General features: G+C 64.3%; 47 protein-coding genes and 1 other RNA gene. 27 read left to right on the top strand and 21 right to left on the bottom strand.

Annotated features, from left to right (window positions below; translation table 11 throughout):
• Positions 1 to 78: 78 nt before the first annotated feature.
• The 3 genes from ssrS to M2D63_RS03330 form a co-directional block, all read right to left on the bottom strand.
• Positions 79 to 257, bottom strand: a non-coding RNA gene (gene ssrS / locus M2D63_RS03340) — 6S RNA.
• A gap of 18 nt (positions 258 to 275) precedes the next feature.
• Entirely contained in the window at positions 276 to 593 is a 318-nt protein-coding gene (locus M2D63_RS03335) for a cell division protein ZapA (protein WP_285861373.1), read from the bottom strand.
• Entirely contained in the window at positions 590 to 799 is a 210-nt protein-coding gene (locus M2D63_RS03330) for a TIGR02449 family protein (RefSeq protein ID WP_285861372.1), read from the bottom strand. The genes M2D63_RS03335 and M2D63_RS03330 overlap by 4 nt, the downstream gene beginning before the upstream one ends.
• Before the next feature lie 152 nt (positions 800 to 951).
• Between M2D63_RS03330 and M2D63_RS03325 the strand changes: the two genes are divergently transcribed.
• The 10 genes from M2D63_RS03325 (at position 952) to gcvP (ending at position 13,200) form a co-directional block, all read left to right on the top strand.
• Positions 952 to 1,506 carry a YecA family protein gene (locus tag M2D63_RS03325; RefSeq protein ID WP_285861371.1) on the top strand — a complete coding sequence of 185 codons (555 nt, stop codon included), beginning with the start codon at positions 952 to 954 and terminating at the stop codon, positions 1,504 to 1,506.
• A gap of 23 nt (positions 1,507 to 1,529) precedes the next feature.
• Positions 1,530 to 2,864 (top strand): Xaa-Pro aminopeptidase, encoded by a 1,335-nt coding sequence (gene pepP / locus M2D63_RS03320; RefSeq protein WP_285861370.1) that lies wholly within the window; start codon positions 1,530 to 1,532, stop codon positions 2,862 to 2,864.
• A complete protein-coding gene (gene ubiH / locus M2D63_RS03315) occupies positions 2,861 to 4,054 on the top strand; it encodes a 2-octaprenyl-6-methoxyphenyl hydroxylase (RefSeq protein ID WP_285861369.1) in 1,194 nt (397 codons plus the stop codon). The genes pepP and ubiH overlap by 4 nt, the downstream gene beginning before the upstream one ends.
• A gap of 1 nt (position 4,055) precedes the next feature.
• On the top strand, positions 4,056 to 4,538 hold the full coding sequence (locus M2D63_RS03310) for a DUF4442 domain-containing protein (RefSeq protein ID WP_285861367.1): 483 nt from the start codon (positions 4,056 to 4,058) through the stop codon (positions 4,536 to 4,538).
• 9 nt (positions 4,539 to 4,547) lie between these two features.
• Complete coding sequence (locus M2D63_RS03305; protein ID WP_285861492.1) at positions 4,548 to 5,765, top strand: 2-octaprenyl-3-methyl-6-methoxy-1,4-benzoquinol hydroxylase; 1,218 nt, start codon at positions 4,548 to 4,550, stop codon at positions 5,763 to 5,765.
• Positions 5,766 to 5,867: 102 nt separating this feature from the next.
• The gene (locus M2D63_RS03300; protein ID WP_285861366.1) at positions 5,868 to 6,869 is read left to right on the top strand and encodes an extracellular solute-binding protein; all 1,002 of its coding nucleotides are present in this window, start codon (positions 5,868 to 5,870) and stop codon (positions 6,867 to 6,869) included.
• A 122-nt stretch (positions 6,870 to 6,991) separates the two neighbouring features.
• On the top strand, positions 6,992 to 8,614 hold the full coding sequence (locus M2D63_RS03295) for an iron ABC transporter permease (protein WP_285861365.1): 1,623 nt from the start codon (positions 6,992 to 6,994) through the stop codon (positions 8,612 to 8,614).
• Positions 8,615 to 8,735: 121 nt separating this feature from the next.
• Complete coding sequence (gene gcvT / locus M2D63_RS03290) at positions 8,736 to 9,818, top strand: glycine cleavage system aminomethyltransferase GcvT (RefSeq protein WP_285861364.1); 1,083 nt, start codon at positions 8,736 to 8,738, stop codon at positions 9,816 to 9,818.
• Between the two features lie 45 nt (positions 9,819 to 9,863).
• Complete coding sequence (gcvH, locus tag M2D63_RS03285; protein WP_285861362.1) at positions 9,864 to 10,247, top strand: glycine cleavage system protein GcvH; 384 nt, start codon at positions 9,864 to 9,866, stop codon at positions 10,245 to 10,247.
• Positions 10,248 to 10,326: 79 nt separating this feature from the next.
• Complete coding sequence (gene gcvP, locus M2D63_RS03280; protein WP_285861361.1) at positions 10,327 to 13,200, top strand: aminomethyl-transferring glycine dehydrogenase; 2,874 nt, start codon at positions 10,327 to 10,329, stop codon at positions 13,198 to 13,200.
• A gap of 96 nt (positions 13,201 to 13,296) precedes the next feature.
• On the opposite strand, the gene M2D63_RS03275 is transcribed toward gcvP, so the two are convergent.
• The 3 genes from M2D63_RS03275 to M2D63_RS03265 form a co-directional block, all read right to left on the bottom strand.
• Positions 13,297 to 13,617 carry a DUF2388 domain-containing protein gene (locus M2D63_RS03275; protein WP_285861360.1) on the bottom strand — a complete coding sequence of 107 codons (321 nt, stop codon included), beginning with the start codon at positions 13,615 to 13,617 and terminating at the stop codon, positions 13,297 to 13,299.
• Between the two features lie 53 nt (positions 13,618 to 13,670).
• Positions 13,671 to 15,365, bottom strand: coding sequence for a GspE/PulE family protein (locus M2D63_RS03270; RefSeq protein ID WP_285861358.1), 1,695 nt, complete (start codon positions 15,363 to 15,365; stop codon positions 13,671 to 13,673).
• A 108-nt stretch (positions 15,366 to 15,473) separates the two neighbouring features.
• Positions 15,474 to 15,785 carry a hypothetical protein gene (locus M2D63_RS03265; protein ID WP_285861357.1) on the bottom strand — a complete coding sequence of 104 codons (312 nt, stop codon included), beginning with the start codon at positions 15,783 to 15,785 and terminating at the stop codon, positions 15,474 to 15,476.
• 125 nt (positions 15,786 to 15,910) lie between these two features.
• Between M2D63_RS03265 and M2D63_RS03260 the strand changes: the two genes are divergently transcribed.
• Positions 15,911 to 16,381 carry an Lrp/AsnC family transcriptional regulator gene (locus M2D63_RS03260; protein ID WP_285861356.1) on the top strand — a complete coding sequence of 157 codons (471 nt, stop codon included), beginning with the start codon at positions 15,911 to 15,913 and terminating at the stop codon, positions 16,379 to 16,381.
• Between the two features lie 3 nt (positions 16,382 to 16,384).
• Here M2D63_RS03260 and M2D63_RS03255 read toward each other — a convergent pair whose 3' ends face one another.
• A complete protein-coding gene (locus tag M2D63_RS03255) occupies positions 16,385 to 17,752 on the bottom strand; it encodes an inorganic triphosphatase (protein WP_285861355.1) in 1,368 nt (455 codons plus the stop codon).
• Positions 17,753 to 17,878: 126 nt separating this feature from the next.
• Here M2D63_RS03255 and argE point away from each other — a divergent pair, with 126 nt between their 5' ends.
• Positions 17,879 to 19,036: an acetylornithine deacetylase gene (gene argE / locus M2D63_RS03250; protein ID WP_285861354.1), complete on the top strand. Its 1,158-nt coding sequence runs from the start codon at positions 17,879 to 17,881 to the stop codon at positions 19,034 to 19,036.
• A gap of 114 nt (positions 19,037 to 19,150) precedes the next feature.
• Positions 19,151 to 20,449, top strand: coding sequence for an amino-acid N-acetyltransferase (gene argA, locus M2D63_RS03245; RefSeq protein WP_285861353.1), 1,299 nt, complete (start codon positions 19,151 to 19,153; stop codon positions 20,447 to 20,449).
• Positions 20,450 to 20,515: 66 nt separating this feature from the next.
• Here the strand turns inward: argA and M2D63_RS03240 are convergent, their stop codons facing one another.
• Positions 20,516 to 21,892, bottom strand: coding sequence for a glutamine synthetase family protein (locus M2D63_RS03240; protein ID WP_285861352.1), 1,377 nt, complete (start codon positions 21,890 to 21,892; stop codon positions 20,516 to 20,518).
• A gap of 600 nt (positions 21,893 to 22,492) precedes the next feature.
• Here M2D63_RS03240 and M2D63_RS03235 point away from each other — a divergent pair.
• From M2D63_RS03235 to M2D63_RS03205, 7 genes are all read left to right on the top strand, one after another.
• Positions 22,493 to 23,851 carry a glutamine synthetase family protein gene (locus M2D63_RS03235; RefSeq protein ID WP_285861351.1) on the top strand — a complete coding sequence of 453 codons (1,359 nt, stop codon included), beginning with the start codon at positions 22,493 to 22,495 and terminating at the stop codon, positions 23,849 to 23,851.
• 47 nt (positions 23,852 to 23,898) lie between these two features.
• Positions 23,899 to 25,257 carry an aspartate aminotransferase family protein gene (locus M2D63_RS03230; protein WP_285861350.1) on the top strand — a complete coding sequence of 453 codons (1,359 nt, stop codon included), beginning with the start codon at positions 23,899 to 23,901 and terminating at the stop codon, positions 25,255 to 25,257.
• 174 nt (positions 25,258 to 25,431) lie between these two features.
• A complete protein-coding gene (locus tag M2D63_RS03225; protein WP_285861348.1) occupies positions 25,432 to 26,529 on the top strand; it encodes a polyamine ABC transporter substrate-binding protein in 1,098 nt (365 codons plus the stop codon).
• A 160-nt stretch (positions 26,530 to 26,689) separates the two neighbouring features.
• Positions 26,690 to 27,784, top strand: coding sequence for a polyamine ABC transporter substrate-binding protein (locus M2D63_RS03220; RefSeq protein ID WP_285861347.1), 1,095 nt, complete (start codon positions 26,690 to 26,692; stop codon positions 27,782 to 27,784).
• A 59-nt stretch (positions 27,785 to 27,843) separates the two neighbouring features.
• Positions 27,844 to 28,986, top strand: a complete 1,143-nt coding sequence (locus M2D63_RS03215; protein WP_285861346.1) for an ABC transporter ATP-binding protein — start codon at positions 27,844 to 27,846, stop codon at positions 28,984 to 28,986.
• Entirely contained in the window at positions 28,983 to 29,903 is a 921-nt protein-coding gene (locus M2D63_RS03210) for an ABC transporter permease subunit (protein ID WP_285861345.1), read from the top strand. The genes M2D63_RS03215 and M2D63_RS03210 overlap by 4 nt, the downstream gene beginning before the upstream one ends.
• Positions 29,900 to 30,790 (top strand): ABC transporter permease subunit, encoded by an 891-nt coding sequence (locus tag M2D63_RS03205; protein WP_285861344.1) that lies wholly within the window; start codon positions 29,900 to 29,902, stop codon positions 30,788 to 30,790. The genes M2D63_RS03210 and M2D63_RS03205 overlap by 4 nt, the downstream gene beginning before the upstream one ends.
• Before the next feature lie 59 nt (positions 30,791 to 30,849).
• Here M2D63_RS03205 and M2D63_RS03200 read toward each other — a convergent pair whose 3' ends face one another.
• Positions 30,850 to 32,046 carry an AAA family ATPase gene (locus M2D63_RS03200; protein WP_285861491.1) on the bottom strand — a complete coding sequence of 399 codons (1,197 nt, stop codon included), beginning with the start codon at positions 32,044 to 32,046 and terminating at the stop codon, positions 30,850 to 30,852.
• Positions 32,047 to 32,194: 148 nt separating this feature from the next.
• Between M2D63_RS03200 and M2D63_RS03195 the strand changes: the two genes are divergently transcribed.
• From M2D63_RS03195 to M2D63_RS03185, 3 genes are read left to right on the top strand one after another with little or no spacing between them, the layout of a single operon-like run.
• Positions 32,195 to 33,286 carry an efflux RND transporter periplasmic adaptor subunit gene (locus M2D63_RS03195; protein ID WP_285861343.1) on the top strand — a complete coding sequence of 364 codons (1,092 nt, stop codon included), beginning with the start codon at positions 32,195 to 32,197 and terminating at the stop codon, positions 33,284 to 33,286.
• The gene (locus tag M2D63_RS03190) at positions 33,283 to 34,353 is read left to right on the top strand and encodes an efflux RND transporter periplasmic adaptor subunit (RefSeq protein ID WP_285861342.1); all 1,071 of its coding nucleotides are present in this window, start codon (positions 33,283 to 33,285) and stop codon (positions 34,351 to 34,353) included. Before M2D63_RS03195 ends, M2D63_RS03190 begins: the two co-directional genes overlap by 4 nt.
• Positions 34,350 to 37,388, top strand: coding sequence for an efflux RND transporter permease subunit (locus tag M2D63_RS03185; protein WP_285861341.1), 3,039 nt, complete (start codon positions 34,350 to 34,352; stop codon positions 37,386 to 37,388). Before M2D63_RS03190 ends, M2D63_RS03185 begins: the two co-directional genes overlap by 4 nt.
• 134 nt (positions 37,389 to 37,522) lie before the next feature.
• Here the strand turns inward: M2D63_RS03185 and ilvD are convergent, their stop codons facing one another.
• Both ilvD and M2D63_RS03175 read right to left on the bottom strand, forming a co-directional pair.
• Positions 37,523 to 39,364 (bottom strand): dihydroxy-acid dehydratase, encoded by a 1,842-nt coding sequence (gene ilvD / locus M2D63_RS03180; RefSeq protein WP_285861340.1) that lies wholly within the window; start codon positions 39,362 to 39,364, stop codon positions 37,523 to 37,525.
• 334 nt (positions 39,365 to 39,698) lie between these two features.
• Positions 39,699 to 40,895, bottom strand: a complete 1,197-nt coding sequence (locus tag M2D63_RS03175) for a class I SAM-dependent rRNA methyltransferase (RefSeq protein ID WP_285861339.1) — start codon at positions 40,893 to 40,895, stop codon at positions 39,699 to 39,701.
• A 203-nt stretch (positions 40,896 to 41,098) separates the two neighbouring features.
• On the opposite strand from M2D63_RS03175, the gene M2D63_RS03170 reads away from it, so the two are divergent.
• Together M2D63_RS03170 and mutM are read left to right on the top strand one after the other, a co-directional pair.
• Complete coding sequence (locus M2D63_RS03170) at positions 41,099 to 41,911, top strand: HDOD domain-containing protein (RefSeq protein WP_285861490.1); 813 nt, start codon at positions 41,099 to 41,101, stop codon at positions 41,909 to 41,911.
• A 3-nt stretch (positions 41,912 to 41,914) separates the two neighbouring features.
• Entirely contained in the window at positions 41,915 to 42,727 is an 813-nt protein-coding gene (gene mutM, locus M2D63_RS03165) for a bifunctional DNA-formamidopyrimidine glycosylase/DNA-(apurinic or apyrimidinic site) lyase (protein WP_285861338.1), read from the top strand.
• Between the two features lie 6 nt (positions 42,728 to 42,733).
• Here mutM and ggt read toward each other — a convergent pair whose 3' ends face one another.
• The 6 genes from ggt to M2D63_RS03135 form a co-directional block, all read right to left on the bottom strand.
• Positions 42,734 to 44,422 (bottom strand): gamma-glutamyltransferase, encoded by a 1,689-nt coding sequence (ggt, locus tag M2D63_RS03160; protein WP_285861337.1) that lies wholly within the window; start codon positions 44,420 to 44,422, stop codon positions 42,734 to 42,736.
• Entirely contained in the window at positions 44,422 to 44,673 is a 252-nt protein-coding gene (locus M2D63_RS03155; RefSeq protein WP_285861336.1) for a YfhL family 4Fe-4S dicluster ferredoxin, read from the bottom strand. Before M2D63_RS03155 ends, ggt begins: the two co-directional genes overlap by 1 nt.
• 108 nt (positions 44,674 to 44,781) lie before the next feature.
• Positions 44,782 to 45,261 carry a pantetheine-phosphate adenylyltransferase gene (gene coaD / locus M2D63_RS03150; protein WP_285861335.1) on the bottom strand — a complete coding sequence of 160 codons (480 nt, stop codon included), beginning with the start codon at positions 45,259 to 45,261 and terminating at the stop codon, positions 44,782 to 44,784.
• Between the two features lie 112 nt (positions 45,262 to 45,373).
• A complete protein-coding gene (locus tag M2D63_RS03145) occupies positions 45,374 to 46,972 on the bottom strand; it encodes a GMC family oxidoreductase (RefSeq protein ID WP_285861334.1) in 1,599 nt (532 codons plus the stop codon).
• Between the two features lie 27 nt (positions 46,973 to 46,999).
• Complete coding sequence (locus M2D63_RS03140) at positions 47,000 to 47,533, bottom strand: twin-arginine translocation pathway signal protein (RefSeq protein WP_285861333.1); 534 nt, start codon at positions 47,531 to 47,533, stop codon at positions 47,000 to 47,002.
• 23 nt (positions 47,534 to 47,556) lie between these two features.
• Positions 47,557 to 48,990 carry a coniferyl aldehyde dehydrogenase gene (locus tag M2D63_RS03135; protein WP_285861332.1) on the bottom strand — a complete coding sequence of 478 codons (1,434 nt, stop codon included), beginning with the start codon at positions 48,988 to 48,990 and terminating at the stop codon, positions 47,557 to 47,559.
• 144 nt (positions 48,991 to 49,134) lie between these two features.
• Between M2D63_RS03135 and M2D63_RS03130 the strand changes: the two genes are divergently transcribed.
• Both M2D63_RS03130 and M2D63_RS03125 read left to right on the top strand, forming a co-directional pair.
• A complete protein-coding gene (locus M2D63_RS03130) occupies positions 49,135 to 49,800 on the top strand; it encodes a TetR/AcrR family transcriptional regulator (RefSeq protein WP_285861331.1) in 666 nt (221 codons plus the stop codon).
• A gap of 39 nt (positions 49,801 to 49,839) precedes the next feature.
• Positions 49,840 to 50,694, top strand: a complete 855-nt coding sequence (locus M2D63_RS03125; RefSeq protein ID WP_285861330.1) for a sulfurtransferase — start codon at positions 49,840 to 49,842, stop codon at positions 50,692 to 50,694.
• Between the two features lie 69 nt (positions 50,695 to 50,763).
• Here M2D63_RS03125 and M2D63_RS03120 read toward each other — a convergent pair whose 3' ends face one another.
• The 4 genes from M2D63_RS03120 to M2D63_RS03105 form a co-directional block, all read right to left on the bottom strand.
• On the bottom strand, positions 50,764 to 51,759 hold the full coding sequence (locus M2D63_RS03120; protein WP_285861329.1) for a hydrolase: 996 nt from the start codon (positions 51,757 to 51,759) through the stop codon (positions 50,764 to 50,766).
• Between the two features lie 74 nt (positions 51,760 to 51,833).
• A complete protein-coding gene (rsmD, locus tag M2D63_RS03115; protein WP_285861328.1) occupies positions 51,834 to 52,427 on the bottom strand; it encodes a 16S rRNA (guanine(966)-N(2))-methyltransferase RsmD in 594 nt (197 codons plus the stop codon).
• Positions 52,427 to 53,926 (bottom strand): pitrilysin family protein, encoded by a 1,500-nt coding sequence (locus M2D63_RS03110; protein WP_285861327.1) that lies wholly within the window; start codon positions 53,924 to 53,926, stop codon positions 52,427 to 52,429. The genes rsmD and M2D63_RS03110 overlap by 1 nt, the downstream gene beginning before the upstream one ends.
• Positions 53,919 to 55,274, bottom strand: a complete 1,356-nt coding sequence (locus M2D63_RS03105; protein WP_285861326.1) for a pitrilysin family protein — start codon at positions 55,272 to 55,274, stop codon at positions 53,919 to 53,921. Before M2D63_RS03105 ends, M2D63_RS03110 begins: the two co-directional genes overlap by 8 nt.
• Positions 55,275 to 56,166 lie beyond the last annotated feature (892 nt).

Genomic DNA, 56,166 nt, shown 5'->3' with positions numbered 1-56,166 from the left:
CACGGGCGTTCCCAGAGAGGCTGTCGCGCTGGGGCGACAGCTCGATTGCCCGCAGGATGGCGCAGGCAAGGATAATTCAGGCTCCCCGACGAACCGCTGTCGGTGTAGCCCTTGAACCCGAAAGTTCAAGGTGGAGATTGCAGGAGGCGTTAAGGCTTTCCGTCAAGCGGACATGCACACCGGCCCCAACGTGCAACCCCCGTGGTTGTGCGTATCGGCTCAGGGACATGACCGACTGGCAAGCACTCCAGGGAGTGGCGCCAGTATACTGAAACTCAACTGGTTTTTGAATCCGCATCGTCGGCAAGGGCCTGGTCGACACGTTCGAGCAGGTCGCGCACCTGTTCGCGGGTCGCTCCACTGGCCGGTACTTCCGGGCGATCCTGCTTGTGCAGCAGGTCGTGAGTGATGTTCAGCGCGGCCATCACGGCAATGCGGTCGGCGCCGATCACTTTGCCGCCGCTGCGAATCTCACGCATCTTGCCGTCCAGGTAACGAGCGGCGCTGATCAGGTTGCTACGCTCTTCCGGTGGGCAGATGATCGAATATTCCTTGTCGAGGATCTGAACGGTGACGCTATTGCTTGAACTCATGAGTCTTGCTCCAGGGCCTTGAGCCGCGAAATCATCGATTCGACCTTACGCCGGGCGATTTCGTTTTTTTCGATGAGGTGGGCGCGCTCCTCACGCCAGGACTTTTCCTGTGTCTGTAGGAGTGCATTTTGCCGTTTTAGTTGCTCGACTCGCTCAATCAGCAGTTCGAATCGGCCCATCAGCGTTTGCAGATCGTTCTCTTGCATTGGTTGCCACTCGATTCGGTCTGGCGTGTGGTTGCCCGGATTATGCCCCGGTCTGCCCCGAATTGGCCGCGTCGATGGTCTTGGCGCGCCTGCCGGTGCTAGGATACAAGGTCTTCATTCTAGTCATTGCGCCGCCTGGCGCCTAGTTGCCCATGTCCAATACCAATTCGCCGTACACCGCCTTCGCCACCTTGCTCAGCAGCAACGGGCACCCTGTTTCTCCTGCCGAACTGCACGGCTTGCTGCTCGGTCGTAGCTGCGCTGGCGCCGGCTTCGACGCCGACGGCTGGCTGGCCGATGCCGCCAATGCGCTGGAGGTCGAGCCTTCGGACAACGTTCGTAACGCTTTGATCGGCCTGCAGGAGATGGTCAAGGGTGAACTGTCCGGTGAAGACATCACCATCGTGCTGCTGCTGCCGGGCGACGACGCGCCGCTGACCGAGCGCGCTGCAGCCCTGGGCCAGTGGTGCCAGGGGTTCCTCACCGGTTTCGGCCAGAACGCCGGCGGCCTGGAACTGAGCGCCGACGCCAAGGACGTGCTCAACGACCTGGTTGCCATCTCCCAGGTCCAGGACGCTCTGGAAGAGTCCGAGGACGGCGAGAACGACTACATGGAAGTCATGGAGTACCTGCGTGTCGCGCCGTTGCTGCTCTTCACGGAGCTGGCCAAGCCGGCCGCACCTGCGTCCAAACCTTCGCTGCACTGATCAATCAGGGACTGCCACTGCCCATGAGCCACATCCCCAAGTCGGAGTACGCCCGTCGACGCAAGGCGCTGATGGCGCAGATGGAACCCAACAGCATCGCCATCCTGCCCGCCGCCGCGGTTGCCATCCGCAACCGCGACGTCGAGCATGTGTACCGCCAGGACAGCGACTTCCAGTACCTGAGCGGCTTCCCCGAGCCGGAAGCGGTGATCGCCCTGATCCCCGGACGCGAGCATGGCGAATATGTACTGTTCTGCCGCGAGCGCAACCCGGAGCGCGAGCTCTGGGATGGCCTGCGCGCCGGCCAGGAAGGCGCGATCCGCGACTATGGCGCCGACGATGCCTTTCCCATCACCGATATCGACGACATCCTGCCCGGCCTGATCGAGGGCCGTGACCGGGTCTATTCGGCCATGGGCAGCAACCCGGAATTCGATCGCCACCTGATGGACTGGATCAACGTGATCCGCTCCAAGGCGCGCCTGGGCGCCCAGCCGCCGAACGAATTCGTTGCCCTGGATCACCTGCTGCACGACATGCGCCTGTATAAATCGGCAGCGGAAGTGAAGGTGATGCGCGAGGCCGCGGCGATTTCCGCCCGTGCCCATGTGCGCGCCATGCAGGCCTGCCGTGCCGGCCTGCGCGAATACAGCCTGGAAGCCGAACTGGACTACGAGTTCCGCAAGGGCGGGGCGAAGATGCCGGCCTACGGCTCGATCGTCGCGGCCGGGCGCAACAGCTGCATCCTGCACTACCAGGAGAACGACGCGCTGCTCAAGGACGGTGACCTGGTGCTGATCGACGCCGGTTGCGAGATCGACTGCTACGCCAGCGACATCACCCGCACCTTTCCGGTCAGCGGGCGGTTTTCGCCGGAGCAGAAGGCAATCTACGAACTGGTGCTCAAGGCCCAGGAAGCGGCTTTTGCCGCGATCGCACCGGGCAGGCACTGGAACCACGCCCATGAGGCGACGGTGCGGGTGATCACCGAGGGGCTGGTGGAACTGGGCCTGCTTGAGGGCGATGTCCAGGAACTGATCGACAGCGAAGCCTATCGAGCGTTCTACATGCACCGTGCCGGACACTGGCTGGGCATGGATGTGCACGATGTCGGCGAGTACAAGGTCGGTGGCCAGTGGCGGGTGCTCGAACCGGGCATGGCGCTGACGGTCGAGCCGGGCATCTATATCGGTGCCGACAATTCAAGCGTTGCCAAGAAGTGGCGCGGCATTGGTGTACGTATCGAGGATGACGTAGTGGTAACCAGGCAGGGCTGTGAAATCCTGACGTCGGGCGTGCCGAAGACGGTCGCCGAAATCGAGGCCTTGATGGCTGCCGCGCGCAGTGACGCGGCATGAACCGGGTCAATCTGGCAATCATCGGCGGCGGCCTGGTCGGCGCCAGCCTGGCGCTGGCCTTGCAGGCGGGCGCCAAGGCCCGTGGCTGGAAGATCCTGCTGATCGAACCCTTTGCCCCGGGTGACAGTTACCAGCCAAGCTACGACGCGCGTTCGTCGGCCTTGTCCTTTGGTACCCGGCAGATCTACGAGCGTCTGGGCCTGTGGCAGCAGATCAGCCGCCGCGCTGAGCCGATCTCGCAGATCCAGGTGTCCGACCGTGGCCGTTTTGGCGCCACCCGCCTGGATGCGCTGGAGGAGGGGGTGCCGGCCCTGGGCTATGTGGTGGAAAACGCCTGGCTCGGCCAGTGCCTGTGGAAAGGCCTGGATGCCGAGGTGGTGAGCTGGCGCTGCCCGGCGGAAGTCACGGCCATGCAGGCACTGGAGGACGGCTATCGCCTGTCGCTCAACGACGACACTACCCTTGAATGCGATCTGGCGGTGCTGGCCGACGGTGGTCGGTCCGGCTTGCGCGAGCAATTGGGCATCCATGTCAGCCAGCGGCCCTACAACCAGAGCGCGCTGATCGCCAACATCACCCCGAGCGAGGCCCATCGCGGGCAGGCGTTCGAACGCTTCACCGATGACGGCCCCATGGCCTTGCTGCCCTTGCCGGAGAACCGCTGCGCGCTGGTCTGGACCCGTGCCGGGATGGACGCCAAGCGCCTGGCCGAGCTGGATGAGCGCAGCTTCCTCAGCGAGTTGCAGGACGTGTTCGGCTATCGCCTGGGCGCCTTGCGCCAGGTCGGTGCCCGGCACCTGTATCCGTTGTCGCTGATCGAGGCCCAGGAGCAGGTGCGTTCGCACCTGGTGGTGCTGGGCAATGCCGCGCACAGCCTGCACCCGATCGCCGGGCAGGGCTTCAACCTGTCCCTGCGCGATGTCCAGGCGCTGGCTGAAGGCTTGCTGGCCGGTCCCGCCGTGCCGGGCGACTTTGCCACCCTGCAGGCCTATCGCGAGCGCCAGCGCCTGGACCAGGACCTGACCGTGGGCTTCTCCGACCGCGTCACCCGCCTGTTCGGCAATGCGCAGCCGCTGGTCGCCACCGGGCGCAACCTGGGCTTGCTCGGCCTTGACCTGCTGCCACCGGCCAAGCGCTGGTTCGCCCGTCAGGCCATGGGCCTGGGAACGCGCCCGGACCCGCGGAGCTGACATGAGCGACCCGCGAAAACTGGCGTGGCGCGCGCGCCTGCTGCGCTGGCGACTGAATCTCTATCCGCCGTACCTGGGCGCCGCTATCCGCGTGCAAAGCATCAGCCCGGACCTGCGCCAGATCAAGGTGCGCATGGGGCTGCACGGGTTCAATCGCAACTTTGTCGGCACCCAGTTCGGCGGCAGCCTGTATTCGATGGTCGATCCGTTCTACATGCTGATGCTGATGGAGCTGCTGGGGCGTGAGTACATCGTCTGGGACAAGGCCGCCAGCATCGATTTCATTTCCCCGGGCAAGGGGCCGGTGTTCGCCGAGCTTCGCATCGACGACGGGCTGCTGGCCGAGATTCGCGAGCACACCGCAGGCGGCAAGAAATACCTGCCACGACTTCAGGTCGATATCCGTGACGCTGCCGGCGAGCTGGTGGCGCGGGTCGACAAAACCCTTTACGTGCGGCTCAAGCCGCAAGCGAGACAGGCTTAAGGCATGGAAATGCGCGCAGATCTGTTGATTGTCGGTGCCGGTATGGTCGGCAGCGCCCTGGCCCTGGCGTTGCAGCACAGCGGCCTGGAAATTCTCCTGCTCGACGGCAGCCCGCTGTCGGTCAAGTCGTTCGATGACCAGGCCGCCTTCGAGCCACGGGTCAGTGCCCTGTCGATGGCCAGCCAGCGCATTCTCGAACGCCTGGGCGCCTGGCAGGGGATCAGCGAGCGGCGCCTGAGTCCCTACTCGGACATGCGTGTGTGGGACGGCAGCGGCACCGGCCAGATCCATTTCTCGGCGGCCAGTGTGCATGCCGAGGTGCTGGGGCATATCGTCGAGAACAAGGTCATCCAGGATGGCCTGCTGGAGCGCCTGCACGACAGCGAAGTCGGCTTGCTGGCCAATGCCCGCCTGGAGCAGATGCGCCGCTCCGGTGATGAATGGCTGCTGACCCTGGCCGACGGTCGCACCTTGCGTGCGCCCCTGGTGATCGCCGCCGACGGGGCAAACTCGGCCGTGCGCCACCTGACCGGCTGCGAAACCCGCGAATGGGATTACCTGCACCACGCCATCGTCACCAGCGTTCGCTGTGCCCAAGCGCACCAGGCTACGGCCTGGCAGCGTTTCACCGATGACGGTCCCCTGGCCTTCCTGCCGCTGTTGCGCGACGGCCGGCAGGACTGGTGCTCGATCGTCTGGTCCACCACCCCCGAGCAGGCCGAGCGCCTGATGACACTGGATGACCAGGCGTTTTGCAGCGAACTCGAACGCGCCTTCGAAGGCCGTCTGGGCAGCGTGCTGCAGGCCGACCCACGGCTCTGTGTGCCGCTGCGCCAGCGTCATGCCAAGCGCTACGTGGCCGAAGGCCTGGCGCTGATCGGCGATGCGGCCCATACCATTCACCCGCTGGCCGGACAGGGCGTCAACCTGGGCTTTCTCGATGCCGCCGTGCTGGCCGAAGAGCTGCAGCATGCCTATGAGCGTGGCGAGCGCCTGGCCGATGTGCGTGTGCTGAGTCGCTACGAGCGCCGGCGCATGCCGCACAACCTGGCCCTGATGGCGGCCATGGAAGGCTTCCAGCGCCTGTTCCAGGCCGATCCGCTGCCGCTGCGCTGGCTGCGCAACAGCGGGCTGAAATGGGTCGAGCAACTGCCTGAAGCCAAGGCGCTGTTCGTCCGCCAGGCCCTGGGCTTGAGCGGTGACTTGCCGGATCTGGCGCGCGCCTGAAGGCACCGTAACATCTGGTAACTCCTCGCTGGTGAGTTCGGTTGAGAAGGCAAATGGGATTAACTACCATTTGCGCCTCTATTGAACTCCGAGGACTGCACCATGTCGCCACGCAAGCACGTATTGGCCGCCCTGGCTCTGACCCTGTTGGGCGGCACCGCCCAGGCGGCGGACGAAGTGGTGGTGTATTCCTCGCGCATCGACGAGTTGATCAAGCCGGTGTTCGACGCCTACACCGCCAAGACCGGGGTCAAGATCAAGTTCATCACCGACAAGGAAGCGCCGCTGATGCAGCGCATCAAGGCCGAAGGGCAGAACGCCACCGCCGACCTGCTGCTGACCGTCGATGCCGGCAACCTCTGGCAGGCCGAGCAGATGGGCATCCTGCAGCCGATCAAGTCCGACGTGATCGATGCCAACATTCCCAAGCAGTACCGCGCCTCGTCCCACGACTGGACCGGCCTGAGCCTGCGAGCGCGGACCATTGCCTACTCCACCGATCGGGTCAAGCCGGAAGAACTGAGTACCTACGAAGCCCTGGCCGACAAGAACTGGGAAGGCCGCCTGTGCCTGCGCACCGCGAAGAAGGTCTACAACCAGTCGCTGACCGCCACCCTGATCGAAACCCATGGCGAGAAGAAGACCGAGGAAATCATCAAGGGCTGGGTCAACAACCTGTCCACCGATGTGTTCTCCGATGACACCGCCTTGCTGCAGGCCATCAACGCCGGCCAGTGCGACGTGGGTATCGTCAACACCTACTACTACGGTCGTCTGCACAAGGAAAACCCGAACCTTGCGGTCAAGCTGTTCTGGCCCAACCAGGCTGACCGTGGCGTGCACGTCAATCTCTCGGGTATCGGCCTGACCAAATACGCGCCGCATCCGGAAGCCGCCACGAAGCTGGTGGAGTGGATGACCGGTGAAGAAGCACAGAAACTCTTCGCCGATGTGAACCAGGAGTTCCCGGCCAACCCGAAAGTCGCGCCTTCCGAGGAAGTGGCCGCGTGGGGCTCGTTCAAGGCCGACACCATTCCGGTTGAAATCGCCGGCAAGCGTCAGGCAGAAGCCATCAAACTGATGGATCGGGCTGGCTGGAACTAAGCGCAAGGCTTTATCCTTCCGTGGCCATTTCGCGGGGCAAGCCCGCTCCTACCGTGGGAGCGGGCTTGCCCCGCGATCGACCGCACAGCGGTCGTCACCGAATCCGCTAGAGAAACCTCCTTTTGGCTCACCCCGCCCAACGCCGCTGGTATCCCCTGGTCTACACCATCGCCGCCCTGGTGCTGCTGCCCCTGAGCGTGCTGCTGCTGTCCTGGCAGGCCGTCGACACGCAGATCTGGTCGCACCTGCTCGATACCCAGATGAGCCGCTTGTTGGGCAACACCCTGACCCTGGTGGTCGGTGTCGGGGTGGGCGTCACTGTACTGGGCGTCAGCCTGGCCTGGCTTACCAGCCTCTGCGAATTCCCCGGGCGGCGCTGGCTGGACTGGGCACTGATGCTGCCCTTTGCCATTCCGGCCTATGTGCTGGCGTTCGTCTTCGTCGGCCTGCTGGACTTTTCCGGCCCGGTGCAAAGCCTGCTGCGCGAGTGGTTCGGGCCCATGCGCCTGCCCCGGGTGCGTTCCACCGGCGGGGTGATCACCGTGCTGGTACTGGTGTTCTACCCCTATGTCTACCTGCTGGCGCGCACCGCCTTCCTGGCCCAGGGCAAGGGCTTGATGGAAGCGGCGCGGGTGCTGGGGCATTCACCGTTGCAGGCGTTCTGGCGGGTGGGGCTGCCGATGGCCCGTCCGGCCATCGGCGCCGGCGTTGCCCTGGCCCTGATGGAAACCCTGGCTGACTTCGGGGCAGTGTCGGTGTTCAACTTCGACACCTTCACCACCGCAATCTACAAGACCTGGTACGGCTTCTTCAGCCTGTCCAGCGCCGCACAGTTGGCCAGCCTGTTGCTGCTGGTGGTGATGCTGGTGCTGTACGGCGAGCGCCGGGCCCGTGGCGCGGTGCGCAGCAGCAACGAGCGGCCACGGGGCAAGGCGCTGTATCACCTGCGCGGCGTCAAGGCATGGGCGGCCAGTGGTTGGTGCCTGCTGGTGTTCGCCTGCGCCTTCGTCATCCCGGTGCTGCAACTGCTGGTGTGGTTCTGGCAACGGGGGCGTTTCGATCTCGATGAGCGCTACACCAGCCTGATCCTGCATACCCTCTACCTGGGCGCGATGGCGGCGCTGATCACCGTTTGTGTCGCCCTGGTGCTGGCCTTTGCCCGGCGCCAGGCGCCGACCACGGCCATCGGCGCCGGCGTCGGGCTGGCCAACCTGGGGTATGCCTTGCCGGGCTCGGTGCTGGCGGTATCGATCATGCTGGCCTTCAGTTACCTGGACAACCAGGTGGTGGTACCGCTATCCACCTGGCTGGGGGGCGCGGGCCGGCCGTTGCTGCTGGGGAGCCTGTCGGCGCTGCTGCTCGCCTACCTGGTGCGCTTCATCGCTGTGGCCTACGGACCGCTGGAAAACAGCCTGGGGCGGATTCGCCCGTCGTTGCCCGAAGCCTCTCGCAGCCTGGGCGTCAGCGGCCCAAGATTGTTTTTCAAGGTGTATCTACCGCTGCTGGTGCCGGGGGCGTTGAGCGCCGCCTTGCTGGTGTTCGTCGATGTGCTCAAGGAAATGCCGGCAACCCTGCTGATGCGCCCGTTCGGCTGGGACACCCTGGCGGTTCGGGTGTTCGAGATGACCAGCGAAGGCGAGTGGGCACGGGCGTCACTGCCGGCCCTGACGCTGATTCTGGTCGGGCTGTTGCCGGTCATCGGCCTGATCCGACGCTCGGCCCGACACCCCGGTCAAACGCGCTGAGGGTGTAAGCCTGCGAGCTTGCAGCTACAATGCGCGGCATTCGCTGCGGTCGGTCCTACAGACCGGGTAGCTGGAACGCTGCCGACAGCCGCTGCTTCGCCACGCCCGGAAGGAGAAACCCATGGGACAGCGTACGCCTCTTTATGACCTGCACCTGGCGCTAGGCGCCAAGATGGTCGATTTTGGCGGTTGGGACATGCCCCTGCACTATGGCTCGCAGGTCGAGGAGCACCACCAGGTGCGCAGCGACTGCGGGGTGTTCGATGTATCCCATATGACCGTGATCGATGTACACGGTGCCCAGGCCCGGGTCTGGCTGCGGCGCCTGCTGGCCAACGATGTCGATCGCCTGGGCGAAACCGGCAAGGCCTTGTACAGCACCATGCTCGACGAGCAGGGCCGGGTCATCGACGACATGATCGTCTACCGTGGCGACGAGGGTTATCGCCTGGTGGTCAACGCCGCGACCCGCGACAAGGACCTGGCCTGGCTGAACGCCTGCAAGGGCGACTATCAGGTCGAACTGCGCGAACGCCCGGAGCTGGCCATCCTCGCCATCCAGGGCCCTGATGCCCGCGACAAGATCGCCAGGCTGGTCAGCGCGCCACGGGCCGCCCTGATCCGCGAACTCAAGCCCTTCGAAGGCCGCGATGAAGGCGACTGGTTCATTGCCCGCACCGGTTACACCGGTGAGGACGGCCTGGAAATCATCCTGCCCGCCGAGCAGGCCCCGGCCTTCTTCAACGACCTGGTCGGTGCCGGTATCGCTCCGAGCGGCCTGGGCGCCCGAGACACCCTGCGCCTTGAAGCCGGCATGAACCTGTATGGCCAGGATATCGACGAGGCGCATACCCCGCTGACCTCGAACCTGGGCTGGAGCGTGGCCTGGGAGCCTGCCGAGCGTGACTTCATCGGTCGCCAGGGCCTGCTTGCCGAGATCGAACACGGCGTCGAGCAGAAACTGGTCGGCCTGGTGCTCGAAGAACGCGGCGTGCTGCGCGCCCATCAGGTGGTACGTGTCGCCGGTATTGGCGAAGGAGAGATCACCAGTGGTAGTTTCTCTCCTACGCTGAGCAAATCCATCGCGCTGGCGCGGGTGCCAATGGCAACCGCCGATCGTGCCGAGGTGGAGATCCGCGGCAAATGGTATCCGGTGCGGGTGGTCAAACCGACCTTCGTGCGCCATGGCAAGATTCTGATCTGATCTCTTTCTGGCGGGCTTTCCGCTGACCCTATCGAGGATAACAAGATGAGCAACATCCCCGCCGACCTGCGTTTTGCCGAAAGCCATGAGTGGGCCCGTCTGGAAGCCGATGGCACTGTGACCGTCGGTATCAGCGACCACGCCCAGGAAGCCCTGGGTGACGTGGTGTTCGTCGAGCTGGCTGAAGTCGGCAAGACCTTCGCCGCTGGCGATGCCGCCGGTGTGGTCGAGTCGGTCAAGGCTGCCTCCGATATCTACGCCCCGGTCAGTGGCGAAGTGATCGCCGTGAACGAAGAACTGGCTGACAGCCCTGAGTCGCTCAACGAGGAACCGTACGAGAGCTGGATTTTCAAACTCAAGCCAAGCAACCCGGCCGAGCTGGACAAGCTGCTCGACGCCGCCGGCTACAAAGCCGCTATCGGCGAATAGTTTTCACAAACCGGCAATCTCTTCCTAGACTCAATATGCCTCGACTGCTCGGGGCTTGGTCGAGGAAGAGAGAGCCGCTATGTCCCAATCGCCGTCCCTGAGCCAACTGCACGACCCCAATCCTTTCCTGCGTCGCCACCTGGGCCCCGATGCCCTGGAGCAGCAGGCCATGCTCGAGGCCCTGGGCCTGGGCAGCCGTAGTGAACTGATCGAACAGACCGTGCCACCGGGCATCCGCCTGAACCGGCCGCTGGATTTGCCCGCCGCCCTGGATGAGCAGGCCGCCCTGGCCAAGCTTCGCGGCTATGCCGAGCAGAACCAGGTGTGGACCAGCCTGATCGGCATGGGCTATCACGGCACGATCACGCCGACCGTCATCCTGCGCAACGTCCTCGAGAATCCGGGCTGGTACACAGCCTATACGCCTTATCAACCGGAGATCGCCCAGGGCCGCCTGGAAGCGCTGTTGAATTTCCAGCAGATGATCATCGACCTCACCGGGCTGGATCTGGCCAATGCTTCGTTACTCGATGAAGCCACGGCGGCGGCCGAGGCCATGGCCCTGGCCAAGCGCATGGCCAAGTCCAAGAGCAACCAGTTCTTTGCCGATGAGCACTGCCATCCGCAAACCCTGTCGGTGCTGCAGACCCGCGCCGAAGGCTTCGGCTTCGAGCTGGTCGTCGACGCGGTGGAGAACCTGGGCAACTACAAGGTGTTCGGCGCCTTGCTGCAGTACCCGGACACCCATGGCGAGATCCGCGACCTGCGCCCTCTGGTCGAGCAACTGCACAAACAGCAGGCCCTGGCCTGCGTGGCTGCCGACCTGCTGAGCCTGCTGATGCTGTGCCCGCCGGGCGAACAGGGCGCCGATGTGGTGCTGGGCTCGTCCCAGCGCTTTGGCGTGCCCATGGGCTATGGCGGGCCCCACGCTGCGTATTTCGCCTGCCGTGACGAGTTCAAGCGGGCCATGCCGGGGCGCATCATCGGGGTATCCAAGGATGCCCGCGGCAACGTGGCCCTGCGCATGGCCCTGCAGACCCGCGAGCAGCATATCCGCCGGGAGAAGGCCAACTCCAACATCTGTACCGCCCAGGTGCTGCTGGCCAACATTGCCGCCTTCTATGCCGTGTATCACGGGCCTGAAGGCCTGCAGCGGATCGCCCAGCGGGTCCATGCGCTGACCTTCGTCCTGGCCGCGGGCCTCGAGAGCAAGGGCATCAAGCGCCTCAACCAGCACTTCTTCGACACCCTGACCCTGGAGGTCGGCGGCAGCCAGACGGCAATCATCCAGAGCGCCGAAGCGGCGCAGATCAACCTGCGGATTCTCGGGGGCGGCCAGTTGGGCGTGAGCCTCGACGAGACCTGTGACGAGTCCACCGTGCTGCGCCTGTTCGACATCTTCCTCGGTGCCGACCACGGCCTGGACATCCCCACCCTCGACGGCATGGCCCTGCCGGAAGGCATACCGGCAGCCCTGGTGCGCCGCTCGAGCTTCCTGACCCATCCGGTGTTCAACCTGCATCACAGCGAAACCGAGATGCTGCGCTACCTCAAGCAGCTGGAGAACAAGGACCTGGCGCTGAACCAGTCGATGATTCCCCTGGGCTCCTGCACCATGAAACTCAACGCCAGCAGCGAGATGATCCCGATCACCTGGCCCGGCTTTGCCGCCATTCACCCCTTTGCCCCGGCCGCGCAAGTGCAGGGCTACAAGGCGATGATCGACGAGCTGGAGCGCTGGCTGTGCGCGATCACCGGTTTCGACGCCATCTGCATGCAGCCCAACTCCGGTGCCCAGGGCGAGTACGCCGGGTTGATGGCGATCGCCAAGTATCACCGCAGCCGTCACCAGCCGCACCGCGATATCTGCCTGATCCCTTCGTCGGCCCATGGTACCAACCCGGCTTCGGCGCAGATGGCCGGCATGCGCGTGGTGATCGTCGAGTGCGACGACGCGGGTAACGTCGACCTCGCCGACCTCAAGGCCAAGGCCAAGGCGGCGGGCGAGCACCTGTCCTGCCTGATGGCGACCTATCCCTCGACCCATGGTGTGTACGAGGAGGGCATCAGCGAGATTTGCGCGGTGATCCACCAACAGGGCGGCCAGGTGTACATGGACGGGGCCAACCTCAACGCCCAGGTCGGCCTGACTCGGCCGGCCGACATCGGTGCCGATGTCTCGCACATGAACCTGCACAAGACCTTCTGCATTCCCCATGGCGGCGGTGGTCCGGGCATGGGGCCGATTGGCGTGCGCGCGCATCTGGCACCCTTCGTGGCCAGCCATCCGGTGGTTCCGGTGCCCGGGCCTGATCCACAGAACACCGCAGTCAGCGCCGCGCCCTGGGGCAGTGCGAGCATCCTGCCGATCAGCTGGATGTACATCGCCATGATGGGGCCGCAGCTCGCGGACGCCAGCGAGGTGGCGATCCTCTCGGCCAACTACCTGGCCGAGCGCCTGAACGAGGCGTTCCCGGTGCTGTATCGGGGGCGCAATGCGCGGGTGGCCCATGAGTGCATTTTCGACCTGCGACCGTTGAAGGCGCTGACCGGCATCAGTGAAGAGGACGTGGCCAAGCGCCTGATGGACTATGGCTTCCACGCCCCGACCATGTCGTTCCCGGTGCCGGGCACCTTGATGGTGGAGCCGACCGAAAGTGAGTCCAAGGCCGAGCTGGATCGCTTCATCGAGGCGATGCTGAGCATTCGTGCGGAGATTCGCGAGGTGCAGGACGGCAACTGGCCGGCCGAGGACAACCCGCTCAAACATGCGCCGCATACGCTGGCAGATGTGCTGGGGGTGTGGGAGCGACCCTACAGTATCGTCCAGGGCATTGCGCCGAGTGACCATGCGCGCTTGCACAAGTACTGGCCGGCGGTTAACCGGGTGGACAACGTGTTCGGTGACCGGAACCTGTTCTGCGCTTGTGTGCCGGTGGAGGATTATCGCTGAACGGTGCATCGCCGGTCGCAGGCTTCGCCAGCTCCCACAAGGCTTTTTGTGGGCCTTACCTGTGGGAGCTGGCGTAGCCTGCGATAGGTTGCGAGGTTACTCGCTGGCTACAGCGTTCTTGGCCAGGATGGCGTTGGCCAGTTCCATGTCGCTGACTTGCAGCTCTGGATTCTCGGCGCGAACCTTCTGCATCGCCGATTCCAGGTAAGGGCCGCGAATGGCGCCGTTGCTGGCGACAAAGCTGCCGGCGTCATCCTGGGCGGCGACGACCAGTTTGTGATCCCTGGAGGTCAGGTAGCTGGAGGCGGTCGTTGCGCCGGAGGAAATGACATTTTGCCAGAAGGTGTCGTCGGCCATGGCCGAACCGACGGGCAGGGAGAGCAGGGCAAGGGTTGCGACTGCAAGTTTGGAACGCATTCGGGGTAACTCCAACTGAGGTGATCTGCGCGCTTTGATCTGCCCGCCTGCAGCTAGTTCCCTGACGCCACGCGCAATACCTCGGCCTGCGATGTAAGGCCTGCTGCAACCTTCTGCGCACCGTTGTCATGCAGGCTACGCAGGCCCTCGACGAGCGCCTGCCGGCGCAGCGTTGCGAGGTCCATATCGGCGCAAATGGCAGCATTGAGGGTGTCACTCAGGCGCAGCAGTTCGTGTATGCCGGTGCGCCCGTGATAGCCGGTCTGCCGGCATTCGTTGCAGCCCCTGGCCTGGTAGCCCGCTGCTGTCGGCGCCTTGCAGGCCAGGCACAGCGTGCGCACCAGGCGCTGGGCCATGACCCCGACCAGCCCGGCCTTGATCAGATGCGGGGCAATACCGAGCTCCAGCAGGCGGCTGATGGCGCCGCAGGCGTCGTTGGTGTGCAGGGTGGACAGCACCAGGTGCCCGGTCAGTGCCGCCTGGAACGCCACCTGGGCGGTTTCGAGGTCGCGGATCTCGCCGATCATGATGATGTCCGGGTCCTGGCGCAGCAGGGCCCGGGCGCCCTCGGCAAAACCCAGGTCGATGGCCGGGTGTACCTGCAGTTGATTGAACTGTGGCTCGACCATCTCGATCGGATCTTCGACCGTGCACAGGTTGACCTGTGGGGTGGCCAGGTACTTGAGGGTGGCATACAGGGTGCTGGTCTTGCCGGAACCGGTGGGGCCGGTGACCAGGACCAGGCCATGGCGCTGGCCGATCATGGCCTGCCAGTGCGCAAGGTTTTCGCCGTCCAGGCCGAGCTGGGCGAAGTCCTGCTGCAGCAGGAGCGGGTCGAAGATGCGCAGCACCAGCTTCTCGCCGAAGGTGGTGGGCAAGGTAGACAGGCGCAGCTCGATCTCGTTGCCGGTCGGCAGGCGGGTCTTGATCCGGCCGTCCTGCGGTCGGCGTTTTTCGGCGACGTTCATGCCGCCCAGGGTTTTCAGGCGGCTGACCACCGCCAGGGTGACTTCGGCCGGAAACTGGTAGACCGGGTGCAGCAAACCGTCGATGCGAAAGCGCAACTGACCCTGGTCGCGCCGGGGTTCCAGGTGAATGTCGCTGGCCCGTTGCTCGAAGGCGTATTGCAACAGCCAGTCGACCAGGGTGACGACGTGGGCGTCATCGCTATCGTGCTGGCGTTCGTCGCTACCGAGCTCGAGCAGTTGCTCAAGGTTATGCACAGGTGAGGCTTGCTGGCGGCTGGCACCATTGACCGAGCGGGCCAGTTGGAAAAACGCCTGGCTGAACTGGCGGATCTGCGCCGGGCTTGCCAGCACGCGCTTGATCGGGCGCCGCAACACCTGGGTCAGGTCCGCTTCCCAGGCGCTGACATAAGGCTCGGCGCTGGCCACGGTGACGCCATGGCTTTCGACCGCGACAACCAGCAGGCCGTGGCGCCGGGCAAAGGCTGCGGACATCAGGCCGAAGGTGGACGCCAGGTCCAGTTGCAGCGGATCGATGTACAGGTAGGGCTGGCCGGCTTGTGCCGCCAACCATTGGCACAGGGTTACCATATCCAGGCGCTGGCCGGGCTGGCGTGGGTCTGGCAGGCCCTGGCGGGCGATGAATTCAAGCGGGTGGTCGTCGGCGGCAAGGCCTTGGCTGCGCAGTGCCCGGGCAGTGTGTGGAGGAATGAGCCGGGCATCGAGCAGGTCGTCCAGCAGGCCATCCAGGCTCAGCCAGCGGTCCTCGGAGGTGACAGTCATGAGGCGTCCTTGCCAAGCTGCCTGAAGGGGTGGCACTGACAAGATTAGCTGGCTTTGGGATTTAGCAAGGCCGGGAAACGTTGCCTGGCATTTCCCGCCTCGGCTACATCAATGGCAGGGCTGCAAGCGGACCTCGTCGACGCAGATCAGGTTGCGCATTTTTTGTGCAATGAGTTCGGCGCGGTGCCAGCTCAACCCGGCAATCTCGATGTCGATCGCGAGCAGGTCGTCCTGGCGGCTCATCCGTACCTGATGGGGGGTGAGGAACTGCAGGGCGAACAGGTTGAGCACCCGGCACAGGCTATCGGGCTCGGCCTCCACCTGCAGGTGGTAGCGCACGCTGCTGTGGGCGGCGCTGGCAGCCCAGACATCGTCGCGCAATGGGGTAACGGGGCTGTCGAAGCGTTCGAGTGCGCTCATGTAGTTCTCCTGAATCGATAGGGGAATTTTTACATGCGCAACCGGGCATTTTTTCTCTATGATCGATCGCAAAGGCTTGAAACTGAATTACTCAATTCGCCTTGTTGAGCGTTGGAGAAATAATTATGCAGAGCGAGTTGGACGCCTATGATCGACGGATCCTGGCCTTGCTGCAGGAGGATGCCTCGCTGTCCAGTGCGCAGATCGCCGAACGGGTGGGGCTGTCGCAGTCGCCGTGCTGGCGGCGGATCCAGCGCCTGAAGGAGGAGGGGGTGATTCGCGGCCAGGTGACCCTGCTCGACCGCAAGAAGATCGGCCTGAACACGCAGATTTTCGCCGAGGTCAAACTCAATGCCCACGGCCGCTCCAATTTCACCGAGTTCACCGAGGCGATCCGCGGCTTTCCCGAGGTGCTGGAGTGCTATGTACTGATGGGGGCGGTGGACTTTCTGTTGCGCATTGTCACCCCGGACATCGAAGCCTACGAACGGTTCTTCTTCGAAAAGCTGTCGATGGTGCCGGGGATCCAGGAGGTCAACTCGATCGTGGCCTTGTCCGAGATCAAGTCCACGACCAGTCTTCCGGTCATGCGCTAGCCCTTACTTGCGCAGCAGGTGTTTCCAGCCACGGCTCTGGAACACGGCCATGGCCTGCTGTTCGCGGGCTTCGAGGACTTCGTCGCTGATCGGCAGTTCGGCCAGTTCGTGCAGCTTGTTCAGCTCGCCGAACAGACGGTCCAGGTCCGGGCTCTCCAGCACCTGGCGGGCGTGGTGCAGCCAGGCCAGCAGGCGCTCGATGCGCGGCAACTGCTCGGCCAGGTCTTCCGGCTGGCGATGGTACAGCGGCAGTTGCAGGGCGTTGGCCTCATCGGCCAGCAGTACGTTCAGCCAGTTGGTGAGCTGGGCGGCGCCCTGACGGTCGCCGCGCTTGTTGCGTTCCATGGTCCAGCCACGGGCCAGCAGCCAGCGCGAGGTTTCCAGGGAGAACTGGCCCCAGCGGGTGTCCAGCAGCTCGTCGGCGAATTGCTCGGGCGCGGCGCGGCGCACGTCTTCATCGTCGTTGCCGGCCAGTACCAGCGGACGCCAGTCTTCCAGCAGCGCATCGAGGCTGGCACGCAGGGTGCGAGTGGTGGCGCGCGGGGCGGCCTGGCCCAGGCTGCCGATCAGGGCACGCAGTTCGGCCAGGACCTGGACCCAGTCCTGCAGCAGACGCCAGTGACCGTTGAACTGGTACTGCTCGGCCAGGCGCTGGCTGGCGCCCAGCAGTTGCCAGGCCAGCGCCGCTACGGCGTCGTCCAGGGGCATTTCTGCGCTCAGTTCGGCGGCCGGCAGGCGCAGGGCGTAGCTGGCAGGGTCGAGCAGGCGGTAACCACGCTCGGCCTTGCTGATGTCGCAAGGGAACAGCGGCAGGGCGGCCGACAGCTCGGCGGCCAGCTCCAGCAGGGCTTCAGGCGCGCCTTCGCGCAGTTCCAGCTCCAGCTCGCAGATCTCTTCCTTCTGCTTGCCGGCGACCACGCTGCCCAGGTCCAGGGCCGCTTCGATCACCACCTTGGCCTTGCCACGGCCCCAGGCGATTTCCGCGTACTGGCGGGTGAAGTCGGTGGTGAACAGCGGCTTGATGGTTTTTTTGTCCAGCTCGGCCAGCTGGGCAGGCCAGCACTGGTCGTCGAGCTTTTTCAGGTCGAGCTTGGCCTTGGGCAGTTGCCACTCGAACTCGTTACGCTGGGACAGGCCGGCGACGCTCTGGCCGCGGGTCTTGAGGGTCTGGATCACCACGTCGCCGTCGCGGCGCAGGCGCAGGGCGACCTTGGCCGCTGCCAGGTCGCGCTCCGGGCTGTCGAAGTACTGGTTGAGCAGCTCGCGGCTTTGCCAGCCGGACTTGTTGCGCTTGTTCAGCAATGGGTGTTCGCGCAGGGCGGCGAGGGTCTCGCGGCTGACCCGCAGTTTGATTTCGGTTTCTTTATGCATTGCTGGTAGATCCAGGCTCGGATGACAGGGAGCGTCTTGGGGGTGCAGTGTACAGGAGTCGGCTCGCGGCGGTTTATTCACGGTGCCGGATGGCCCTATGATGAGGTTCGCCCAAGGAGAAAGCGCATGCCGTTGCCATCGCTCAAAGAGCAGTTCGCCGCCCTGATTGCCACGCCATCGGTCAGCTGTACCCAGCCTGCGCTGGACCAGTCCAACCGTGCGGTGATCGACCTGCTGGCCGGGTGGCTGGGGGACCTGGGTTTCGCCTGTGACATCCAGCAGGTGACCCCGGGCAAATTCAACCTGCTGGCCAGCCGCGGCAGCGGCCCGGGCGGGCTGGTGCTGGCCGGGCACAGCGACACGGTGCCCTACGATCCGCAGCTGTGGCAGACCGACCCGCTCAAGCTGACCGAGGTCGACGGCCGCTGGGTGGGCCTGGGCAGCTGCGACATGAAAGGCTTCTTCGCCCTGGTCATCGAGGCGGTGCAGCCCTTGCTGGCTCATGAATTCAAGCAACCGCTGCTGATCCTCGCCACCTGCGATGAAGAGAGCTCGATGTCCGGCGCCCGTGCCCTGGCGCAAGCCGGCCGACCGCTGGGGCGGGCGGCGGTGATCGGCGAGCCGACCGGGCTCAAGCCGATCCGCCTGCACAAGGGCGTGATGATGGAGCGTATCGATATCCTCGGGCGCAGCGGCCATTCGTCGGATCCCAGCCTCGGTCACAGCGCGCTGGAAGCCATGCACCAGGTCATGGGCGAGCTGATGGGGCTGCGCCGACAATGGCAGCAGCAATTCAACAACGCCCAGTTCAGCGTGCCGCAACCGACCCTGAACTTCGGCTGCATCCACGGCGGCGACAACCCCAACCGGATCTGCGGCCAGTGCGCCCTGGAGTTCGACTTGCGGCCCCTGCCGGGCATGGACCCGGAGGCCCTGCGCGCGGCCATCCGGGAGAAAATCGCGCCCCTGGCCGAGCAGCATCAGGTGCGCATCGACTATGCGCCGCTGTTCCCCGAGGTGCCGCCGTTCGAGCAAGCGGCGGACGCGGAACTGGTGCGCCTGGCCGAACGTCTGACCGGCCATCGGGCTGAAGCGGTGGCCTTTGGCACCGAAGCGCCTTATCTTCAGCGCCTGGGTTGCGAGACCCTGGTCTTGGGTCCGGGCGATATCAGCTGTGCCCACCAGCCGGGCGAGTACCTTGAAATGTCACGCTTGCAGCCTACCGTGCGTCTATTGCGTGAGTTGATCGAACATTATTGCCTCAGCCCGGTAATTGCCCGCTGAGTTCGGCCGTTTTGCAGAGGAGATTGCGCGTGACGCCAAGCCTGTTCCGACGATAACCCTTCGAGCGCTGTGTGCTTTCCCGTTTTTGTCCCCTTTTCTACAGGCTCTCTGGTTATGCCCGATTACGTCAATTGGCTGCGTCATGCTTCGCCTTACATCAACGCCCACCGCGAATGCACCTTTGTGGTCATGCTGCCCGGTGACGGGGTCGAGGACCCCAACTTCGGTAATATCGTCCACGACCTGGTGTTGCTGCACAGCCTGGGTGTGCGCCTGGTGCTGGTGCATGGCTCGCGGCCGCAGATCGAAAGCCGCCTGGCCAGCCGTGGCCTGACCCCGCACTACCACCGCGGCATGCGCATCACCGATGCCGCCACCCTGGAATGCGTGATCGATGCCGTGGGCCATCTGCGCATCGCCATCGAAGCCCGCCTGTCGATGGACATGGCCGCCTCGCCGATGCAGGGCTCGCGCCTGCGCGTGGCCTCCGGCAACCTGGTCACCGCCCGGCCGATCGGCGTGCTCGAAGGCGTGGACTATCACCACACCGGCGAAGTACGCCGGGTCGACCGCAAGGGCATCAACCGCCTGCTCGACGAGCGCTCCATCGTACTGCTGTCGCCGTTGGGCTACTCGCCGACCGGTGAGATCTTCAACCTGGCCTGCGAAGACGTCGCCACCCGCGCCGCCATCGAGCTGGGCGCCGACAAGTTGCTGCTGTTCGGCGCCGAACGCGGCCTGATCGACGAGCAAGGCCGGCTGGTGCGCGAGTTGCGCCCGCAGCAGGTGCCGGCGCACCTGCAACGCCTGGGCAGCGACTACCAGGCCGAATTGCTCGACGCCGCCGCCGAGGCCTGCCGTGGCGGCGTGGCACGCAGCCATATCGTCAGCTACAGCGAAGACGGCGCCTTGCTCACCGAGCTGTTCACCCGTGACGGTGGCGGCACCCTGGTGGCCCAGGAGCAGTTCGAGAAGGTCCGTGAAGCGGCGATCGAGGATGTCGGTGGCTTGCTTGACCTGATCAGCCCGCTGGAAGAGCAGGGCATCCTGGTGCGGCGCTCGCGCGAAGTGCTGGAGCGCGAAATCGAGCAGTTCAGCGTGGTGGAGCGCGAGGGCATGATCATCGCCTGTGCGGCGCTGTACCCGATTGCCGACTCCGAGGCCGGGGAGCTGGCGTGCCTGGCGGTGAATCCCGAGTATCGCCATGGTGGCCGGGGTGACGAGTTGCTCGAACGCATCGAGACCCGGGCGCGGGAGATGGGGCTCAATACCCTGTTCGTGCTGACGACCCGGACCGCGCACTGGTTCCGCGAGCGTGGGTTTGTGCCCAGCGGGGTCGAGCGGCTGCCGGCGGCGCGGGCGTCGCTGTACAACTATCAGCGTAATTCGAAGATATTCGAGAAGGCGTTGTAAGCCATCGCGGGGCAAGCCCGCTCCTACAGGCTCCTGTAGGAGCGGCCTTGCCCCGCGATAAGGCCATCAAACGGTGTGCAGGTACCAGTTGTACTCGAGGTCGGAGATGGAGTGTTCGAACTCCTCCAGCTCGCTTTCCTTACAGGCGACGAAGATGTCGATGTACTTCGGATCGATGTACTTGTTGAGGATCTCGCTGTCGTCCAGCTCGCGCAGGGCATCGCGCAGGTTGTTCGGCAGGCTTTGCTCCACTTGCTCGTAGGCATTGCCTTCGATTGGGGTGCTTGGTTCGATCTTGTTGCTCAAACCATGGTGCACGCCCGCCAGTACGGCAGCCATCAGCAGGTACGGGTTGGCGTCGGCACCGGCAACGCGGTGTTCGATGCGCACGGCATCCGGCGAGCCGGTCGGGACACGCAGGGCTACCGTGCGGTTGTCCAGCCCCCAGCTCGGGGCATTGGGCACATAGAACTGGGCGCCAAAACGGCGGTACGAGTTGACGTTCGGGCAGAGGAACGCCATCGACGCCGGCAGGGTCTCGAGCACACCGCCGATCGCGTGACGCAGCGCGGCGTTCTGCTCGGGATCCTCGCTGGTGAAGATGTTCTTGCCATCTTTGTCCAGCACCGAGATATGGACGTGCAGACCATTACCCGCCTGGCCTGGGTACGGCTTGGCCATGAAGGTGGTGTCCATTTCATGGTCGTAGGCGATGTTCTTGATCAGGCGCTTGAGCAGTACCGCGTAGTCGCAGGCCTTCATCGGGTCGGCAACGTGGTGCAGGTTGACTTCGAACTGCGCCGGGGCGCTTTCCTTGACGATGGCGTCGGCAGGAATGCCCTGCTCCTTGGCGCCTTCGAGGATGTCCTGCAGGCAGTCGACGTACTCGTCGAGGTCGTCGATCAGGTAGACCTGGGTCGATTGCGGGCGTTTGCCGGAAATCGGCGAGCGTGGCGGCTGTGGACGGCCGTTCACATTCTCCTGGTCGATCAGGTAGAACTCCAGCTCGAACGCGGCGCAGATGGTCAGGCCCATCTCGTCGAACTTGCTCACGACCTGGCGCAGGACTTCCCGCGGGTCGGCAAAGAACGGCTCGCCTTCGAGTTCGTGCATGGTCATCAGCAGCTGCGCGGTCGGGCGCTTCTGCCAGGGTTCGTTGGACAGGGTGTCCGGGATTGGATAGCAGATGCGGTCGGCATCGCCGATGTCCAGGCCCAGGCCGGTGCTTTCGACCGTGGAGCCGTTGATATCCAATGCGAAGAGCGAGGCCGGCAGGTTGATGCCTTTCTCGTAAACCTTGTGGAGGCTGGTGCGCTCAATGCGCTTGCCACGCACCACACCATTCATATCTGCAATCAGAAGGTCAACGTAGAGAACCTCAGGATGTTCCTTAAGGAACGCGTTCGCTTCGTTAAGCTGAACGGCACGCGGGGGTACCGACATGATGCAACACCTTTGTTGTTAAAAATATCAATCAATGGGGGCTTGCAGGTCCAGTCAAACGGAAAGCCATGCTGAAGTCAAGCCAACCCCATGATGCCCTAAAATGGCCCTCAAGCGGCATTTTTGCTGCAATTGAGGGCGACGACAAGGACTGCTTTCGTACGGTAGCGGCGGTTTTGAGCGGGCCGTGTTCTATTTTTTACGGGGGTGTTGTGTAAAAAAATGAACAAGGCTAAGCTCGGTGGCAACCCATAACACCAATAATACCCGGGGTTACCATGTCACGACTGCCGACAAGCGGCATCAACGCCTGCCGTTCGCAGAACGGTTTGCACGCATTCCACGCGGGTGGCTATCGCACCGCGGCGGCGCTGTATGCCCCGGCTGAAATAATTGACGGCCAGGGCCACCTGCCCGTTGCCGACGCTCCCTTGAATATCCTCTGCCATCACTATAGCGGGCTCGCCAGCGTTGCGGGTAATGCCTGGGGTATCACCGCGCCTGGCTTTTGCTTTACCTCCGTGCGGGATACAGAATGTCTGGGACGGCCTATTGCGGCTGTCCTGACGACTGTCCAGACATTTGCCTCCTGAGGTATTTATGAGTACCAACCTCGACCAGCTCACCGATTGGTTGAAAGAGCACAAGATCACCGAAGTGGAGTGCCTGATCAGCGACCTCACCGGGATCACCCGCGGCAAGATTTCGCCGACCAACAAGTTCATCGCCGAAAAAGGCATGCGCTTGCCCGAGAGCGTGCTGCTGCAGACCGTTACCGGCGACTACGTCGATGACGACATCTATTACGAATTGCTCGACCCGGCCGACATCGACATGGTCTGCCGCCCCGACGAGAACGCGGTGTTTCTCGTGCCCTGGGCTATCGAGCCTACCGCCCAGGTGATCCACGACACCTACGACAAGCAGGGCAACCCGGTCGAGCTGTCGCCGCGCAACGTGCTCAAGAAAGTACTCAAGCTCTATGCCGACAAGGGCTGGCAGCCGATCGTGGCGCCGGAGATGGAGTTCTACCTGACCAAGCGCTGCGAGGACCCGGATTTCCCGCTGCAGCCGCCGATCGGCCGTTCCGGCCGCCCGGAAACCGGTCGCCAGTCGTTCTCCATCGAAGCGGCCAACGAATTCGACCCGCTGTTCGAGGACGTCTACGACTGGTGCGAACTGCAGAACCTGGACCTGGACACGCTGATCCACGAGGACGGCACCGCGCAGATGGAAATCAACTTCCGTCACGGCAACGCCCTGGCCCTGGCCGACCAGATCCTGGTGTTCAAGCGCACCATGCGTGAAGCGGCGCTCAAGCACAACGTGGCCGCCACCTTCATGGCCAAGCCCATGACCGGCGAGCCGGGCAGCGCCATGCACCTGCACCAGAGCATCATCGATGTGCACACCGGCAAGAACATCTTCTCCGACGAAGAGGGCCGCATGAGCGAGCTGTTCCTCCATCACGTCGGCGGCCTGCAGAAGTTCATCCCGGTGGTGTTGCCGCTGTTTGCGCCGAACGTCAACTCGTTCCGCCGTTTCCTGCCCGACACCTCGGCGCCGGTGAACGTCGAGTGGGGCGAAGAGAACCGCACCGTCGGCCTGCGTGTGCCGGATGCCGGCCCGCAGAACCGCCGGGTCGAGAACCGCCTGCCGGGCGCCGACGCCAACCCTTACCTGGCCATCGCCGCGAGCCTGCTGTGCGGCTACATCGGCATGGTCGAAGGCATCAAGCCAAGCGCGCCGGTGCAGGGCCGTGGTTACGAGCGCCGTAACCTGCGCCTGCCGCTGACCATCGAGGATGCACTCGAGCGCATGGAGAACTGCCAGGCGCTGGAGCCGTACCTGGGCAAGAAATTCATTACCGGCTACGTCGCCACCAAGCGCGCCGAGCATGAAAACTTCAAACGCGTAATCAGCTCCTGGGAACGTGAGTTCCTGCTGTTTGCGGTCTGACCAACCCGGAGCCGCAGGACCGCGGCCGTCAACAAACGGAGAAGCACATGAGCGTCAACAACCCGCAAACCCGTGAGTGGCAAGCCTTGAGCAGCGAGCATCACCTCGCGCCTTTCAGCGACTACAAGCAGCTGAAGGAAAAGGGGCCGCGGATCATCACCAAGGCCCAGGGCGTGCACTTGTGGGACAGCGAGGGCAACAAGATCCTCGACGGCATGGCGGGCCTGTGGTGCGTGGCGGTCGGCTATGGTCGTGAAGAGCTGGTGGAAAAGGCCGCCGCGCAAATGCGCGAGCTGCCGTACTACAACCTGTTCTTCCAGACCGCCCACCCGCCAGCGCTGGAGCTGGCCAAGGCGGTGACTGACGTGGCGCCTGAAGGCATGACCCATGTGTTCTTCACCGGTTCCGGCTCCGAAGGCAACGACACCAACCTGCGCATGGTCCGCCACTACTGGGCGCTCAAGGGCAAGCCGCAGAAGCAGGTGATCATCGGCCGCATCAACGGCTACCACGGCTCCACCGTGGCCGGTGCCGCCCTGGGCGGCATGAGCGGCATGCATGCGCAGGGCGGCACGCTGCCGGGCATCGTGCATATCCCGCAGCCGTACTGGTTCGGCGAAGGCGGTGACATGACCCCGGACGAGTTCGGCGTCTGGGCGGCCGAACAGCTGGAGAAGAAGATCCTCGAAGTCGGCGAAGACAACGTCGCCGCCTTTATCGCCGAGCCGATCCAGGGCGCCGGCGGGGTGATCATTCCGCCAGACACCTACTGGCCGAAGATCAAGGAGATCCTCGCCAAGTACGACATCCTGTTCATCGCCGACGAGGTGATCTGTGGCTTCGGTCGTACCGGTGAGTGGTTCGGCTCCGACTACTACGACCTCAAGCCCGACCTGATGACCATCGCCAAGGGCCTGACCTCCGGTTACATCCCCATGGGCGGTGTGATCGTGCGTGACGAAGTGGCCAAGGTTCTGAGCGAAGGCGGCGACTTCAACCACGGCTTCACCTACTCCGGTCACCCGGTGGCCGCCGCGGTGGGCCTGGAAAACCTGCGGATCCTGCGCGACGAGCAGATCATCGAGCGGGTCCAGGACGATACGGCACCGTATTTGCAGAAACGTCTGCGCGAGCTCAACGATCACCCGCTGGTGGGCGAGGTCCGTGGCCTGGGCATGCTCGGTGCCATCGAGCTGGTCAAGGACAAGGCAACCCGCGCGCGTTACGAAGGCAAGGGCGTGGGCATGATCTGCCGGCAGTTCTGCTTCGACAATGGCCTGATCATGCGCGCAGTGGGCGACACCATGATCATCGCGCCACCGCTGGTGATCAGCCGTGACGAGATCGACGAGCTGGTGGAAAAGGCACGCAAATGCCTGGACTTGACGCTTGAAGCGCTGAAATAGCCAAGTGCTAGGCTAGCGTAGTGGCATCAATGTGATCCAAGGCCGCTCTTTCCTTGAAAGAGCGCCTTGGAACTTGCCAGACTAGCGACTGTTTCAGTCGCCCAGTGCTTGCTTGCGCCGCAGAGAGCCGGCCGCTGAACAGATGGCTAAATAAAAAATTCTGGAGCATTACGCATGAAGAAAATGGGCAAGACGTTGTTGGCTGTGTCCCTGATGGGCGCCATGGCCAGTGCTGTTCAAGCGGATGACAAAGTGCTGCACGTCTACAACTGGTCCGATTACATCGCACCGGATACCGTTGCCAATTTCGAGAAGCAGACCGGTATCAAGGTCGTCTACGACGTTTTCGACAGCAACGAAACCCTGGAAGCCAAGCTGCTGGCGGGCAAGTCCGGCTACGACGTGGTCGTGCCGTCGAACAACTTCCTGGCCAAGCAGATCAAGGCCGGCGTCTACCAGGAACTGGACCGCTCCAAGCTGCCCAACTGGAAGAACCTCGACCCTGCACTGCTCAAGGCCGTCGGCGATGCCAGCGACCCGGGCAACAAGTTCGCCTTCCCGTACATGTGGGGCTCCATCGGCATCGGCTACAACCCGGAGAAGGTCAAGGCCGCGCTGGGCGTCGACAAGATCGACTCCTGGGATGCCGTGTTCAAGCCTGAGAACATCGAGAAGCTGAAAAGCTGCGGTGTAAGTTTCCTCGATGCACCGACCGAGATGCTCCCGGCCGCGCTGCACTACCTGGGCTTGCCGAGCGACAGCACCAAGAAGGAAGACCTGAAGAAGGCCGAGGAGCTGTTCCTGAAGATCCGTCCTTCGATCACCTACTTCCACTCCTCCAAGTACATCTCGGACCTGGCCAACGGCAACATCTGCGTGGCCGTGGGCTACTCGGGTGACCTGGAGCAGTCCAAGGCCCGTGCTCATGAAGCCGGCGACAAGGTCAAGCTGAGCTACACCATTCCGAAGGAAGGTGCCGGTACCTTCTACGACATGGTCGCCATTCCGAAAGACGCCGAGAACGTCGAGGCCGCCTACAAGTTCATGGACTTCCTGATGCAGCCGGAAGTGATGGCCGGCATCACCAATGCCGTGCGCTTCCCGAACGGCAACCTGGCCGCCACCCCGCTGGTGGACAAGGACATCACCAGCGATCCGGCCATCTACCCGTCCGATGAAGTGAAGGCCAAGCTGTACGCCATCAAGGCACCGGAGAAGACTGCCCAGCGCGAAATCACCCGCAGCTGGACCAAGATCAAGTCGGGCAAGTAAGCCGGTTTGAAGCCCTGGGCGGTGTAAATCACGCCCAGGGTGCTCCAAGAGTTAATTTTTTTTGCGACATGAGTGCATCGAAGGTAAGTTGCGCGCCGGTTTGCAAATACGGCAGGTAATTATGCCGTTTGCTACGGGCACTATTGTGAGGACTACCCACTTGTCTAATTCTGTATTTCGCAAGGCCCTGCTGGCTGGAGCGAGTATGACGCTGGCGGTCAGCGTCCAAGCGGCGCCCACGGTGCACATTTATAACTGGTCGGACTATATCGGTCAGACCACCCTTGCGGACTTTGAAAAAGCCACCGGCATCAAACCGGTACAGGATGTCTTCGACTCCAACGAAACCCTGGAAGGCAAGCTGCTGGCCGGTCGTAGCGGCTATGACGTGGTCGTGCCGTCCAACCATTTCCTCGGCAAGCAGATCAAGGCGGGCGCTTTCCAGAAGCTCGACAAGTCACTGCTGCCCAATTACGCGAACCTCGACCCGGCGTTGATGAAGCGCCTGGAGAAGAACGATCCGGGTAACCAGTACGCCGTGCCTTACCTGTGGGGCACCAACGGTATCGGCTACAACGTCGAGAAGGTCAAGGCAGTGCTGGGCACCGACACGATCGACTCCTGGTCTGTGCTGTTCGAGCCGGAAAACATCAAGAAGCTTTCGGCCTGCGGCGTCGCCTTCCTCGACTCGGCGGACGAAATGCTGCCGGCGGTGCTGGCCTACATGGGCCGCGATCCCAACAGCACCAACCCCAAGGACTACGAGGATGCCGAGCAGAAACTGCTGGCCGTGCGCCCGTACGTGACCTACTTCCATTCGTCCAAGTACATCTCCGACCTTGCCAACGGCGACATCTGTGTGGCCGCCGGTTTCTCCGGCGACATCTTCCAGGCCAGGAATCGGGCCCAGGAAGCCGGCAAGGGTGTGAGCGTGGCTTATGCGATTCCCAAAGAAGGGGCCAACCTCTGGTTCGACATGCTGGCGATTCCCAAGGATTCGACCCATGTCAAAGAGGCCCATGCCTTCATCAACTATTTGCTGAAGCCTGAGGTGATTGCCCAGGTCAGTGATTACGTCGGTTATGCCAACCCGAACCCCAAGGCTGGCGATCTGATGGACCAGAGCGTGCGAACCGACGCAGCGGTTTATCCACCGCAAGAAGTGCTGGACAAGTTGTACGTCAACTCTGAGTTACCGCCCAAAGTGCAACGTTTGATGACCCGCAGCTGGACCAAGGTCAAGTCGGGCAAGTAAATATCCAGGATCCGTCACGGCAGGGGCGGGTGCAAAAAATCTTGTTGGGAGTTCCACAAATGGCAGTTGCCTCCGGTGCCTATAAGAAAGCCCTCGAGGGCGATCAGCAACCTAAACAGGTGCTGGTCAAAATCGACCGGGTCACGAAGAAGTTCGACGAAACAGTCGCCGTGGACGATGTGTCCCTGGAGATCAAGAAGGGCGAGATCTTCGCCCTGCTCGGCGGCTCGGGTTCGGGCAAATCCACCTTGCTGCGCATGCTCGCCGGCTTCGAACGGCCCACCGAGGGGCGGATCTTCCTCGACGGCGTGGACATCACCGACATGCCGCCCTACGAGCGGCCGATCAACATGATGTTCCAGTCCTATGCGCTGTTCCCGCACATGACCGTGGCGCAGAACATCGCCTTCGGCCTGCAGCAGGACCGCATGCCCAAGGCCGAGATCGACGCGCGCGTCGGCGAGATGCTCAAGCTGGTGCACATGACCCAGTACGCCAAGCGCAAGCCGCATCAGCTCTCCGGCGGCCAACGCCAGCGTGTGGCCCTGGCCCGTTCCCTGGCCAAGCGTCCGAAGCTGCTGCTGCTCGATGAGCCGATGGGTGCATTGGACAAGAAACTGCGCTCGCAGATGCAACTGGAGCTGGTGGAGATCATCGAGCGGGTCGGCGTGACCTGCGTGATGGTGACCCACGACCAGGAAGAGGCCATGACCATGGCCCAGCGCATCGCCATCATGCACCTGGGCTGGATCGCCCAGATCGGCAGCCCGATCGACGTCTATGAGACCCCGACCAGCCGTCTGGTCTGCGAATTCATCGGCAACGTCAACCTGTTCGACGGTGAAGTGGTCGAAGACGCCGAAGGCCACGCGGTCATTGCCAGCAAGGAGCTGGAGCGCAAGATCTACGTCGGCCACGGGGTCACCACCTCGGTGGAAGACAAGCGCATCACCTACGCCCTGCGCCCTGAAAAGCTGCTGGTGACTACTACGGCACCGACCTGCGAGCACAACTGGTCGCGCGGCCAGGTCCACGACATCGCCTACCTGGGCGGCCACTCGGTGTTCTACGTCGAATTGCCTGGCGGCAAGATCGTCCAGTCGTTCGTCGCCAACGCCGAACGCCAGGGCGCCCGCCCGACCTGGGGTGACCAGGTCTACGTCTGGTGGGAAGACGACAGCGGCGTGGTACTGCGGTCATGAACATGCGCAAGCTCACGCGAGCCTTCAACCGGTTGAAACCCGAGGGGCGCCACATGGTGATCGGCGTGCCGTTCATCTGGCTGTTCCTGTTCTTCATGCTGCCGTTCTTCATCGTCCTGAAGATCAGCTTCGCTGAAGCGGACGTGGCCATTCCACCGTACACCGAGATCTACAGCTACGTTGAAGACAAGGTGCAACTGGTGCTCAACCTGGCCAACTATGGCCTGCTGACCGAGGACGAGCTGTACATCTCTGCCTACCTCGGTTCGTTGAAGATTGCCTTCTTCAGCACCTTGCTGTGCCTGCTGATCGGCTATCCGATGGCCTATGCCATCGCCAACGCCCGCAAGGAGACCCAGACCGTCTTGCTGCTGCTGATCATGATGCCGACCTGGACGGCGATCCTGATCCGCGTGTACGCCTGGATGGGCATCCTCAGCAACAACGGCCTGCTCAACGCCTTCCTGATGTGGCTGGGCCTGATCGACCAGCCGTTGCAGATCCTCAACACCAACCTGGCGGTCTACATCGGCGTGGTCTATTCCTACCTGCCGTTCATGATCCTGCCGCTCTACGCCAACCTGGTGAAGCACGACCCGAGCCTGCTGGAAGCCGCATCGGACCTGGGTTCGAGCACCTTCAACAGCTTCTGGAAGATCACCGTGCCGCTGTCGAAGAACGGCATCATCGCCGGCTGCATGCTGGTGTTCATTCCGGTGGTCGGTGAGTTCGTCATTCCTGAACTGCTCGGCGGTCCGGAAACCCTGATGATCGGTAAAGTGCTCTGGCAAGAGTTCTTCAACAACCGTGACTGGCCGGTGGCTTCGGCCCTGGCGGTGGTGATGCTGGCGATCCTGATCGTACCGATCCTGCTCTTCAACCGCAGTCAGGCCAAAGAGATGGAGGGCAGGGCATGAAGCGTTTCAGTTTCTCCAAGCTGATGTTGATCCTGGGCTTGTTGTTCATCTACCTGCCCATGCTGATCCTGGTGATCTACTCGTTCAACGCCTCCAAGCTGGTGACGGTGTGGGGCGGCTGGTCGGTGAAATGGTACGTCGGCCTGCTCGACAACAGCCAACTGATGGGCTCGGTGATGCGCTCGCTGGAGATCGCCTGCTACACCGCGATCGCCGCCGTGGCGCTGGGTACCCTGGCGGCCTTCGTGCTGACCCGGGTGACCCGCTTCAAGGGCCGCACCCTGTTCGGTGGCCTGGTCACCGCGCCGCTGGTGATGCCCGAGGTGATCACCGGTCTGTCGCTGTTGCTGCTGTTCGTGGCCATGGCGCAGATGATCGGCTGGCCGCAGGAGCGTGGCATCGTCACCATCTGGATCGCCCACACCACGTTCTGCGCGGCCTATGTGGCGGTGGTGGTGTCGGCACGCCTGCGTGAGCTGGACCTGTCCATCGAAGAGGCGGCCATGGACCTCGGTGCGCGGCCGTGGAAGGTGTTCTTCCTGATCACCATCCCGATGATCGCGCCGTCGCTGGCGGCGGGCGGCATGATGTCCTTCGCCCTGTCGCTGGACGACCTGGTACTGGCCAGCTTCGTGTCCGGTCCGGGTTCGACCACCTTGCCGATGGAAGTCTTCTCTGCCGTGCGTCTGGGCGTGAAGCCGGAAATCAACGCGGTGGCCAGCCTGATCCTGCTGTCGGTGTCGCTGGTGACCTTCATGGTCTGGTACTTCAGCCGCCAGGCCGAAGAGCGTCGTCGCCGGGCGATCCAGCAGGCCATCGAGGAAAGCGCGGCCGATTCCTGGAAGCAACCGGACGTGCGCAGCGCGCCGGCCGCCGTTTCGGCGTGATCTGAAAAGCATCGCGGGACAAGCCCGCTCCTACCTGTAGGAGCGGGCTTGTCCCGTGATCATTCCGGCCAATGCCAGGCCGGCTCGTCCAGCATCCCCTGACCCGCCACCCGGGTCTGTCCCAGCTGTTTCTCCAGCACGATCGAATTGCAGGTCGCATCCTGTTCCAGCGCGGCCACCAGCCGTCGTGCGTGCGATACCACCCACACCTGGCAATGCTCCGTCGCGCGGATGATCAGGCGTGCCAGTGCCGGCAGCAGGTCCGGGTGCAGGCTGGTCTCCGGTTCGTTGAGCACCATCATGGTCGGTGCCCTGGGGCTCAGCAGTGCCGCGACCAGCAGCAGGTAACGCAAGGTACCGTCCGACAACTCTGCTGCCGACAGCGGCCGCAGCAGGCCGTCCTGATGGAATTGCAGGTTGAACAGGCCGCCGGGCACGGCGTCGATGGTCAGGTGCGAGCCGGGAAAGGCGTCGCTGATGGTGTTCCACAGGGCCTGGGCATCGCCGATCTCGATGATGGTCTGCAGGGCAGCGGCAAGGTCGCGGCCGTCGTGGTGCAGCACCGGTGTGCGCGTGCCCAGTTGGGGCCGCCGTGCCGGTGCCTCGCGGTCGGTGCGAAAGTGATCGTAGAAGCGCCAGCCGCGGATGCGCTCGCGCAGGTGCAGCACCTCCGGCGATGAGCGCAGGTTGCCGACCTGGTCGTAGAGGCTGTCGAAATCCGGCGTGTGCTGGGCCAGGACGTCCCACTGCCGGCCTTCGCGGGCGCGGACCATGCCACCCTGGCGATCCACCAGCAGGCTGGCCGGGCGGTAGACAGGGCCTGCCCAGATGCACTCGCGCTTGATCTGCGGGTCGAGGGTGAACCGTGAGGCAATGGGCGCGGGCTTGCCCGGGAGCATGAAGTGGCCGCTGGACGCAGGCAGCCCCAGGCCGATGGCATAACCGAAGTCCTCGTCGGCAAAGCCCAGGCGCAGGCGCTTGGCCTCCTGGCGCGGGCCGCCCTCGACGGCGACCTCGCCACGGCTCATGCGCCGGCTGATGCGTTCCGGCCCGGCCCAGAAGGTCGACTCCAGTCCACCTTCGCCGGCCAGTGCGTTGATCACGCCACCCTGGGCGGTTTCAGCCAGCAGGCGCAGGGCCTTGTACAGGTTGGACTTGCCGCTGCCATTGGGCCCGGTGATGACGTTGAGGCGGCCCAGCGGCAGCACCAGGTGGTTGATCGAGCGGTAGTTGGCGACGGCCAGGGTGGTCAGCATCACGGCGTCCTTGCGTGGGCGGTGGTGCATCAGTATCGCCGATTGACCGGGCGCAAATGAATTGCGTTTGTCGCAAGCGCCGGCACAAACCCTGATCTACGCTAACACTCGCATCTCTGTATCGATCTGGCACATGCAAGGAGCCTGCATGACGGTGTTGCGTACTCTATTGGTCGTCAGCCTGGGTTCGGCATTCGTGCTAACCGGTTGTGGCGAGAAAAACACCGCTGAACTCGAGCTTCGCAGGGTGGGTGTGCAAAAGGTCCAGCCCAGTGACTTTGCGGCGTCCGTGACCCTCACTGGCGATGTCCAGGCGCGGGTGCAGGCGGATCAGTCGTTTCGCGTGGGTGGCAAGATCATTTCCCGCAGCGTCGACGTCGGCGATCACGTGAAAGCCAACCAGGTCCTGGCCCGGCTTGACCCCAAGGACCTGCAGGCCAGTGTCGATTCGGCCAAGGCCGAGGTGTTCGCCGAGCAGGCCCGGGTGACCGAGAGCAGTGTCGCCTTTGTCCGTCAGCAGAAACTGTTGCCCAAGGGTTATACCAGCCAGAGCGAGTACGACTCGGCCCAGGCCGCGCTGCGCAGTAGCCAGAGCGCCTTGAAGGCCGCCCAGGCACAACTGGCCAATGCCCGCGATCAGCTCGCCTACACCGCATTGGTGGCGGACGCCGCCGGGGTCATCACCGAGCGCCAGGCTGAAGTCGGGCAGGTGGTGCAGGCCACCGCGCCGATCTTCACCCTGGCCCATGATGGCGAGCGTGATGCGGTGTTCAATGTCTATGAATCCCTGCTGGTCGCGCCGCCCAGCAGTGAGACCATCATCGTCAGCCTGGTGGATAACCCGAAAATCCAGGCCCAGGGCCATGTGCGTGAAATCACCCCGACCGTCTCGGCCCAGAGCGGCACGGTGCAAGTCAAAGTGGCCTTGCGTGACGTGCCGCCGGGCATGGAGCTGGGGTCGGCCGTCAGTGCCACTGGTCATGCCCAGGGTAAGCCGAGTATCGAGTTGCCCTGGTCAGCGTTGACCAAGGCCCTGCATGAGCCGGCCGTGTGGGTGGTGGGCGAGGGCAACAAGGTCAGCTTGCAACCGGTCCAGGTCAGTCGCTACCTCACCGGCAAAGTCGTCATTGCTGACGGCCTCAAGGGCGGGGAAACCGTGGTGGTGGCGGGCGGGCAGTTGCTCACCCCGGGCATGCGGGTGGAAATCGCGCCGCTCAAGGACAGCGGGGTAGCCCAATGAGAGCCGTCACCCTTGGTCTGTGCAGCGCCCTGTTGCTGATGGGTTGTGAAAAAAAGCCTGAAGAGTCGGAGCCTATCCGCCCGGTACTGACGGTGATCGTCCAGCCGCAGGTACAAGCCGATCTCGGGCGGTTCGCCGGCACTATCCAGGCACGGTACGAGAGCACCCTGGGTTTTCGCGTGGGCGGGCGCATTGCCCGGCGCTGGGTCGATGTCGGTAGCGAGGTGAAGGCGGGCGATGTATTGGCCAGTCTCGATCCGGCCGACCAGCGCAACCAGCTGCGCGCGGCCCAGGGCGACCTGGCCAAGGTCCAGGCGCAATTTATCAATGCCCAGGCCGATGCCCGTCGCCAGCAACAGTTGTTCGATCGCGGCGTCGGCGCCCAGGCGCAACTGGATGAAGCGACGACCAACCTGAAAACCACCGGCGCTGCCCTGGAGCAGGCCCGGGCCGCCGTCAGCCAGGCGCGCGACCAGCTCGGCTACAGCGAACTGCGCACCGACCACGCGGCCGTAGTCACCAACTGGCAGGCCGAAGCGGGGCAGACCATCAATGCCGGCCAGCCGGTGGTCACCCTGGCCCGCCCGGATATCAAGGAGGCGGTGATCGATCTACCCACGTACCTTGCCGAACAGTTGTCCGCCGATTTGAAGTTCGAGGTGGCGTCGCAACTCGATCCAAGTATCAACACCACCGCCACCTTGCGCGAGCTTGAGCCCCAGGCCGACGCTGCCACGCGAACCCGCCGTGCGCGTCTGACGCTGGCCAATACCCCCGAATCCTTTTACCTGGGGACCGCCATCAGCGTCACGCTGACCTCGGCGGTGTCGCCGCGCAGCGAGCTGCCGGCTTCAGCCTTGATCGAAGGGGATGGCCAGCCCCGGGTGTGGGTGGTCGATCCAAAACAGAACACGGTGGCCATCCGCGAGGTGACGCTGCTCGAGCGCACAGCCTCCAGTGTGGTGTTGAGCGCTGGCGTCCAGGCCGGGGAGCGCGTGGTAACAGCCGGTGTGAACAGCCTGAAACCGGGCCAGAAGGTTATCGTCAATGAGGAAGTCCCACGATGAAAGGAAGCTTCAACCTGTCGGAGTGGGCGCTGAAGCACCAATCCTTCGTCTGGTACCTGATGTTCGTCGGCTTGCTGATGGGCGTGTTCTCCTACATGAACCTGGGGCGTGAGGAAGACCCGTCGTTCACCATCAAGACCATGGTCATCCAGACCCGCTGGCCGGGCGCGACCCAGGATGAAACCCTCAACCAGATCACCGACCGCATCGAGAAGAAGCTCGAGGAGCTGGACTCGCTCGACTATGTGAAGAGCTACACCCGGCCCGGAGAGTCGACGGTCTACGTCAACTTGCTGGACACCACGCCAGCCAAGGACATTCCCGAGATCTGGTACCAGGTGCGCAAGAAGATCGCGGACATTCGCGGCCAGTTTCCCCAGGGCATCCAGGGCCCGGGGTTCAACGACGAATTCGGTGACGTCTACGGCTCGATCTACGCCTTCACCGCCGACGGCCTGACCATGCGCCAGTTGCGCGACTACGTCGAGCAGGTGCGTGCCGAGATCCGCGAAGTGCCGGGCCTGGGCAAGGTCGAGATGATCGGCACCCAGGACGAAGTGCTGTACCTGAACTTCTCCACCCGCAAGCTGGCCTCGTTCGGCATCGATCAGCGACAGGTGTTGCAGGCCCTGCAAAGCCAGAACGCGGTCACCCCGGCCGGGGTGATCGAAGCCGGGCCCGAGCGTGTGTCGGTGCGCACGACGGGCCAGTTCGCCTCGGAGAAAGACCTGGAGACGGTCAACCTGCGCATCAACGACCGCTTCTTCCGCCTGGCGGATATTGCCGATATCGAACGCGGCTATGTCGATCCACCCTCGCCGCAGTTCCGCTACAACGGCCAGCCCGCCATCGGCCTGGGCATCGGCATGAAGGCCGGTGGCAACATCCAGGTGTTCGGTGCCGACCTGCACAAGATGATGGACCGGGTGATCAGCGAGCTGCCGGTGGGCGTCGGCGTGCATACCGTCTCCGACCAGGCGGTGGTGGTGGAAGAGGCCGTCGGTGGCTTCACCAGCGCCTTGTTCGAAGCCGTGATCATCGTGTTGGCGGTGAGTTTCGTCAGCCTGGGGATTCGCGCCGGGCTGGTGGTGGCCTGTTCGATTCCGCTGGTGCTGGCCGTGGTGTTCATCTTCATGGAGTACAGCGGCATCACCATGCAGCGGATCTCCCTGGGCGCCTTGATCATTGCCCTGGGGCTGTTGGTGGACGATGCGATGATCACCGTGGAGGTGATGGTGACGCGCCTGGAAATGGGCGAGACCAAGGAACAGGCGGCGACCTTCGCCTACACCTCGACCGCCTTCCCGATGCTCACCGGCACCCTGGTGACCGTGGCCGGCTTCATGCCGATCGGCCTGAATGCCAGCTCGGCGGGGGAATACACCTACACCCTGTTTGCAGTGATCGCCGCCGCCTTGCTGGTGTCCTGGGTGGTGGCGGTGATGTTTGCGCCGGTGCTGGGCGTGCACATCCTCAGTACCAAGGTCAAACCGCACAGTGAAGAAGCCGGCCCCGTCGGCAAGGTGTTCGAGCACAGCTTGTTGTGGTGCATACGCCACCGCTGGCTGACCATCATCGGCACCATTTTGCTGTTCGTGCTGGCGTTGTTCTGCATGCGCTTTGTGCAGAACCAGTTCTTCCCTTCTTCGGACCGTCCCGAGATCCTCGTCGATCTCAACCTGCCGCAGAACGCTTCGATCGAGGAAACCCGCAAGGCGGTGGACCGGCTGGAGGCCACGCTCAAGGGCGATCCGGACATCGTGCGCTGGAGCAGCTACATCGGCCAGGGCGCGATCCGCTTCTACCTGCCACTGGACCAGCAGTTGCAGAACCCGTACTACGCCCAGCTGGTGATCGTCAGCAAGGGGTTCAAGGAGCGTGAAGGACTGATCAAACGCTTGAAACAGCGTTTGCGCGAAGACTTCGTCGGTATCGGCACCAACGTGCAGTCGCTGGAAATGGGTCCGCCGGTGGGGCTGCCGATCCAGTACCGGATGATGGGCCCGGATATCGACCAGGTGCGCAAACATGCCATCGCCCTGGCGGCCCTGCTCGACAGCAATGACCACGTCGGCCAGATGATCTACGACTGGAACGAGCCGGGCAAAGTGTTGCGGGTCGAGATCGCCCAGGACAAGGCACGTCAGCTTGGCCTGTCGTCCGAGGACGTGGCCAACGTGATGAACAGCATCGTCAGCGGCACGCAGATCACCCAGGTGAACGACTACATCTACCTGATCAATGTGGTCGCCCGCGCCGAAGACAGTGAGCGCAGCTCGCCGCAGACCCTGCAGAACCTGCAGATCGTCACGCCCAACGGCACTTCGATCCCGCTGCTGGCCTTCGCCACCGTGCGCTATGAGCTGGAGCAGCCGCTGGTCTGGCGTCGTGACCGCAAGCCGACCATCACCATCAAGGCCGCCGTGCGGGGTGACATCCAGCCGACCGATCTGGTCCATGAGCTCGAACCGCAAATCAACGACTTCATCAGCAAGCTGCCGGTGGGTTACACCGTCGAAACCGGCGGTACCGTGGAAGCCAGCGGCAAGGCCCAGGGCCCGATCGCCAAGGTCATACCGCTGATGCTGTTCCTGATGGGCACCTTCCTGATGATCCAGCTGCACAGTGTGCAGAAGCTGTTCCTGGTGGCCAGCGTGGCACCACTGGGTCTGATCGGCGTGGTCCTGGCCCTGGTGCCGACAGGGACGCCCATGGGCTTCGTGGCAATCCTCGGGATCCTGGCGCTGATCGGCATCATCATCCGCAACTCGGTGATCCTGGTGACCCAGATCCACGAGTACGAGGAGCAAGGGTTGTCGCCTTGGGCGGCGGTGCTGGAAGCCACCAACCATCGCCGCCGGCCGATCCTGCTGACCGCGGCGGCGGCGAGCCTGGGGATGATCCCGATCGCCCGGGAAGTGTTCTGGGGGCCGATGGCCTACGCCATGATCGGCGGCATCATCATCGCCACCTTGCTGACCCTGTTGTTCCTGCCGGCGCTGTATGTGGCCTGGTACAAGATCAGGGAGGCTTGATGAGCCATCGCTGGGCAAGCCCGCTCCTACAGGGATCATGCAGGCCCTGTGGGAGCGGGCTTGCCCCGCGATGCTTTTCAACACCATAAAAAAACCGGCGCACCAGGCGCCGGTTTTTCATTTGCCGCGTCGACTCAGAGCCCGTCGAGCAGCGCCTTGTTACGCACAGCACCCTTGTCGGCACTGGTCGCCAGCAAGGCATAGGCCTTGAGCGCGGTGGTCACCTTGCGTGGGCGGGCTTCGACCGGCTTCCAGCCTTTCTTGTCCTGTTCCACACGGCGTGCCGCCAGCTCTTCGTCGCTGACCAAGAGGTTGATCGAACGGTTGGGGATGTCGATCAGCACCTTGTCGCCGTCCTGCACCAGGCCGATGGCGCCACCGGCGGCGGCTTCCGGCGAAGCGTGGCCGATAGACAGACCCGAGGTGCCGCCGGAGAAGCGACCGTCGGTGAGCAGGGCGCAGGCTTTGCCCAGGCCCTTGGACTTCAGGTAGGAGGTCGGGTAGAGCATCTCTTGCATGCCCGGGCCGCCTTTCGGACCTTCGTAGCGGATGATGACGATGTCACCTTCCTTCACTTCGTCGGCGAGGATGCCGCGCACCGCGCTGTCCTGGCTTTCGAAGATCTTGGCGTTGCCTTCGAACACATGGATCGACTCGTCGACGCCGGCGGTTTTCACCACGCAGCCGTCCAGGGCGATGTTGCCGTAGAGCACGGCCAGGCCGCCTTCTTGCGAGTAGGCGTGTTCGACACTGCGGATGCAGCCGTTTTCACGGTCGGCGTCCAGGGTGTCCCAACGGGTCGACTGGCTGAACGCGGTCTGGGTCGGGATGCCGGCCGGGCCTGCCTTGAAGAAGGTGTGCACGGCTTCGTCGTCGGTCTGGGTGATGTCCCACTTGGCGATGGCTTCTTCCAGGCTGCGGCTGTGCACGGTCGGCAGGCTGGTGTGCAGCAGGCCGCCACGGGCCAGCTCACCGAGGATGCTGATGATGCCACCGGCGCGGTGCACGTCTTCCATGTGGTACTTCTGGATGTTCGGCGCCACCTTGCACAGCTGCGGCACTTTGCGCGACAGGCGATCGATGTCGCGCAGGTCGAAGTCCACCTCGGCTTCCTGGGCCGCGGCCAGCAGGTGCAGGATGGTGTTGGTCGAGCCGCCCATGGCGATGTCCAGGGTCATGGCGTTCTCGAACGCCTGGAAGCTGGCGATGTTGCGCGGCAGTACCGACTGGTCGTTCTCGCCGTAGTAGCGCTTGCACAGCTCGACGATGGTGCGGCCGGCGGTGAGGAACAACTGCTCGCGATCGCTGTGGGTAGCCAGGGTCGAACCGTTGCCCGGCAGGGCCAGGCCCAGGGCTTCGGTCAGGCAGTTCATCGAGTTGGCGGTGAACATGCCGGAGCAGGAACCGCAGGTCGGGCAGGCGCTGCGCTCGTACTCGGCGACTTTCTCGTCGGAGGCGCTGGAGTCGGCGGCGATGACCATGGCGTCGACCAGGTCCAGGCCGTGGTTGGCCAGCTTGGTCTTGCCGGCTTCCATCGGGCCGCCGGAGACGAAGATCACCGGGATGTTCAGGCGCAGGGCGGCCATCAGCATGCCGGGGGTGATCTTGTCGCAGTTGGAGATGCAGACAATGGCGTCGGCGCAGTGGGCGTTGACCATGTACTCGACCGAGTCGGCGATGATCTCGCGGCTCGGCAGCGAATAGAGCATGCCGTCATGGCCCATGGCGATGCCGTCGTCGACCGCGATGGTGTTGAATTCCTTGGCCACGCCACCGGCGCGTTCGATCTCGCGGGCGACCAGCTGGCCCAGGTCCTTCAGGTGCACATGCCCCGGGACGAACTGGGTGAAGGAGTTGGCGATGGCGATGATCGGTTTCTTGAAGTCGTCGTCCTTCATCCCGGTGGCGCGCCACAGGGCTCGAGCGCCGGCCATGTTGCGGCCGTGGGTGGACGTTTTAGAGCGGTAATCAGGCATGAAGCACTCCTGGCGGCTAATCAGGTAACAAAAAGGGACGTGAGCTTCTCTTGTCCTTTGCACCGAAGGCAGGTGGCCGCTGGTACGGATGAAGCCGAGGACGCCGCGGGATCGCCGTGCGCTCGGCCAGAGCTCATAAACCCGCCGGGGATGACTGGCGATGAATAGCCCGATTCTACACCGCTGGAGCTTTGAGGGAATGGCGTTGTGGATAATTGGCTGGTGAGTAGGAGCGGCGGTGCGACGACTCGACTTGACCCGCGATTGCGTTACGTCAGGCAAATCGCAATCGCGGGGCAAGCCCGCTCCCACCGGGAGTGTTTAAAGCGGTCGATCAGCTGTTGGGCAGCAGGCGGCAGGTGATGCTCTTGATGTAGCGCGTCTCCGGGATCGCCGGGTGCACCGGGTGATCCGGGCCCTGGCCGCCGCGTTCGAGCAGCTGGATATTGCGGTCCAGGTGACGGGCGCTGGTCAGCAGGATGTTCTGCAGGTCGTCTTCGGGCAGGTGCATCGAGCACGAGGCGCTGACCAGGATGCCGTCCTTGCTCAGCAGGCGCATGGCCTGTTCGTTCAGGCGGCGGTAGGCGCCTTCGCCGTTCTTCAGGTCTTTCTTGCGCTTGATGAAGGCGGGCGGGTCGGCCACGATCACGTCGAAACGCTCTTCGGCGGCCTTGAGCTCGCGCAGGGCTTCGAACACGTCGCCTTCGATGCAGGTGACCTTCTCGGCAATGCCGTTGAGCCCGGCGTTACGCTCGACGCCGTCCAGGGCAAAGCCCGAGGCGTCGACGCAGAACACTTCGCTGGCACCGAAGGCGCCGGCCTGCACGCCCCAACCGCCGATGTAGCTGAACAGGTCGAGGACACGCTTGCCCTTGACGTAGGGGGCCAGGCGCGCGCGGTTCATGCGGTGGTCGTAGAACCAGCCGGTCTTCTGGCCTTCCATCACCGGCGCTTCGAACTTCACGCCGTTCTCTTCCAGGGCGACCCACTCCGGCACCAGGCCGAATACGGTTTCGACGTAGCGACCCAGGCCTTCGGCATCGCGGGCGGCCGAGTCGTTCTTGAACAGGATACCGGTCGGCTTGAGCACCTGGACCAGGGCGGCAATCACCTCGTCCTTGTGCGCTTCCATGGTCGCCGAGGCCAGCTGGACCACCAGGATGTCGCCGAAACGGTCGACTACCAGGCCTGGCAGCAGGTCGGAGTCGCCGTACACCAGGCGGTAGAACGGCTTGTCGAACAGGCGCTCGCGCAGCGACAGGGCGACGTTCAGGCGGTGCACCAGCAGCGACTTGTCCAGGGCCAGCTTGCTGTCGCGCGACAGCAGGCGGGCGCAGATCAGGTTGTTCGGGCTCATGGCGACGATGCCCAGGGCCTTGCCGCCTGCGGTCTCCAGTACCGCCTGGTTGCCGGCCTTGAAGCCATGCAGCGGGGTCGCGGCGACGTCGATTTCGTTGCTGTAGACCCACAGGTGGCCGGCGCGCAGGCGGCGGTCGGCATTGGCTTTGAGACGAAGGCTGGGCAGGGACATGACGTCGCTCCGGGAAAAAAGAGCGGGATTATAGCGCGTCGACCGGGCGCCCGGCTCGGTCGACGACAAATAGCCGGTTCCGCCCTCGGTGGTTGGATCCCAAACCGCTCAAGAGGTTAGAATCGCCCCTCAGTCCCGAGTGTGTACTTATGTCCCAGGAACTCTCCGCCGAACAGATCCAGCAAGCCTTGCAAGGCATCAGTGTGCCGCCGCAGCCGCAGATCATGGTTGATCTGCAGTTCGAGCAATACATGCCCGACCCTGACCTGGAGGTGATCGCCAAGCTGATTTCCCAGGACCCGGGGCTGTCCGGCGCCTTGCTCAAGCTGGTCAATTCGCCCTATTACGGGCTGAGCAACAAGATTGCCTCGATCCAGCGCGCGGTGAACCTGCTCGGCAGCCGTTCGATCATCAACCTGATCAACGCCCAGTCGATCAAGGGCGAGATGAGCGACGACACCATCGTCACCCTCAACCGTTTCTGGGATACCGCCCAGGACGTGGCCATGACCTGCCTGACCCTGGCCAAGCGCATCGGCTCCCAGGCGGTGGATGAAGCCTACGCCCTGGGGCTGTTCCACGATTGCGGCGTGCCCTTGATGCTCAAGCGCTTTCCCGACTACATGAGCGTGCTCGAGGATGCCTACGCCAGTGCCGGTGCCAACCAGCGGGTGGTGGACACCGAGAACCAGGTGTTCAACACCAACCACGCGGTGGTCGGCTACTACACCGCCAAGTCCTGGCGCCTGCCCGAGCACCTGAGCAGTGCCATCGCCAACCACCACAACGCCCTGGCGGTGTTCAGCGATGACTCGGCGCGCAACAGCCAGTTGAAGAACCTGCTGGCGATCCTGAAGATGGCCGAGCACATCTGCGCCTCCTACCGGGTGCTGGGCAACCAGGGCGTGGACCACGAATGGAATACCGTCGGGCACCTGGTGCTCGACTATGTCGGGCTTTCCGAGTACGACTTCGAGAACCTCAAACAGACCATTCGCGAGCTGGGCGGTCACTGATCCATGCCGGAACTCCCCGAAGTCGAAACCACCCGGCGCGGTATTGCGCCTTACCTGGAAGGCCAGCGGGTCAGCCGGGTGATCGTCCGTGACCGGCGCCTGCGCTGGCCTATCCCTGAAGACCTGGACATCCGCCTGTCCGGCCAGCGTTTCGTCTCGGTCGAGCGGCGGGCCAAGTACCTGCTGCTCAACGCCGAGGTCGGCACCCTGATCAGCCACCTGGGGATGTCCGGCAACCTGCGCCTGATCGAGATCGGCTTGCCGGCGGCCAAGCACGAGCATGTGGATATCGAGCTGGAGTCGGGCCTGGCCCTGCGCTACACCGACCCGCGCCGTTTCGGCGCGATGCTCTGGAGCCTGGACCCGCTCAACCATGAGCTGCTGATCAAGCTCGGCCCGGAGCCGCTGACCGACCTGTTCGACGGCGAGCGCCTGTTCCAGCTGTCGCGGGGCAAGTCCATGGCGGTCAAGCCGTTCATCATGGACAACGCGGTGGTGGTCGGGGTCGGCAACATCTATGCGACCGAAGCGCTGTTCGCCGCCGGCATCGACCCGCGCCGCGAAGCCGGGGGCATTTCCCGGGCGCGCTACCTGAAGCTGGCGATCGAGATCAAACGTATCCTGGCCTGCGCCATCGAGCGCGGCGGCACCACCTTGCGCGACTTCATCGGCGGCGATGGGCAGCCGGGCTACTTCCAGCAAGAACTGTTCGTGTACGGGCGGGGAGAAGAACCCTGCAAGGTTTGCGGCAGCATCCTGCGCGAGGTCAAGCTGGGCCAGCGCGCCAGCGTCTACTGCCCGCGCTGCCAGAAGTGAAGGGGCTCAGCGCGGACTGAGCACGGCGGACTCGCCGACACCGCGCGGGTCGCTGGCGGCTTCCAGGGTGTTGGCCGACTTGTTCCAGTACAGCACCTGCTGGTTGCCGTAGCTCCGACCCAGGTCTTTGAGCTGGTAGCCACGCGCCTGCAATGCCCGTTGTTGTGTCGGGGTGAAGGCGCCGGGTTCATGCTCGACCACGTCCGGCAGGTACTGGTGGTGATAGCGCGGCACGGCGGGCCAGTTGGCCACCGGCTTGCCTTCCAGGAATCCCATCATCGACAGCAGCACCATGCTCGGGATGCGGCTGCCGCCCGGGGTGCCGAAGGCGGCGAACTGGGTGGGGCTCTCGATAAAGCTCGGGCTCATGCTCGACAGCGGGCGCTTGCCGGCGGCCACGGCATTGGCCTGGCTGCCGGCCAGGCCGTAGCTGTTGCTGCCACGGGGATCGGCGGCGAAGTCGTCCATTTCGTTGTTCAGCACCACACCCGTACCCGGCGCGCTGAAGGCAGCGCCGAACGGCAGGTTGACCGACAGCGTCGCGGCCACGGCATTGCCCTGGGCATCGATCACGGCAAAGTGGGTGGTGTGGTCGCCTTCGCGCCAGGCCGGGGCGGGCGGTAGGCTGCTGCTCGGGGTGGCCTGGTGCACATCGATGCTGGCGGTCAGGCTGTTCAGGTACGGGCGCGACAGCAACTGTGCCAGCGGGTTGGCGACGTAGTCCGGGTCGCCCAGCAGGCCACGGTCGCGGTAGGCCCGGCGCAGGACTTCCAGCACGTAGTGGCTGCGCTGCACTGGCTCGGCGCTCTGCCAGGGCAGGCGCTGGAGCATGGCCAGGCTCTGGGCCAGGGCCACGCCGCCGGCTGAGGGCGGCGGGGCGCTGATCAGTTCGCGCTGGTCGGCCAGTTGATAACGCAGCGGCTCGCGCTTGGCGGTGCGGTAGTTGGCGAGGTCGTCCAGGCTCCAGAGGCCGCCTGCGGCCTGGACGCCATTGACCATGGCCTGGGCGGTCGGGCCGCTATAAAAGCCATCACGGCCCTGGCTGGCCAGGCGTTCGAGGGTGACGGCCAGCTCCGGCTGGCGAATCGTGGCACCCAGGGCCGGCACCTCGTTGTTGCGCAGGAACAGGCGGGCGCTTTCCGCATCGTCGCGCAGGGCGCTCAGGCGCATCTGTGCCCGGTCGCGGTAGATGCGGTCGACGGCAAACCCCTGGTTGGCCAGGCGAATGGCCGGGGCCAGGGTGTTTTTCAGCGGCAGCTTGCCGTACTGCGCGGCAAGGTCCGCCAGTGCGGCCGGCAGCCCGGGGATCGCTGCGGCCAGCGGGCCGTTGATCGACAGGCCCGGCTGGACCTTGCCGTCCTTGAGGTACATGGCTTCGCTGGCCTTGCCTGGCGCCCGCTCGCGGGCGTCGAGGAAGGCATAGCGCGGCGAATCGCCCGCTTCACGCAGCAGGAAGAAACCGCCGCCGCCCAGGCCCGAACCATAGGGCTCGACCACCGCCAGCGCGGCGCTGACAGCAATGGCGGCGTCGAAGGCGTTGCCGCCTTGTTCGAGGATTTCGCGGGCCGCAGCGGTGGCCTGGGCGTGGGGGCTGGCGATCGCCGCCTGGCCCGGCCCTTGTGCCTGGGCACAAGCCGCCGCTGACGCGAGCAGCGCGCCAAGCAGCAGCGAGGTCAGGCGGGCGACCCGCCGCATCAGGCCTTGCCGGTGATACGGCGGTATTTTTCCATCAACTCGTCGTGAGTCTCGGGGTGCGCTTCATCCAGGGGGATGCAGTCGACCGGGCAGACCTGCTGGCATTGCGGCTCGTCATAGTGGCCGACGCACTGGGTGCACAGGTTCGGGTCGATCACGTAGATCTCTTCGCCCTGGGAAATAGCGGCGTTCGGGCACTCGGGTTCGCAGACGTCGCAGTTGATGCAATCGTCGGTGATGATCAGGGACATGGGGACTCCGGCCAGGGGACTTGACCCTGGCATTTGAAAACCGATGGGCATAATTGTGCCGCATTAGCGCCCGCAGTGCACGCGGGCGCGGTCGTCAAATCGTCGATGTCACTTCTTGAAGCGCTCGGTCAGGGCGTCGGCCACCACCGGATGGACGAACTTGGTGATGTCGCCACCCAGTGCCGCGATTTCCCGGACCAGGGTCGAGGAAATGAACGAATAGCGTTCCGAAGGGGTCAGGAACAGGCTTTCGACGTCGGGTGCGAGCTGACGGTTCATGTTCGCCAGCTGGAATTCGTACTCGAAATCGGAAACCGCCCGCAGGCCGCGCAGGAATACATTGGCCTGCTGTTCCTTGGCGAAGTGCGCCAGCAACGAGGAAAAGCCGATGACCTCGACATTGGGCAGGTGCTTGGTGACCTCACGAGCCAGTTCCACCCGTTGTTCCAGCGGGAACAGCGGGTTTTTCTTCGGGCTGGCGGCAACCGCAATGATCACCTGGTCGAACAGCCGCGAGGCACGCTCGACCAGATCGCCATGGCCCTTGGTAATAGGGTCGAAAGTACCTGGGTACAACACTCGGTTCATCGCGTCGTCCTGGCAGGAGTGCGTTGGGGAGTCGGATGGTATCGCAGCAGTGGCGGTCGGCCAAGTCGCCCGCGCATGCTGAAGGCACTATAGACAGTGTGCCCAATTGTTGTCATCTACTGGAAACCAGCCGTTCGATCAGGCCATCGCTGAGCCTTGCGGCAAGGCCGTACACCGATAACTGCGGGTTGGCACCGATGCTGGTGGGAAACAATGAGCCGTCGTGGATCGACAGGTTTTCCAGTTGATGGTGGCGTCCCAGGCTGTCGCAGACCGCCTGGCGCGGGTCTTCGCCCATGGCGCAGCCACCCATGACATGGGCGCTGCCCAGGCGGGTGCGGAACAGTTCCAGGCTCAGGCCGTCGATCATCTGCCTGGCCTCGGCCAGGGTTTTCACGTAGCGACCGTCGCTGTGCAGCGGCAGTACCGCTTCGGCGCCGGCGGCGAACTGGATTTCGGCCATGCTGTGGAAGGCGCGGCGTACGCCCTGCCAGACATAGGTCGAAACCGGGTAGTCGAGCACCGGCGAGCCGTCGCCACGCAGTTGCACCTGGCCGCCGGTGCTGTCCGGGTGAAAGCCGTCGCGCAGCAGGGCGAGAATCACATGGGTATGGGGCAGTTGCTCCATGCGCAGGGCGTTGTCGCTACCGAAACCACCGAGCAGGGTAGCGGCCAGCGCCGGTTGCAGGGGCGGTACTTCGAGTTTGTAGCCGATCGGGCCGGTGACGCCGTCGCGCCACTGGAAGTGGTCGGAGTAGATCGACTGCGGGGCGCCGTAGAACGGGTTGACCTTGTCCTTGAACAGCCCGGCGCTGAAGTTCACCAGGTGCAGGAAGGTCCGTTTGCCCAGGCGTTCGTGAGGGTCGGGTGCGTCGGAGCGCAGCAGCAGGGCGGGGCTGTTGATGCCGCCGCCGGCGAGCACGTAATGCCGTGCCTTGACCTGGATGGTGCGCCCGGTGGGGTTCACGCAGCGCTCGTCCATGGCCTGGCACTGCAGGCTGCTGATGCGTTCGCCGTCATGGACCAGCCGCTCGGCACGGGCCAGATAGAGCAGTTCGCCGCCTTTTTCCAGGGTGGCGGGAATGGTGGTCACCAGCATCGACTGCTTGGCATTGACCGCGCAGCCCATGCCGCAGTAGCCCAGGTTCCAGCAGCCGCGCACGTTGCGAGGAATCACCTTCCAGCTGTAGTCGAGGGCCTCGCAGCCGCGCTTGAGTGCTTCATTGTTGGCGTTGGGCGGCATGATCCAGGGGGCGATGCCCAGGCGCTGTTCCATGCGCTCGAACCAGGGCGCCAGGTCGGCGCTGCCCAGGCCCTTGACCCCGTGCTCGCTGGCCCAGTGCTGCAGGGTCGGCTCGGGGGTGCGAAAACTCGAGGTCCAGTTGATCAGGGTGGTGCCGCCCACCGCGCGGCCCTGGAGGATGGTGATGGCGCCATCCTTGCTCATGCGGCCGATGCCTTCCTGGTACAGGCTGGCGTAGGCCTCATCTTCCAGCAGGTGGAAATCGCTGCTGGTCTTGAGCGGACCTTCTTCGATCAGCAGCACCTTGAAGCCGGCGGCGCTGAGCAGTTCTGCCGTTGTGGCGCCGCCGGCGCCGCTGCCGATGATGGCGATATCGGTTTCCAGGGTCAGGTCCTGGTCCAGGCGTGAGGCGTCGCGGGCTTTCCAGCCGCGGGCTAGGCCTTCGCGAAACGGGTCGGGTACGGGCATCTTCAGCCTCTTGTATTTATGTCGGGGTCAGACTTTGGGTGGGCCGGGGTAGCCGCACTGGGCCCAGGATTCGGGCATCTCGTACCAGGCCATCTGCAGCAGTTGCAGCAAGGAGGCATGGCCCATGCGCAGCAGGTTCAGCGAGCTGTGCTCCCAGCGCCGCAGAAAGGCCTGGACCTGCTCGCTGCTGGCGCCCTCCCAGTTGCCCCAGATACCGGTCAAGGGGCCGCGGGTTACCGCCAGGGCCAGCACATCGAACAGCTGCCGGGTCAGCTTGAGCATGGCGGGCGACAGGCTGGCGAGCTTGTAGTCCAGGCGCTGCAGCAGTGCTTCTCGGTTTTCGGCGGCGGCGGTGCCGGCGAGGATCACCGGTATCAGCGCCTGGAGGATCGGCAGATCGCCCTCGCGCAGGGTCATGAACCCCCTGGCGGGTGACTGCGCCGAGCAGCCGCTGAGGCTCGCACCCAGTCCGGCGGTGGCCAGGAAGGCGCTGGCGCCAAGGCTGAACTTGAGCAGCCCGCGGCGGCTCAGGGCGGGTGTTGCGGGCAGGCTTGTGGTCATTGTTGGAGTGCCTGGTTGTGGGGCTAGCGAATGAAGAGTTTGTACACCAGCTTGAGCAGCGACTTGCCGTAGGGCGGGTAGATCATCCGGGCGGCGTTGAAGCGCTGCTTGGCGAACACTGCCTTGGCCTTGCTGAAGGTCAGGAAGCCCTCGTGGCCGTGGTAATGGCCCATCCCTGAAGGACCGACGCCGCCGAAGGGCAGGTCGTCCTGGGCCACATGCAGCAAAGTGTCGTTGAGGCAGACGCCGCCGGAGTGGGTCTGCTCCAGCACCTTGTGCTGCTCGGCGCGGTCGTAGCCGAAGTAGTAGAGCGCCAGGGGCCGTGGGCGCTGGTTGATATAGGCAAACGCCTCGTCGAGGTGGTCGTAGGGCACCAGTGGCAACAGCGGACCGAAGATTTCGTCTTGCATCACGCGCATCTGGTCGTTGACCTGCAGCAGCAGGTGCGGCGGCAGGCGGCGGCCCTGGCGCGCTTCCCGGGGGTACAGGTCGATGATCCTGGCGCCCTTGTCGCGGGCATCGGCCAGGTAGCCTTCCAGGCGCGCCAGGTGGCGCGGATTGATGATCGCGCTGTAGTCCGGGTTGTCCGAAAGGGTCGGGTAGAAGCGATGCACGGCGCTCTGGTAGGCGTCGGCGAAGTCGTCCAGGCGCTCGCGGGGCACCAGTACATAGTCGGGCGCCACACAGGTCTGCCCGGCATTGAGGGTCTTGCCGAAGGCGATGCGTTCGGCGGCGTCGGCCAGGGGTACGCTGGCCGAGACAATGGCGGGGGATTTGCCGCCCAGCTCCAGGGTCACGGGTGTCAGGTTCTGCGCCGCTGCCTGCATCACATGCCGGCCGACGCTGGTGGCGCCGGTGAACAGCAGGTGGTCGAACGGCAGGCGCGAGAAGGCCTCACCGACGTCAGCCTCGCCGAGGGCCACGCTGACCAGGTCTTCGGGGAACACCGAGGCCAGCAGTTGCTTGAGCAGCAGGCTGGTGGCCGGCGTCGCCTCGCTGAGCTTGAGCATGACCCGGTTGCCGGCGGCCAGGGCGCCGGTCAACGGGCCAATGGCGAGGAACAGCGGGTAGTTCCACGGCACGATGATCCCGACCACCCCCAGGGGCTGGTACAGCACCTTGGCGCTGGCCGGCTGGAAGGCCAGGCCGACCTTGCGCTTTGAGGCTTTCATCCACTGCTTCAGGTGCCGCTCGGCATGCTGCAGGCCCTGCACGCTGGGCATCAGTTCGGCCAGGCGGGTTTCGTCGGCGCTGCGGCCGCTGAAGTCTTCGCTGATGGCTTTGATCAGGTCGTCCTGGCGACTGACCAGCAGCTGGCGCAGGTTTTTGAGCCATTGCAGGCGCTGCGCCGCGGGCGGCATTGGATTGCCGGCAAAGGCCTGGCGCTGGGCGCTGAACTGCCCGGCAAGGTCATCAAGGGCGGTGGGAGGCAAAAGACGAGCAGCATCGGCGGACATGCGAAACTCCACGGCGGGTTTTTCTAGAGCTTATACTCTAATCTTGTCCTTGTGCGACCCTTTTTTGACGACGGGCAGGTCCATCCGCTTTCCGATAACCGTAAGATGGACCTATTCATTCAAGCTCGACATCCGGAACCGATCATGGCCCCGCGTATCAAGACCCGCGAGCGCATCGTGCAGAACAGCCTGGAGCTGTTCAACCAGCAGGGCGAGCGCAGTGTCAGTACCAACCACATCGCCGCCCACATGGAGATTTCCCCGGGCAACCTGTACTACCACTTCGCCAACAAGCAGGAAATCATCGCCGTGCTCTTCACCCAGTACGAAGAGCTGGTGGAAAGCTTCCTGCGCCCGCCCCAGGGGCGGCTGTCGACCGTCGAAGACAAGCGCTTCTACCTCAAGGAGCTGCTGGCGGCGATGTGGAACTACCGTTTCCTGCACCGCGACCTCGAGCACCTGCTCGACAGCGACAAGGAACTGGCCGCCCGCTACCGGCGTTTTTCCCAGCGCTGCCTGATCCAGGGCCAGGCCATCTATAGAGGCTTCGTCGAAGCGGACATCGTGCAGATGGACGCCGTGCAGATCGAGTCGCTGACCCTCAATGCCTGGATCGTGCTGACCTCCTGGGTGCGTTTTCTGTGCACCACCCGGGAAAATTCGGCGCACCTGAGTGAGGATGCCATCAAGCGGGGTATCTACCAGGTACTGGTGCTGGAGCTCGGCTTTGTCACGCCCAAGGCCCGCCCGGCGGTGGATGCCTTGTGCCAGGAATTCTACGTTTCGCTCAACCAGGCGCTGGAGCAATAACGCCCAGGCCCGACCCGTTCAACCGTTCAGGAGACTGTCATGCCCGTCGCGCAACTGATCACCGCCCAGCAACTGGCCGAGCGCCTGGAGGCGCCGGCGCTGGTGATTCTCGATTGTCGTTTTGCCCTGGAAGATCTGGATTATGGCCAGCGCAGCTATGCCGGGGGGCATATCGCCGGTGCGCACTTTGCCGACCTTGAGCGTGACCTCAGTGGCCCGATCACCAAGGGTGTGACCGGGCGCCATCCGCTGCCGGACCCGCAGCGACTGGTGGAAAAGCTGCGCAGCTGGGGCATCGACAATGACAGCGAAGTGGTGCTGTACGACGATGGCCCGGGTGCCTTTGCCGCCCGTGCCTGGTGGTTGCTGGCCTGGCTGGGCAAGCGCAGCGGCGTCGCCATTCTCGATGGTGGCCTGAAAGCCTGGCACGCGGCCGGGCTGCCGCTGAGCCTGGACCCACCGCTCAAGCGCGAAGGCTCGTTCAGCGGCGAGCCGGACATGAAACTGGTGATCGGCGCCGAGCAATTGGCCAAACGCCTGGGCCAACCGGAGCTGACCCTGATCGACGCACGCGGCTTGCCGCGATTTCGCGGTGAAGTGGAGCCGATCGACCCGGTGGCCGGGCATATCCCGGGCGCGCAGTGCGCGGCCTTTACCGACAACCTGGGGGCCGACGGGCGGTTTCTGCCGGCCGACCAGCTCAAGCAGCGGTTCGCCGGGCAACTGGGCAAGCGCCCGCCTGAACAACTGGTCGCTTACTGTGGCTCCGGGGTGACGGCCTGCCACAACCTCTTCGCCCTGTCGCTGGCAGGTTATCCCCTGGGCACGCTGTATGCGGGTTCGTGGAGCGAGTGGATCACCAACCCGCAGCGCCAGGTGGCCACCGGCGACTGACGTGTGGGAGCGGGCTTGCCCCGCGATTGCGTGGCAGCAGGCCTATTGCATCGCGAGGCAAGCTCGCTCCTACAGATACCCCGCCAACCACTGCGGAATGCGCCGCTCCAGGTAATAGCCGGGGTTGTGCAGGCTGCCATCGACAAAGCCGACATGGCCACCGCGGGTATGCAGTTCAAAGGTGGTGTCCACGGCCAGTTCGCTGGCCGCCGGCAGACTGTGGCTGAACACGAAGGGATCATCGCTGGAGTGGATGATCAGTGTCGGCGTGCGGTTCTCACCGAGAAAATAGCGGCTCGATGCCCGGCGGTAGTAATCCTTGGCGTCGGCGAAGCCATTGAGCGGCGCGGTCACCCGGCCGTCGAAGTCCCAGAAGGTACGCAGGTTCTCCAGCGGCCCGAGCCGCTCCAGCGCCGCCAGCCCCTCATGCTGCCCGTGATGCAGGAAATGCCGTTGCTTGTCCTTCACGTACGTCAGCATTTCGCGCATGAAGTGCGCCTGGTAGACCCGTGAAAAACCAAGGCCGATGCGGTCGGCGCACTGGTCCAGGCGAAAGGGCACCGACACCGCCACCGCAGCCTGCAACTGGCTTGCCGAGCCGACTTCCCCCAGGTGCTTGAGCAGCACGTTGCCCCCCAGCGAGTAACCCACGGCATACAGCGGCGCCTGCGGACGGCTGGCGCGCAGATGAGCGATGGCTTCGGCCAGGTCTTCACTGGCGCCGGAGTGGTAGCTGCGCGCCAGCAGGTTCGGCTCGCCCGAGCAGCCACGCCAGTTCAGCGCCACGCTGGCCCAGCCGCGGCTTGCCACCGCTTGCTGCAAGCCCAGGACATAGGGTGAGCTGGACGACCCGGTCAGGCCATGGAGCACCAGCACCAGCGGGGTGGCGGCTTCGTAAGGGCCATGCCAGTCGAGGTCGAGGAAGTCGCCATCGGCCAGCCACAGGCGCTCACGCTGGCGGTCCAGGTGGGTCAGCTTGCGCCATAGCGGTCCCCATAGCGTTTGCAGGTGCGGATTGCCCAGCCCCAGGGCAGGTTTGAAAAGGCTGGGCGGGAGCGGGGACATCGGAGGTATCTCTTGAAATGAAAGCGCAACGGTTGTCTTGAAGTGTAATGCCCGTTGCGCCTTTGCGCTGTGCTTCAGCCGCGCTGCCAGAGTGCGTAGTACACCTGGCCGGCCTTCTTCTCCCGGTGCAGGCGCCAGTTGCCCGGCAGCTGCAGGGTCGAGGGCGGGGTTTCGCTCTCGGTGTAGATCCAGGCGTTGGCCGCCAGCCACTGGCGCTCTTCGAGCAGGGCGCAGGTGCTGGGCAGCAGGTCCTGGTGGAAGGGCGGATCGAGGAACACCAGGTCGAAGGCCAGCTTGGCCTCGCCCTGCAGGTAGCGCTGGGCATCGCTGTTGATCACCTGGCCGCGTGGGCAGCGCAGGGTTTCCAGGTTCTGCCGCAGGCTGGCGATGGCTGCCGGGTTGCTGTCCAGGGCCACGGCCTCGGCGGCGCCGCGGGACAGCGCCTCCAGGTACAGCGCGCCGCTGCCGGTGTAGGCGTCGAGCACCTTGGCGCCTTCGATGTGTGGGGCCAGCCAGTTGAACAGGGTCTCGCGCACCCGGTCCGGCGTCGGGCGCAAGCCGGGGGCGTCAGGGAAGCTCAGGCGGCGGCTGCGCCATTCGCCGGCGATGATGCGTAGCTGACCCTGGCCGTTGTGTGGCCGGGCCGATTTTGCAGATGGACTGGCCATTAATGCTCCGGTACGCCAAGCGGCTGCTCGGCGGGCTTGTCTGTGGGCGGTGGCAGCGGTTGCTGGGCCACGGTGGGGCCGGCGGTGACGATCACCATCTTGTCCGCGGCCAGGTGCTTGTTCAGGGCGGTCTTGACCTGTTCGGTGGTCAGGGCCTGGGATTGTTGCATGTAGTCTTCCAGCCAGGTCAGCGGCAGGTTGTAGAAACCGATGGCGCCCAGTTGGCCGACGATGCTGGCATTGCTGGCGTTGGACAGCGGGAAGCTGCCGGCCAGTTCACGCTTGGCATCGTCCAGCTCCTGCTGGCTCGGGCCGGTCTTGAGGTAGTCGGCGAGGATGTCCTGGACCAGCTTGAGGGTGCCTTCGCTGAGCTCGGCACGGGTCTGCAGGTTGATCATGAACGGACCACGTACCTGCATCGGGCTGAACACCGAGTACACGCCGTAGGTCAGGCCGCGCTTTTCGCGCACTTCGCTCATCAGGCGGGTACCGAAGGTGCCGCCACCGAGGATCTGGTTGCCCAGCGACAGGGCCGCGTAGTCCGGGTCGTTACGGTCGATGCCCAGTTGCGCCAGCATCAGGTGGGTCTGCTTGGACGGGAAGTCGATGTGCGTGCTGCCAGGCTTGGGCGCCTCGGGCTGGGCCACCTTGGCCAGTGCCGGGCCCTTGGGCAGCGCTGCCGAGACCTGGGCGGCAATGGCCTCGGCCTCGCTGCGGCTGAGGTCGCCGACCAGGGCGATGACCGCGTTGCCGGCGGCGTAGGCCTTGGCATGGAAGGCGCGCAACTGTTCCAGGCTGATCGGCGGGATGCTCTTGGCATTGCCGTCGCTTGGGTGGGCGTAGGGGTGTTTGCCATACAGCTGTTCGAACAGGGCGATGCTGGCCAGCTTGCCCGGATTCTGCTTCTGGTACTCGAAACCGGCCAGCAGCTGGTTCTTGATGCGCTCCAGGGCGTCCTGCGGGAAGGTCGGCTTGCCGACCACTTCGGCGAACAGCTTCAGCGCCGGTTCGCGCTTGTCGACCGCGCTCAGGCTGCGCAGGGTGGCTACGGCCATGTCGCGGTAGGCACCGTTGCCGAAGTCGGCGCCCAGGCCTTCGAAGCCCTCGGCGATGGCGGTGACGTCCTTGCCGGCCACGCCTTCGTTGAGCATGGCGTTGGTCAGGGTCGCCAGGCCCGGCGCGTCACCATCCTGGCTGCTGCCGGCGGCAAAGGTCAGGCGCAGGTCGAACATCGGCAGCTCGCGGGCTTCGACGAACAGCACCCGGGCGCCCTCGGCGGTGTTCCAGGTCTGGATATTCAGTTGCCGGCGGCTCGGCGCCTTGCCATCCAGTTCGGCCAGCGTTTGCAGGGTGTTGGCCGGTTTTGCGGCAGTGCTGGCGGCTGGTTTGGCGGCGTCGTCCGACTGGGCAGGCTTGGGCAGGACGAAGGCCAGCCCGGCGACCAGCGCCAGGATGCCCAGGCCGATCAGGGTATAGCGGGGTGCGCTGCGTTCACTCATGAGCGTTCTCCTCGGGCAGTACGTGGGCAACGCTCAGGCGTTCACGGGTGAAATAGGTGCGCGCGGCATTCTGGATATCTGCCGGGGTGACGCTTTTCAGCTCCTCCAGCTCGCTGTCGATCAGCTTCCACGACAGGCCGACGGTTTCCAGCATGCCAATGGCGGTGGCCTGGCTGCTGATGGAGTCGCGGTCATAGACCAGCCCGGCGATCACCTGGGCCCGCACCCGCTCGAGCTCTTCAGCCGATGGCGGGGTGGTCTTGAGTTCGTCGAGCAGTTTCCAGATACCGCTTTCGACTTCGGCCAGGGTCTTGTGCTTTTGCTGGTTCGGCGTGGCGGAGATGATGAACAGGCTGTCGCCGCGGGTGAACGGGTTGTAGTTGGACGAGGCCCCGGAGACCAGCTCCTGGCCGCGCTCCAGGCGGCTCGGCAGGCGGGCACTGTAGCCGCCGTCGAGCAGGGCCGCGATCAGGCGCAGGGCATGCACGGTGCGCGGGTCCTTGGCGGTGGCCAGGCCCGGGGTGTTGAAACCGTAGATCAGGCTCGGCAACTGGGTGCGTACGTGCAGGGTGGTTTCCCGCAGGCCCGGGGTCGCCAGCTCCAGCGGCAGCTTGGCCGGCGGGATGGCGCGCTTGGGAATGGCGCCGAAGAAGCGCTGGGCCAGGCCCTTGACCTCGTCGGGGGTGACGTCGCCGACCACCACCAGGGTGGCGTTGTTGGGCGCGTACCAGGATTCGTACCAGTGGCGCAGCTCTTCGACCTTCATGCGATTGAGGTCGGCCATCCAGCCGATGGTCGGGGTGCGGTAGCTGCTGGCCGGGAAGGCCATGGCGCTGAACAGCTCGAACGCCTTGGCGTTGGGTTGATCGTCGGTGCGCAGGCGGCGCTCTTCCTTGATCACCTCGATCTCGCGGCTGAATTCGTCGGCCGGCAGGCGCAGGCTGGCCATGCGGTCGGCCTCGAGCTCCAGGGCGACCGGCAGACGGTCGCGGGCCAGGACCTGGTAATAGGCGGTGTAGTCGTCGCTGGTGAAGGCGTTCTCTTCGGCGCCCAGGTCACGCAGGATGCGCGAGGCTTCGCCGGGGCCGAGCTTTTCGCTGCCCTTGAACATCATGTGCTCCAGGGCGTGGGACAGGCCGGTCTGGCCCGGGGACTCGTAGGTGGAGCCGACCTTGTACCAGATCTGCGAGACCACCACCGGCGCCCGGTGGTCCTCGCGCACGACCACTTTCAGGCCGTTGTCGAGAATGAACTCGTGGGTGGGTTGCTGATCGGCGGCAAAGGCGGCGAACGGCAGACAAACTGTGCTGAGCAACAGGCCAGCGGCGCGGCGGGCTAGAGCATTCATACGTTGTTTAACCTGTAGGGCTGCCCGCGTTGCCTTAGCGTCGGCGGGCTAGGAGGTGCTAGGATACTGATCCGGTTGCCTGACGACCATGCCTGTGGTGGATCTGACCCGCAGGCCTCATGACAAAATGCTGCGCATGAACGAGCCGGATTAAAAGTAGTCTGTTCTGCGTGAAAAGAATTCTCGAGGCGCCGCAGTGGCGCATCGCTACCCTGAGATAGCCGTCTTCCATGTTTGGTTCCAACGACGACAAAAAGACGCCGGCCGAGGCTGGTGAAAAGAAAGGCCTGTTCAGCTGGCTGCGCAGAAAGCCCCAGCAACCGGCTGCCGAGCAGCCGCAGGCCCCTGCACCGGTCGAGCCGCAGCAGCCGCCTGCACCCGCTGGCGAAACCCCGGTCGCTGTTGCTCCGGTGGATGGCGCGTCCGTGCTTGCAGCAGCACCAGAGCCTGTCCATGTCGCGCCACCGGTAGCCCCGGTCGAACCACCGCCGGTACCGTCCGTCGGCCTGGTCCTGCCTGTGCCTGAAGAGCCGGTCGCCCTGGTGGCGGACCTTGAACCGCACACCCCGCCGCCAATCCCCGAGCGCCCGGCGCCTGTTGTCCAGCCTGCGGTCGTTCCTGCTCCGACTGTCGCCCAGCCCGAGCCGGTCGTGGCGCCTGTCGTCCAGCCTGCAGTCGTGCCTGCGCCGGTTGTTGTCCAGCCCGAGCCGGTTGTGGCGCCCGTCGTCCAGCCGCCGGTCGTGCCTGCGCCGGTAGTCGCCCAACCTGAACCGGTTGTGGCTCCGGTCGTCACCCCCGAACCTGTGCCAGTAGCTCCAGTAGCTCCAGTAGCTCCAGTAGCTCCAGTAGCTCCAGTAGCTCCAGTAGCTCCAGTAGCTCCAGTAGCTCCAGT

Origin of the sequence: Pseudomonas sp. BJa5 (genome assembly GCF_030272875.2) — a bacterium.
In the GTDB taxonomy this organism is placed as follows: Bacteria; Pseudomonadota; Gammaproteobacteria; order Pseudomonadales; family Pseudomonadaceae; genus Aquipseudomonas.
The sequence above is the reverse complement of the archived record's forward strand: the minus strand, read 5'-3'. Positions and strand labels throughout refer to the sequence as shown.

What these genes read in the sequence shown, in the direction of transcription:
- M2D63_RS03335 (WP_285861373.1), bottom strand. Translation starts at nt 593, where the DNA reads ATGAGTTCAAGCAATAGCGTCACCGTTCAGATCCTCGACAAGGAATAT.
- M2D63_RS03330 (WP_285861372.1), bottom strand. Translation starts at nt 799, where the DNA reads ATGCAAGAGAACGATCTGCAAACGCTGATGGGCCGATTCGAACTGCTG.
- M2D63_RS03325 (WP_285861371.1), top strand. Translation starts at nt 952, where the DNA reads ATGTCCAATACCAATTCGCCGTACACCGCCTTCGCCACCTTGCTCAGC.
- pepP (WP_285861370.1), top strand. Translation starts at nt 1,530, where the DNA reads ATGAGCCACATCCCCAAGTCGGAGTACGCCCGTCGACGCAAGGCGCTG.
- ubiH (WP_285861369.1), top strand. Translation starts at nt 2,861, where the DNA reads ATGAACCGGGTCAATCTGGCAATCATCGGCGGCGGCCTGGTCGGCGCC.
- M2D63_RS03310 (WP_285861367.1), top strand. Translation starts at nt 4,056, where the DNA reads ATGAGCGACCCGCGAAAACTGGCGTGGCGCGCGCGCCTGCTGCGCTGG.
- M2D63_RS03305 (WP_285861492.1), top strand. Translation starts at nt 4,548, where the DNA reads ATGCGCGCAGATCTGTTGATTGTCGGTGCCGGTATGGTCGGCAGCGCC.
- M2D63_RS03300 (WP_285861366.1), top strand. Translation starts at nt 5,868, where the DNA reads ATGTCGCCACGCAAGCACGTATTGGCCGCCCTGGCTCTGACCCTGTTG.
- gcvT (WP_285861364.1), top strand. Translation starts at nt 8,736, where the DNA reads ATGGGACAGCGTACGCCTCTTTATGACCTGCACCTGGCGCTAGGCGCC.
- gcvH (WP_285861362.1), top strand. Translation starts at nt 9,864, where the DNA reads ATGAGCAACATCCCCGCCGACCTGCGTTTTGCCGAAAGCCATGAGTGG.
- gcvP (WP_285861361.1), top strand. Translation starts at nt 10,327, where the DNA reads ATGTCCCAATCGCCGTCCCTGAGCCAACTGCACGACCCCAATCCTTTC.
- M2D63_RS03275 (WP_285861360.1), bottom strand. Translation starts at nt 13,617, where the DNA reads ATGCGTTCCAAACTTGCAGTCGCAACCCTTGCCCTGCTCTCCCTGCCC.
- M2D63_RS03270 (WP_285861358.1), bottom strand. Translation starts at nt 15,365, where the DNA reads ATGACTGTCACCTCCGAGGACCGCTGGCTGAGCCTGGATGGCCTGCTG.
- M2D63_RS03265 (WP_285861357.1), bottom strand. Translation starts at nt 15,785, where the DNA reads ATGAGCGCACTCGAACGCTTCGACAGCCCCGTTACCCCATTGCGCGAC.
- M2D63_RS03260 (WP_285861356.1), top strand. Translation starts at nt 15,911, where the DNA reads ATGCAGAGCGAGTTGGACGCCTATGATCGACGGATCCTGGCCTTGCTG.
- M2D63_RS03255 (WP_285861355.1), bottom strand. Translation starts at nt 17,752, where the DNA reads ATGCATAAAGAAACCGAAATCAAACTGCGGGTCAGCCGCGAGACCCTC.
- argE (WP_285861354.1), top strand. Translation starts at nt 17,879, where the DNA reads ATGCCGTTGCCATCGCTCAAAGAGCAGTTCGCCGCCCTGATTGCCACG.
- argA (WP_285861353.1), top strand. Translation starts at nt 19,151, where the DNA reads ATGCCCGATTACGTCAATTGGCTGCGTCATGCTTCGCCTTACATCAAC.
- M2D63_RS03240 (WP_285861352.1), bottom strand. Translation starts at nt 21,892, where the DNA reads ATGTCGGTACCCCCGCGTGCCGTTCAGCTTAACGAAGCGAACGCGTTC.
- M2D63_RS03235 (WP_285861351.1), top strand. Translation starts at nt 22,493, where the DNA reads ATGAGTACCAACCTCGACCAGCTCACCGATTGGTTGAAAGAGCACAAG.
- M2D63_RS03230 (WP_285861350.1), top strand. Translation starts at nt 23,899, where the DNA reads ATGAGCGTCAACAACCCGCAAACCCGTGAGTGGCAAGCCTTGAGCAGC.
- M2D63_RS03225 (WP_285861348.1), top strand. Translation starts at nt 25,432, where the DNA reads ATGAAGAAAATGGGCAAGACGTTGTTGGCTGTGTCCCTGATGGGCGCC.
- M2D63_RS03215 (WP_285861346.1), top strand. Translation starts at nt 27,844, where the DNA reads ATGGCAGTTGCCTCCGGTGCCTATAAGAAAGCCCTCGAGGGCGATCAG.
- M2D63_RS03210 (WP_285861345.1), top strand. Translation starts at nt 28,983, where the DNA reads ATGAACATGCGCAAGCTCACGCGAGCCTTCAACCGGTTGAAACCCGAG.
- M2D63_RS03205 (WP_285861344.1), top strand. Translation starts at nt 29,900, where the DNA reads ATGAAGCGTTTCAGTTTCTCCAAGCTGATGTTGATCCTGGGCTTGTTG.
- M2D63_RS03200 (WP_285861491.1), bottom strand. Translation starts at nt 32,046, where the DNA reads ATGCTGACCACCCTGGCCGTCGCCAACTACCGCTCGATCAACCACCTG.
- M2D63_RS03195 (WP_285861343.1), top strand. Translation starts at nt 32,195, where the DNA reads ATGACGGTGTTGCGTACTCTATTGGTCGTCAGCCTGGGTTCGGCATTC.
- M2D63_RS03190 (WP_285861342.1), top strand. Translation starts at nt 33,283, where the DNA reads ATGAGAGCCGTCACCCTTGGTCTGTGCAGCGCCCTGTTGCTGATGGGT.
- M2D63_RS03185 (WP_285861341.1), top strand. Translation starts at nt 34,350, where the DNA reads ATGAAAGGAAGCTTCAACCTGTCGGAGTGGGCGCTGAAGCACCAATCC.
- ilvD (WP_285861340.1), bottom strand. Translation starts at nt 39,364, where the DNA reads ATGCCTGATTACCGCTCTAAAACGTCCACCCACGGCCGCAACATGGCC.
- M2D63_RS03175 (WP_285861339.1), bottom strand. Translation starts at nt 40,895, where the DNA reads ATGTCCCTGCCCAGCCTTCGTCTCAAAGCCAATGCCGACCGCCGCCTG.
- mutM (WP_285861338.1), top strand. Translation starts at nt 41,915, where the DNA reads ATGCCGGAACTCCCCGAAGTCGAAACCACCCGGCGCGGTATTGCGCCT.
- ggt (WP_285861337.1), bottom strand. Translation starts at nt 44,422, where the DNA reads ATGCGGCGGGTCGCCCGCCTGACCTCGCTGCTGCTTGGCGCGCTGCTC.
- M2D63_RS03155 (WP_285861336.1), bottom strand. Translation starts at nt 44,673, where the DNA reads ATGTCCCTGATCATCACCGACGATTGCATCAACTGCGACGTCTGCGAA.
- coaD (WP_285861335.1), bottom strand. Translation starts at nt 45,261, where the DNA reads ATGAACCGAGTGTTGTACCCAGGTACTTTCGACCCTATTACCAAGGGC.
- M2D63_RS03145 (WP_285861334.1), bottom strand. Translation starts at nt 46,972, where the DNA reads ATGCCCGTACCCGACCCGTTTCGCGAAGGCCTAGCCCGCGGCTGGAAA.
- M2D63_RS03140 (WP_285861333.1), bottom strand. Translation starts at nt 47,533, where the DNA reads ATGACCACAAGCCTGCCCGCAACACCCGCCCTGAGCCGCCGCGGGCTG.
- M2D63_RS03135 (WP_285861332.1), bottom strand. Translation starts at nt 48,990, where the DNA reads ATGTCCGCCGATGCTGCTCGTCTTTTGCCTCCCACCGCCCTTGATGAC.
- M2D63_RS03130 (WP_285861331.1), top strand. Translation starts at nt 49,135, where the DNA reads ATGGCCCCGCGTATCAAGACCCGCGAGCGCATCGTGCAGAACAGCCTG.
- M2D63_RS03125 (WP_285861330.1), top strand. Translation starts at nt 49,840, where the DNA reads ATGCCCGTCGCGCAACTGATCACCGCCCAGCAACTGGCCGAGCGCCTG.
- M2D63_RS03120 (WP_285861329.1), bottom strand. Translation starts at nt 51,759, where the DNA reads ATGTCCCCGCTCCCGCCCAGCCTTTTCAAACCTGCCCTGGGGCTGGGC.
- rsmD (WP_285861328.1), bottom strand. Translation starts at nt 52,427, where the DNA reads ATGGCCAGTCCATCTGCAAAATCGGCCCGGCCACACAACGGCCAGGGT.
- M2D63_RS03110 (WP_285861327.1), bottom strand. Translation starts at nt 53,926, where the DNA reads ATGAGTGAACGCAGCGCACCCCGCTATACCCTGATCGGCCTGGGCATC.
- M2D63_RS03105 (WP_285861326.1), bottom strand. Translation starts at nt 55,274, where the DNA reads ATGAATGCTCTAGCCCGCCGCGCCGCTGGCCTGTTGCTCAGCACAGTT.